This window comes from Psychrobacillus psychrotolerans, assembly GCF_900115805.1.
GTDB lineage: Bacteria > Bacillota > Bacilli > Bacillales_A > Planococcaceae > Psychrobacillus > Psychrobacillus psychrotolerans.
Genome location: NZ_FOXU01000004.1, coordinates 57,672 through 115,342 on the forward strand (window position 1 = coordinate 57,672; position 57,671 = coordinate 115,342).

Sequence of the window (57,671 nt, forward strand, 5' to 3'; positions counted from 1 at the left end):
TTGAGGATTTGAGACATCATAAGAGCGTGCATCTAAACCTTGTGTATTTGTTCTTGGAAGGTTTAATCCTAAAGTATTGTTATAAACATAGTGAACGAATCCACTGCAATCAAAGCCATTTGGTGAAGCACCACCCCATACATATGGAGTATTTGTTAGGGAAGTTGCTAAACTGATTAACTGATTAATTTTTTTTGCATTTACACCAGTTGCAGATACGGGAGTAGTATTAGTAACACCAGATACCACTTTTTCTGGTATAGTCACACGATTTTCAATTTTAAGTAATTGTCCAACACGTATGAAACTAGACGTTAAACCATTCCAAGACTCTAATTGCGTCACGGTAATTCCTTTTTTGTGAGCAATGCCAGATAATGTATCTCCAGCTACGACTGTATAACTACCAGATGCGTTGGAAACCAATGGATGGGTTTCAACTTTAGTAGGTTGTGATTGCAATGGTACAGTAGCTGTGGATGAACTATTAATCTTCAATGATTGCCCAACATAAATTAGATGACTAGTAATTCCATTTAATGACTGCAATTTAGTGACAGTTGTTCCATACTCTTTAGCTATTTTGGACAATGTATCTCCGGATTTAACTTTATATGTTCCGGTAACAGTAGGAGTGCCTGGAGCAGTACTTGAAGAACTTTTAACTTGTTTGACCGGTTTTATAGCGTCTATTACTAATACCTGATTAGGGAAAATTGTATCGGTATTTAAATTATTCCATTGTTTAAGATTGGAAAGAGAAATATTGTGATTTGAAGCTATTTTCCAGAGGGAGTCCCCTGATTTAACTTTATAAGAACTTGCTTCAGCATCGGCAGCGCCAATAGCAATAGATAAAGAACTTACAGCAAGTACAGAAAATGTGAGTTTTTTCATGGTAATCTCCTTTTTAGTTGCATATAGCAACAATTCTATTGCTAATTCTATCTAACTAAAGGTTATTAAACAATGAGTTTCATATTACATTTGTATTACGAAATCTCTTGTCGAAAAGTAACATTCTAAACGAATCACATAATAGACAAAAAAAACCTTCGATTAGGTTTCAAAAACCTAATCGAAGGGATAATATGTTGTAGTCATTTTGCAGTAAAGTAATTAATGAGCGAGGAGGCCCACAATTTAGCGCCTTCCTCATTCGGACTATTATCTTCTGTTAGGAAGGTAGTCAAGTTTTCATCCGAAGTGCTTGGCCAAGAGCTCCAATGGTTAATAAATGGATATGCTTTTCCTTTTGCATACTTTTCTAAAGCTTCTATTTGAACTAAGTAAAAGGCCGCTTCATAAATGGGATAAGATGGTTGCAGCACAAGTACAGCATCTGAGACTTCTGCTAACATTTTCTCTTCTAAAACTTGTATATGCTTATGCTCATCTTCTATCTTCACTTTTCCATTATTATTTAAAGTAAAAGGTTCATAAAGAACTAAATCATATGCTTTCGTCCAGTCGATTTCATCCATCTTCTCTTCGATGAAATTCTTAGAAGTTCCGTCAAAAGAAGCAACACTTGTTTCCAAAAAACTACCGTATGTATTGGCTAATTCATCGGTGAGGAGCTTAGCATATCCTGGAGATCCATCATCCATCGCAGTAGATCCTACGATGAGCATTTGAACTTGTTCTCCAGCATCGAATCGATTAAGAACTATCTCCTGAACAGGCTCATCTGCATTTACTATAGCTTGTTCAATCGTTTCTCGACTTATAGTTGGAGCTACTTTGGGAGATTCTAATTCAGTCTTTTCCTTATCTTCTTCTATTAGAGTACGTTGTTCTGTTTGACTATTATTTGTTTCACCTTTTACCATTTCAATTTTTGATTTCCAGATGGAATAACTGGTAATAAGTACAACTATACATCCAAGAAAAACGATTGGTACAATAACACGACCGTATCTCATAAATAATCCTCCCTAAACCCATTAGATAATCTTGCAAATATAATAGTCATATTATACCTCTATATGATAGTATAATATAGAATTATACTTGAAATGACAATATGTGATATACTATGACAAAATAGTAGAGAACGAGCAAAAGGAGTTATTAACTGAATGGAAGAGACAATTAGCCTCCAAGATTTATTTAAAACGTTAAAAAAAAGAATCACGTTAATCATTTTACTAACGATTATCGCAGTAACTGTAAGTGGACTTATAAGCTTTCTATTATTAACACCCATTTACCAATCTTCTACACAAATTCTAGTTAACCAAGAAAAAGCAGATGTAACTGCATTTAACTCACAAGACATACAAACAAATCTACAATTGATCAATACATATAATGTCATTATTAAAAGTCCCGCAATCCTATCTAAAGTAATTGAACAACTAGACCTAGATACGACTCCAACCGCTTTGAATAGTCAAATAACTGTGAATAATGAACAAGATTCACAAGTAGTAAGTATTTCCGTACAAGACCCTAATCCAAGTGTCGCTGTAGATATAGCGAACACCACGGCAAATGTTTTTCAAACGGAAATTGTTAAACTGATGAAAGTGGATAATGTGAGTATTTTAACACCTGCGATTTTAGCAGAAAATCCTGCACCAGTGAAACCAGATCCGATATTGAATATGGCAATTGCTGCTGTTATCGGGTTAATGCTAGGAGTAGGAGTAGCCTTCCTTCTAGAATACCTAGATACAACGGTAAAAAATGAGCAAGATGTGGAAGAACTTCTAAACTTGCCTATACTTGGCTTAATCAGTCCTATTTCCGATAAAGATATAATGGATTCTAAAGTTCAAGTGACACAGCGCAGAAAGAGGTAATAATATGGCAAAGAAGAAAAACAGAAAACGTATTATTCAAACAGTCGCTCGTAAACTTGTAACGAGCGCGAATTCGAAATCGATTGTGACCGAGCAATTTCGAACACTCCGCACGAACATTAACTTTTCCATGCCTGATAAAGAGATAAAAACGTTCCTATTTACATCTTCTTCACCAGGGGAAGGAAAGTCTACTATCGCTGCAAATGCGGCTGTAGTATTTGCACAGGAAGGCAAACGCGTTCTATTAGTAGATGCGGATATGAGGAAGCCAACTGTGCACTATACGTATCATGTGACAAATACAATTGGATTATCTAATCTATTAACACGTCAAGCAACATTAGAAGAAGTAGTGAAAGATACTGAAATAGAAAATCTTCAAATCATTACATGTGGTCCCATCCCTCCAAACCCTGCTGAATTAGTTGGGTCGCAAACCATGGACCGGATGATTGACGAGATGAAAGAAAAGTATGATGTTATCATCTTTGATGCACCGCCCGTCTTATCGGTTGCAGATGCTCAAATACTTTCCAACAAAGCAGATGGAACCATTTTAGTCATGAGTGCAGGAGAAACAGAAAAGACAGAAATTTTAAAAGCAAAAGAAGCGCTTGTTTCATCGAATGCCAACATCATAGGGGTGGTCCTAAACAACTTCGAGCTTAGTAAGGACCATTATTACTATCAATATTATGGGAACGTAGAATAAATAGGTACTTATGCCTATTTATTCTTTTTTTTAAACTAGGACTAGGAAGGATTACTAAATATTATGATTGATATACATGCGCATATTTTACCAGGTGTAGACGACGGACCGAAAACAATGGCAGAATCTATAGCACTTATCCAGCAAGCAGAGAAAGAAGGGATAACCGATATTATAGCGACATCCCACGCGTACAACCCGCAATATCATGTACCAAAGGAAACAATAATAGAGCAACTAGCACTTTTACGACAGGAAATAAAAGACCATAATATCAACGTGAAGTTACATCAAGGTCAAGAAATAAGGATACAAGACTCGACAATAGATATGTTGCGCACTGGTGAAGCATTATCCCTTGCCGACTCCAAATACGTTTTAATAGAGCTACCGTCATCGAATATACCTGCTTATACGGTGCAAATCATTCAAGGCATTTTAAGTTTAGATAAAGTACCAATCATTGCTCATCCAGAAAGAAATAGAGCAATTGCAGAAAAACCGGAAAGACTGTTGAAACTCATTAATCATGGAGCTATTTCTCAAATAACAGCCGGTAGCATAGCAGGTCACTTTGGGAAGTCTATTCAAAAACTTTCATTAATGTTAATAGATTCAAATTTAGTGCACACATATGGATCAGATGTACACAATGCGAAAACAAGACCGTTTCTGTTTGATGCGGGTCTAACCTACTTAGAAAGGCATAAGCGCTTAGATGCAGTCGACATATTCCTTGAAAATAATGCAAGAATCGTTGAAAATAATGAAGTGTTAATTTTAGAGCCGAAAGTACTAGAAAAACCCAAATGGTGGAATTTATTTTCGTGAGGGTATTGTTAGTTGTTAGGTTTTAATATATTCGTGGTATGCGCTAGAATACCATAAATAGAAAATAAATACATGTTTTATCTAATTAGTTCAAAAGTCACGTTTGATTGGTATTTTTAACTTAAATGGAAAAAAATTTTTAACCGAACAATTTCCTAGATGCTATAATAAGTTGGAAACTTTCATACATAAATGTATAAAGAACGGGAGGTTGAATACATGTCACTGAAAAGAAGAATGTCTATGTTAATTTTTGTCGATTCTTGTATTGTACTATTTTCTATATTCATAGGTTACTACTTACTCTACCCCTTAGATAATCCATTTACAGAAATATTCCTTTTCGCAAGTTCTCTTGCCATTTTTGTCGCACATCATGTATTTGCTATGTATTACGGGCTTTATAGAAAAGTATGGGAATATGCATCTATTCGAGAGCTTATGTCCATATATAAAGCAGTTACGCTATCCATTCTAACGGTAGCAGTTGTGCAATACCTTGTTGGTGGGCATGTACTACTCCGCGCATTGTCGATTACGTGGATGCTACATATATTATTAATAGGCGGATCGAGATTATCATGGAGAGTTTTTCGGGATACGTTTATTTCTCAAGATGAACCAACAAAAAATCGTAAACGGACACTTATTATAGGAGCAGGCTCTGCGGGTACGATGATCGCAAGGCAGTTACTAAGAAATGCAGATACACCACTAGCACCAGTAGCATTTCTAGATGATGGGTCTAACAAAAAAGGCTTAGAAATCTTTAATATACGTGTTCTTGGAGGAACAGATATTATAGAAGAAGCAGTGCTAGACTTAGATATAGAACATATTATTATAGCTATTCCATCTATGGACAAGTCTACTCGGGCAGTTCTAATGCAAAAGTGTTTAGATACGGGTATACGTACACAGACAATGCCGCTCATAGAAGATTTACTAACTGGTAAAGTATCGGTCAATGAGATAAGAGATGTAAGAATAGAAGATTTACTTGGACGAGACGAAGTAGAACTAGATATAAATGCGATCTCTTCTAAACTGACAGGTAAAAAGATATTAGTAACGGGAGCTGGCGGTTCTATCGGTTCAGAAATTTGTCGACAAGTGATCAAATTCAATCCGGCACAAATTATCTTGCTAGGTCACGGGGAGAACTCTATATATACAATAGACATGGAATTGCGTCAGAAGGTTGCACCAAACACGAAAATAATTCCACTGATTGCAGATGTGCAGGATCGTAATCGCATCTTTGATATTGTGGCAGAGTATAAACCAGATGTGATATACCATGCGGCAGCACATAAGCATGTCCCGTTAATGGAGTACAATCCAAGGGAAGCGGTCAAAAACAATATATTCGGGACGAAAAACGTAGCAGAAGCAGCAGATACGTTTGGCGTAGGTCATTTTGTCATGATTTCTACAGATAAAGCGGTGAACCCTCCGAATATAATGGGTGCTACGAAACGTTTTGCGGAAATGATTGTTCAAAATCTCGCAAAAGGTAGTAAGACGAAATTTGCCGCTGTACGTTTTGGAAATGTATTAGGTTCCAGAGGAAGTGTAGTACCACTATTTAAAAAGCAAATTGCAGCAGGTGGACCGATAACGGTGACCGATCCAGAAATGACACGTTATTTCATGACGATCCCCGAAGCATCTAGACTAGTTATACAAGCAGGAACACTCGCAAGTGGCGGAGAAATTTTCGTGCTCGACATGGGTGAACCAGTGAAAATTGTTGACTTAGCTAAGAATCTTATAAAACTTTCAGGTTATAGGGAAGATGAGATAGGGATTAACTATTCAGGTATTCGACCTGGAGAGAAACTATTTGAAGAACTGCTAGATGAAAATGAAATTCAGAGCAAATATGTATTTCCGAAGATTCATATAGGAGCAGCAACTCCCATTAGTCAGTTGGAGTTGGAATATGTAATTGAGAAGCTACCAGAGGTTTCAATTAAGGAAATGAAGGAACTATTAATAGGACTTGCTAATCGGAAGAATATGGAGTCATTGGTTTCGATGAAAGAGGCAAGTGCAACACAACAGGGGGCTATATGATGCAAAAAGTAAGAAAAGCCATTATTCCAGCAGCTGGACTTGGAACGCGTTTCCTACCTGCAACGAAAGCGATGCCGAAAGAAATGCTTCCTATTGTCGACAAACCAACCATTCAATATATTGTGGAAGAAGCAATTGAATCCGGGATTGAAGATATTATTATCGTAACAGGCAGAGGGAAAAGATCGATTGAAGATCATTTCGATAACTCGTTTGAACTGGAGCAATTACTCGAGGACAAAGGCAAGATGGATGTCCTAGCAGATGTTCGCAAATCCGCAAACATTGAAATTCACTATATTCGTCAAAAAGAACCCAAAGGCCTCGGACATGCTGTATGGTGTGCACGCAAGTTTATAGGGGACGAACCGTTTGCCGTATTACTAGGAGACGATATAGTCCAAGCGGAAACACCAGGTTTAAAACAACTGATGAATGTATTTGATAAAAAACAAACGTCCGTTATAGGAGTGCAACAAGTAGAAGATCATCAAACGCACCGTTACGGTATTATAGATCCTTTAGCTCAAGTTGGTCGTACTTATGAAGTTCGTAACTTTGTTGAAAAACCAGCTGCTGGGACTGCACCATCGAATTTGGCAATTATGGGTCGGTACATATTAACTCCTGAGATTTTCAGTTTCTTGGATAGACAGGAACAAGGAGCAGGTGGAGAGATTCAGTTGACGGATGCTATTCAGTATTTGAATGAGTTGCAGACCGTGTATGCTTATGATTTTGAGGGTAAGCGGTATGATGTTGGGGAAAAGTTAGGGTTTATACAGACTACTGTTGAGATGGCATTGCAACGCGGGGAACTAAGAACGGATTTACTTATATATCTTGAAAAACTTCTTGAACAAGAGAGAGTTAAATAAATTTTAAAAAGCAATAAATTTCATTCTACATAAACTTAAACTAACAAGACTTGAACAAAGCGAGGAGTATGAAAAATGGCTAATACTAAAGTGAAAAATATACCTTTCTCTCCTCCTGACATTACTGATGCAGAGATTGAAGAGGTTGTAAAAGCGATGAAGTCTGGTTGGATTACCACTGGACCAAGAACAAAAGAGTTTGAAAAAAGAATAGCTGAATATGTAGGAGTAAATAAGGCTGTTTGTTTAAACTCAGCAACGGCTGCTATGGAACTTACTCTTCGTATTTTAGGAATAGGACCAGGAGATGAGGTCATTACCTCAGCTTATACGTATACTGCTTCTGCATCCGTTATCGATCATATTGGAGCAAAGATTGTGCTAGTAGATACTGCACCAGATTCTTTTGAAATGGATTATTCCAAACTTGCGGATGCAATTACAGATAAGACAAAAGCTATCATTCCTGTTGATATAGGAGGAAAGATGTGTGATTACGATACTATTTACGAAATAGTTGAGAGTAAAAAGGAATTGTTTACAGCTAATAATGAACTTCAATCTTTATTTAAAAGAGTTATTGTAATGACGGATGCTGCTCATGCTTTTGGAGCGGAAAGAAATGGATTGAAATGTGGACAAGTTGCAGATTTTACTTGCTTTTCTTTCCATGCGGTAAAGAATCTTACAACTGCTGAGGGTGGTGCCGTTGTTTGGAGTAATGGCATTGGATTAGATGATGAATGGCTTTATAAACAATATATGCTATATAGTCTTCATGGACAGTCTAAAGATGCACTGGCAAAAACACAAATAGGCGCATGGGAATATGACATTGTCTATCCCGCTTACAAGTGTAATATGACGGATATTATGGCTGGATTTGGATTAGTCCAATTAAACAGATATGAAGGTCTCATAAAAAGACGTAAAGAGATTATTGAGATGTACGATAATGCACTATTGCCACTAGGTATTCAGAGTTTGCAACATTATAGCGAGGACTTTGCTTCTTCAGGTCATCTTTATTTAGCGAGGATACCTGGAATTACGGAACAAGAGAGAAATGAAATAATTATAAAGATGGCAGAGGCTGGGATTGCTTGTAATGTTCACTATAAGCCATTGCCTATGTTTACTGCTTATAAGAATTTAGGGTTTAAAATTAATAATTATCCAAACGCCTTAGCCATGTATCAAAATGAAGTTACGCTACCACTCCATACTTTGTTAACAGTTGAAGATATTGAGTATGTTATTGAAGAATTTAAGAGCGTAATTAAAGAAGTTAAGCAAGGGTGAAAAGTATGTATAAAAAGTTATTAAAAAGAGCTATAGATCTAATAATAGCATTAATAGCATTACCTTTTTGGTTCATTATTTTATTAATTATTGGGCCAATCATTTATTTTCAAGACAAGGGTTCAATATTCTATAATGCTCCAAGGTTAGGTGAAAATGGTGAAGTTTTTAAAATGTATAAATTTCGTTCTATGAAATTAAATGCACCTGATTTAAGAAATGAGGATGGATCAACCTTTAATTCTGAAGACGATCCTAGATTAATTCAGATTGGTAAGTTCATTCGTAAGACAAGTTTAGACGAAACGCCGCAACTACTAAATATTATTAAAGGTGATATGAGTATCATTGGACCAAGACCAGATTTACCAGAGCATATTAAAATGTATGAAGGCGATGAAGAACGAAAACTTGAAGTTAGACCTGGTGTGACTGGGTATAACCAAGCATATTTTAGAAACACAGTACCTTGGAAAGAAAGAATTAAAAATGATATTTATTATATTGATCATTTATCATGGTGGCTAGATATTAAAATATTTTTTAAAACTGCCAAATCAGTTTTAAAGCGTGAAGATGTATTTGTAACAGATGATATTAAGAAGCTAAATAGTAAGTAAATCTATAATCTAGAGGGTGGAATATCTTATGCGCAAATATGTAGATGATGCATTTAATTTCTATGAATTAAAATGGGATACAGAATTTTTTGGTGTTTCAAGCGCTAAAGCTATTTTGAAAAAACCACTTTCATTAAAAGAATGGGAAGAATTGAAAACTAGATTCAATGATTATGAGTTTGTTTCTATTGTGAATAATAATTCAGATCCTATTAATGCACAAATAATAGGGAAGAATACTTCAGCATTCTTAGCAGATGTTAATATTCAATTTAAGAAGAAAATAGATAATATTTATGAGATGCCTTCTAATACTACTATTCATCGAGCGCTAGAAAGAACAAATCAAGTCATTGAATTAGCTGATTTTCAGAATTCTAAGTTTCTAGAGGATCATGAATTGGCAAAACGTGGTGGAGACAAAGTTTATCGTCAGTGGCTTATTAATTCATTCGACAACTCTGATAAATTTTTTGTTTTATCAAAAGATGAAAATGGAAAGATAAATGGTTTTCTATTATTTTCTTATTCGGATGATGCATGTGTCATTGAGCTTATAGCTGTGTCAAGAGATGTCACGAGTGGTGGTCTTGGTACAAGTTTGTTCAAAGCAGTAGAATATGAAGCAAATCAACGTGGTTATAATGAGATTAGAGTTGGAACCCAGGTGAAGAACATGGGAGCTATTAACTTTTATCAAAAAGTTGGATGTAAACAAGTAGGATGTCATCAAGTATTTCATTTGTGGAATTTGTAATCGGGTATTGTTAAATATAAAGATAGATGTGGTGAAAACATGAAAAAAATATTAGTTGTGGCGCAGTTCACTCAATTACCAGGAGAGAAAGGTAATAATAGAAGTAGATTTAAACTAATTTGTGAAATGTTGGTAAAAAAAGGATACGAAGTTACAGTTGCAACCAGTAGGTTTAGAGAGTTAGATCGCACCTTTAGAAAAGTAGAGACAGACGAGCTAAACCAAGCACCCTATAAAATAGAAATTTTAGATGAAGTAGGCTATTTCAAAAATATAAGTTTAAGACGAATTTATAGTATGTGGACTTTCAAAAATAGTCTAAGGGAATATTTGAAGAATACGAAAGAGAATTATAATTTAGTTTATTGCTGTGTTCCAGGTTTAGATAGTGCTCTAATTGCTGGGAAATATGCTAGTAAAAAGAATATACCTTTTCTTATTGATGTACAGGACGTTTGGCCTGAGGTTATGTATGATTTGGTATTGGATATTCCTGTGGTTAGTAAAACTTTATTCTTACCAATGCAAATAAATGCAAATAAAGTATACGCTATGGCAGATGGTATCATGGCTGTATCAGAAACTTACCTAGATATTGCTAAGAAAAAAAATACCAAAAGTAAACTTAATGATTATGTCTTTATAGGTACAGATCTAGAAAAGTTTGATAATGATATTAATTCTTCCAACTTCTATAATATCGAAAAGCCAAATGATGAATTCTGGATTGTTTATATTGGTTCTTTGGGACATAGTTATGATATTTATACTTTTATTGAGGGTACAAAAATTGCAATTGAAAAAGGGATAAACGTAAGACCAATAATATTGGGTAGCGGGCCACTTGAAAAAGATTTTAAAGAATATGCAAATAAGATTGGAAGTAATGCATTCTTTACAGGGTGGGTTGATTATGCAACTATGGGAAGTTATTTGAAAAAATCAGACGCTGTTATCAATGCTATTAAGAGAAAGGCTCCACAGAGTATTACCAACAAAGTGGGAGATTATTTATCATCAGGTAAACCTTTTCTTAATGGCAGCCAAAATCTGGAGTTTTTGGATTTGCTGAAGGAATATAAATTTGGAGAAAATTATGAACCTGAAAACCCAGAAAGCTTAGCTAAATCAATTCAAAAGTTGTTCAGTTATAGTAAAGAAAAAAGAGCTATGATGGGGGAGTCTGCTAGAAAGTTAGCGGAGTTAAAGTTTGACAGAAAAAAGACTTATCCAGAAATTATAAGTATGATTGATAAATTATCAAAATGAAGTGGGTAATTAGACTATGGGAGAAAGATTAAGAATATTACATTTACCTAATACACTTTCAAAGAAAAGTGGCATAATGAGCTTTATTATGAATTATTATAGAGCGATTGATAAAGATAAAATACAATTTGATTTTCTAGTATTTGATACCGATGAGGATAGTTATAAAGAAGAAATAATTAAGCTCGGTGGACGTGTGTATAGTATAAGTCGTGTGGCATCTAAAAACCCCTTTTTCATACAAAAAGAAATAAATAAATTTTTTAATAAACATAAAAATGAGTATAAGGTTATCCACTATCATGCTATTTCTATTTGGCATTTAGCACTTAATATAGCTAAAAAACATGGTATAAAACACCGTATTTCACATAGTCACGCTACTATGTATTCTGATAATAAACTGAGTGCTATTAGAAATAGAATGTTAATAAGTCAAATGAAAAAAAACGCTAACCACTACTTTGCTTGTTCCGAAGCAGCAGGTAGGTTCTTGTACGGAGAGAATATACTGAACGACGGAAAAGTCAATATAATAAATAATGCCGTGGACTGTTCTAAATTTAAATACGATAAAATAAAGAGAGATAAAATTAGAAAAGAATTGGGTGTAGAAAACGAGTTACTTATTGGTCATGTTGGTAGATTTAATGAACAGAAGAATCATTTGTTTTTAATTGCTATTTTTAAATATATATTACAAAAAGAACCTAATACTAAACTTATACTTGTCGGCGAAGGTCCTTTAAGGGAAGCAGTGGAAGAAAAAATTGAGATATTAAAAATCAAAAATAATGTCACTATTTTAGGGAAAAGAAACGATGTAGCTGATATACTTTGTGCTGTAGATATTTTTTTGCTTCCTTCATTATTTGAAGGATTACCGTTCGTTGGTGTAGAGGCCCAAGCTTCCGGTCTGCCAATTGTACTCTCTGAAAGCATAACGAAAGAGATTGGTTTGAATAATTATACGTTTATTAGTTTAGAAGCTTCTATAGAAAGTTGGGCAAATAAAATACTGTCCCTTAATTATAAAATAGATAGAAACACTTCCTATAGAAAAATAATGGAGGAAGGGTTTGATATCTATAAAGAATCATTTAAGTTAGAGAAAATGTATTTGGAAATGAGATAAGTATTAGTTTATTAAATTAAAGAGTTAAGAAAGGAAGCTATTTATGAAAAAAGTTATAATCTTCGATACATCTGTTGCGTCATTTAACAGAGGTGATGACATAATTATGCGAGGTGCTCGTGAAGGGTTAGAGGGAATTTTGTCAAATGCTTTTGTTACGAACTTCCCAACTCACACTCCAATTTTTCATTTTCATCAAACGTCAAAAATTAATCAAAATGTAAAGTGGTTACAACAGGCTGATTTTAAATTTGTTTGTGGTTCAAATTTATTATACTCTAATATGGTCAGACCCTGGCCGTTATGGAATATAAACTTTTTGGACTCAAAACCTATAAAAGACTGTGTATTAGTTGGAGTGGGGAGTGGCATCAATTCAAAGGGAATAAATCATTATACTAAGAAATTGTATAAATCGGTTCTTTCATCAGAGTATATTCACAGCGTAAGAGATAACAGCACTAAATTAATGTTAGAAAAAATGGGGTTTAAGGCCATAAATACTGGATGCGCAACATTATGGAATTTAACTAGTGATTTGTGTAAACAAATTCCAACAAAAAAATCTGAAAGTGTTATTTTCACTCTAACAGATTATAGACGTGACAAAATTAGAGATCAAAAAATGATAGAAATATTAATTAAAAGTTATAGAGTAGTGAAATTTTGGCCGCAAGGATCAGAGGATTATAATTACTTTCAAAGCATGAGTGGGATAGATTCTATTCCAGTTATCTCTCCATCAGTAGAAGCTTTTTCAATGGCTCTAAATAGTGATACGGATTATGTTGGGACTAGATTGCATGGTGGGATTTTTGCAATGCAGCATAAACGAAGATCATTAATAATAATTGTTGATCATAGAGCTAGAGAAATGAATAAGGATTTCAATCTCAAAGCGCTTGAAAGAGATAATATTGAGGAGCTAGAAATGTTGATTAATTCAGAATACGCAACAGAAGTAACAGTAGATAGAGAAAAAATAAATTCTTGGTTAAACCAGTTTAAGTAAAGTGTATTTCCGGTAAAATACGCCAGATAATTTACTAGTCACTTGTCTCAAGCTAAATTTAACTACTTTGGTTGTTACAGTTGTATGAGATAATTATTTGAATGCAACTAATTTAGTAGTATGAAGGCGGTAGATTAATGTTTTTATTATATTTCTTAATATTATACCTCATAATTATATCAATAATTTTTGAAAACCTACCTAAAAGTAAACAAAAAAGCTTAGTACTTATCATTCTCAGCTTTGGCTTGTTAGCTTTTTTAGCGATGTTTCGTTCCATTGATGTTGGTAATGACACATATGCGTATTTTGGCCTTTTTCAGCAAATAAATAGTGGTATAGAAATTTCAGCCTTTTCTCACAGGTATGAAACTGGTTTTCTGTATTTGAATAAATTTCTTTCGTTTTTTTCTGACGACTATCAAGTTATACCTATCTTCTCAAGTATATATATATATATACTTGTAGGTCGATTTATATTTAAATATTCCAAAAATATTGGGTTAAGTGTAATCTTGTTTTTTGCTTTAGGATACTTTGATTTATCGATGAGTGGAATTAGACAAATGATGGCGATAGCAACATTACTGTTAAGTTATGAAGCTCTTATAAAAAACAAGAAGTTTTCATTTTTCTTTACAGTTTTATTAGCTACAAGTTTTCATAATGCTGCAGTTATATTTTTATTAGCTTATCCTCTAATTAATTCTAAAATCAAAAGAAAACACAAGATTAGTATAGTTTTTTTAGCTGGAGCTATCAATCTCACGTTACCAATTATTCTTTCATATATCACCCTGTTTTTGCCTAAATACTCTAGCTATTTAGATTCAACATATTTTGATGGTACTCTTAGATTTGCAACCGTTGTATTAATATTAATGAATTTAACTTTATACGTTTTAGGCGAATCAATTAATAGTTTTTACCTGAAAAACAACATCGATGAAGGCCTGAGGGAAAAAGATACTTTAAATAAGAGAAACTTAACCTCATTATTTATTTTTTTATCTATTGTATTTCTGTTTTTATCTATAAATGGGACAATACTTTCGAGGTTTACTAATATTTTTGGAATATTCATGATTGTGTACCTCCCCAATGAACTTGTAAAAATTAAAAACTTGAACTTAAAAGCTATAACAGTCTCATCAGTAACAATTGTCCTGATGACTTATTTAATTATTGAACAGGTTTATAGACCTGAATGGCAGTCAACCTATCCGTATAGCTTTTTTTTCTTAAGATAATGAAGGAGCTCGAATATGATTATAGAATTTGTTGGGATTCCCGGATCAGGTAAAACTTATATTTCCCGTAAATTCCAGGAGTATATTAATTCTGATCTGAATATAGAAAGTAAATATGAAATACAAAATAGTAGAGACATTGTTAAATCAAGTGATCGGAACAAAGTTTTAAATAAGATTTTAGTAATTAATAAAATATTAAATATTAATTCTATGAATTTTATTTTTAAAATATTAGGTTCAAATAGACCTTTCTTTGAGAAAATATTAAGTATCTATTACTTTGCAAATAAAATTAGAGAGTATCAACTAATTAATGATAGTCTCAAGACTAATTCTACACACAAAAAAGTAGTTTTGATAGACGAAGGACTGTTGCATATTACTTCAAATATTTTTTTTGAAGAATTAAGGTTTGAAGATATTGATCTATTTTTTAAAAAGATTTATAAGAAGAATTATTTTAACCATAAGAAACTATTTGTTTTTATTGATAGTAATGACAGTTTAGTACGATTAACCTCAAGACCTGATGGGTTTCCAAAAATGTGGACCAAACTTAATGAAGGTGAAATTAAAGACAGAATAGCTATTATGAGTAAAAAACACTTAATAAAAAAAGAGTATGCAGAGTACAAAAAAATGAGCGCAATTTATTATGCCAACACATATGATGCGGGAACAGACTTAAGTAAACTATTCAATGAAATACTTACTTATATTGAAGTTGACAAGTGATGAAGAAAACAGCGCTTATATTAATATTAATAACAATTATTTCTAAAGTTTTAGGATTTGGAAGAGATATAGTTCTATCATATTACTACGGAACATCAAATATTAGTGATGCATATATAATTGCTTTATCAATCCCTTTAGTGATATTTGCATTTATAGGTAAAGGCATATCTTCAAGTTATATACCAATGTATAATAAAATTGAAAAGCAGGAAGGATTAAAAAAGGCAGAACTGTATACAAATAATATAATTAATATATTGTTTGTATTATGTACATTTTTAAGTGTTATATCATTAATATTTACCGAACAGTTAGTAAAATTATTTGCGGCGGGTTTTAATCAAGATACTATAGATATTGCTGTTATGTTTACACGATATGGGCTAATAGGTTTAAATATTACAATGTTAATTAGTATTTATAGTGCACTACTGCAAATAAAAGGTAATTATATTATACCTGCATTAATAGGATTTCCTATGAACTTTTGTATTATCATTACTATTATCATTAGTAGCAATGGAAATATTTATATCTTAGGAATTGGTTTATTTTTATCCGTGATTGCTCAGTTTCTTTTTATGCTTCCGTTTTTATTAAAAGAAAAAATTAAGTACAACCTGAAATTAAATATTAAAGACCCTAACGTTAGAAATATGATAGTTTTATCGATTCCAATTATTATTGGTGTTGCCGTTAATGATATAAATAAAATTGTTGACAGAACACTAGCATCTCAAATTTCTGAAGGTGCTATCTCAGCTCTGAATTATGCAAATAGATTAAGTAGTTTTGTTCATGGCACTATTGTATTATCAATTGCAACAGTTATTTTCCCAACAATGTCTAAGATGGCAGCAGAAAATAAAATACAGTTGATGAAAAAAACCATGTCTGAAGCAATTATTAGTATAAGCTTACTTATCGTACCCACTACTATAGTTGTATTATTTTTTGCCCAGCCCATAGTAGAATTAATTTTTGGAAGAGGTGCTTTTGATCGACAAGCCGTTGAGATGACGTCTAATGCTCTTATTTTTTATTCAATTGGGATGTTTGGTATAGGGATGAGAGAGATACTAACGCGGCCTTTTTATGCCCTCCAGGACACTAAAACACCGATGATAAATGCAACAATTGGTGTGGTTCTTAATATAATTCTTAACATTGTACTATCTAGATATCTTGGGATTGGTGGGTTAGCACTAGCCACTAGCCTATCAGCTACGATTACAATGATATTGATGTTTATTAGTTTAAGAAAAAAGATTGGGCCCCTTGGAATTAGCACAATGTTTAGTTCCTTAATAAAAATTACTCTAGCATCAGTTGTTATGGGTGTGTTGATGAACTTATTATTTTACTATTTACCTATAAATAATCAAAATCCATTACTGTTTATTGTTTTTATTGCAGGGATTATAATGTATTGCGTTATGATAAGTTTATTTAGAATAAACGAGGTTGATATTTTTATCAAAAACATAAAAGCTAAAATGAAGGTAGGGAACAGGTAACCGAGATGTATTTCCTGAGGAAACCTCTTTTCTAACAGTCTTCATAAGTTTTATGTGACAGCTATTGATGTAGAATATCCAATGCCTTTTGTTAATGTTGGGACTAGAGACTTTATGTTTGAATAATACAATAATGTTGACAACACAGGTACGAATTGTAGAAAACCGTTAATTATAATTAAGCTTAGTGGTAGCAAAAGTAAAGTAGTGATGCTATGTGGATATTATAAGTTAATTTGGTACTTTTTATTCTACACCTTTAGATAAATTATTATATTTTTGATTGAGTAGGTGAAATGAAATGTCTGTATTAATAACAGGTGGGGCAGGGTATATTGGTTCCCATACAGTAAAATATTTTTTAGATCAAAATGAAGACATTGTTGTTATCGATAACTTGCAAAGTGGTTATATGGATGCAGTTGACTTAGAATATTTTTATAAAATTGATCTTAGAAATAAAAAAGCATTAGATAAGATCTTTAAGACGCATAATTTCGAAGCAATAATTCACTTTGCAGCAAATTCCTTAGTAGGTGAGAGCATGACTAAGCCATATGAATATTACGATAATAATTTATATGGAATGATGTGTCTATTAGATGTAATGAAAGAAAACAACGTAAATAAGATTGTATTTTCCTCAACAGCAGCAACTTATGGTGAGCCTAAGAATATACCTATTCTTGAGGAGAATGAAACTAATCCAACGAACCCATATGGGGAAACAAAACTTGCCATGGAAAAAATGATGAAATGGTTTGGTCAAGCTTACGGTATTAAATATGTTTCTCTAAGATACTTTAATGCCGCTGGAGCCCATGAAAGTGGTAATATTGGGGAGGATCATGATCCCGAAACTCATCTGATTCCTTTGATTTTACAAGTTCCACTTGGACAAAGAGAGAAGATATATATATATGGTGATGATTATAAAACAAAAGACGGAACTTGCATTAGAGATTACATTCACGTCATGGACTTATCCTCAGCCCATTTTCTTGCTTTAGAATATCTAAGAAAAGATAGTCCTAGTGAAATTTTCAATCTAGGATATGGAAATGGTTATTCAGTTAAGGAAGTAATTGATGTAGCAAGAAAAGTAACTAACCACAAAATTCCAGTGGAAGTAAAAGAAAGAAGGGCAGGAGATCCAGCTGTATTAATTGCTTCTTCAGATAATGCAAAACGGATTTTAGGATGGGAGCCACAGTTTGACTCCTTGGAAAAAATAATTACTGATGCATGGAGATGGCATATGAAAAATCCCGAAGGTTATTTAAACAAAGAATAACTTCATGCGGCTCTCAACTAAATTCGTTATCACCAAAAGAGTCCTTGTGTCAGAAAAAATTCTTTAATATTCTGGCAATCATCTACAATTCAAAATGAGTTACCAAGTTCAAATTCATATGGAGGTACTGCCCATATATGATGGATAGTGTCTTTGGTCTGGAGAATTTCCTTTGGCCCATTTTCTTTTGCTTGAGTAAACCAATGTTGAAAGGCTTCTTTAAATTCATTGGCCAGCTTAACTTTCCCTCCACTTGTCTGACCCCTAATAAACGAATATATCTAGTTTACTGAAAATCTATTAGATTAGCCATTTAGGTGAACATACGTTTAATGTAACATATTCAGATGGAAATTTACATTTTAGTGAGACAGAAGGAGAAACTCACTTCAATTAAAAAGCATCCCTACAATGCTAAATAGATAGAGAACATAGTTAAAAACCATAAAAAAATCATCCCTGTGTCAGAATTAATTATAGACTATTCTGACAAAATATTACAATACACTATTAAATAATCGAACACCTAAAACCGTCCACTTGACAATCAGTTGGGCGGTTTTTAGCGTTTATTTATTTGACGCTTACTATTGAATCAAAGCATATTCTTTCTGTAGTTCTTAGTTTTTCAGTAGGGAATAATGAATACCCCAATGCATATCATATGGAAGGGGTAAGGGAATTAATAATAGGAGGAATGTAACTGTTCTGTTCTTCATGTGGTTCTAAAATGGTGGATGCAGCAAAATTTTGCTCGAGCTGTGGGAAGGAGGTCACCCTTCAAGATGATGATGTAAAATTAGCTCCACCCGATGATGATAATCATCTTCTTAAGTTATTTATTGGTGGAAAAAAGCAACATTATTACATACGAAAATGGTCAAAAGGTTTGACCTCTTGGAATTGGGCTGCCTTTTTCTTTTCCCTTTTTTGGCTTGGTTATAGAAAAATGTATAAACCGATTTTGTCTATTTTAGGAATTTTTATATTCATTGATCTAATAGTTGCCATACTAGGAATAGACAATGCTATTTTTAATAATGCGTTAGGTCTTACTGTCTCATGCACTCTCGGAATTTGCGGTAATAATTTATATCGACTTCATGCTTTACAACGAATTCGTGAATTAAGGGAAAAGAATCTAACTAAACCTGAACTATTTCTAGAAGAAATTCAGTTAAGTGGAGGTCCTAGTTGGAGAGGGGTTTTTGCTTCAGTTGGTTTTTTCTCCATTTATATTTTAATAGCATTATGCATTTTCAGCTTTGTTCCAGCTTTCAACAGTACGACAAAGGCAGTGAATGAAGGAAATTATGGTACTGAAATTGAGGTAATTGAAGTTCTTGAAAATAATATGCAGGCTCTTGAAAGTGAACATGTAGATGACTATATGGCTACGGTATATATAGATGAAGACCAAACTATATATGAAGAAACTAAAAAGATGGTAAAGGATTTATTTGCGAGTTTTGATTTGGCTTATGAAATGAACGACTTTGAATTTCTCTCGATTTCCGAGCAAGAGGTTAAAGTTCGCGTTACTCAAACAACAACTCTGATAAAAGGGGAAAACTTCCATAATAATGAATCTGTTTTAACACATACACTTAAACGCCAAAAAGAACAGTGGAAATTTAGTGGATCAGAAGTTGAGTCCGTGAATTATTTGGGGGAAACTCAATCCATCCAGATTAATGAAAATTTAGTTACTAATGAACCTACTTACATCACATTAATGGCTGATAGTATGTATGATTTTTATATGACAGAGGAAATTGATGTTAATGATGATGGTTTCCTTGAGATAGTTACCTTTAGAGGAGGACCAGAGGTAAATGACAACTATTTAAATGATCAAGTAGAGATACTAGTTGAATTTGAAACGGGTGATGTAATATCACTTACCGTAGTTGCGGAAAATGCTCCTACTCTATACTTATATGATATTAACCTAGACGGTGTGATGGAGTTATTCTATGAAACAGGTGCACGTGTAACTGGAACGGATATATTTCAATTCACCTCAAACAGCCTAGAATATGTAGAGACTTTTAATGGAGCAATTGAAAGATTAGATGAATATGAAGTATATACGAATAAGAATTATTACACATTAGATAAAAATTTGAAGGTTACTAACCATCCAGAAAATGATGAGGTTACTCAAAATGAAAATGCTGGTTCCGATGAAACAATCGGTTTCAATCAAGTGCAGCAATTATCGCTTGGTATCACTCAACAGGATTTTCTAAATAATTTCATCGAATTTTATAGCGAGAATTTACTGAAGGTGGACAGTAGTGAATTAATCGCGGATTATGAACTTACGAAGGATAAAGAAGGCACGTTCACTTGGCAACTTGAAGAAGATATTTACTTAATTGGTTCGATTAATGGTGATAACGTTTTAACAAGGGTTGCTATATATAGCGATCATAGTATTCCAAAAGAAACAGAAAAAGCGGCAGAATCTTCAAGGATTATTGTAAGTGCTGTTTATGCACTCATATATGCATTAGGTGATGAAGAGAACGTTGATACTATAATGCAAACTATTATGGACCAACAATACAAGGAGTTCAAAGATCAAGGAGAGTACATTTCCAATGATATAAAATATGTAGACTTTTCGTCGGATACAGAATCTATATTTCAAGCATTCCATGCGGAGGATATCTTGGATTAAAAACTGTCTCAAAACGTGTGTCTGTGTATGGGATAATCAACGATCCATATAATAAAAACCGACCTATTGAGTTATAGACATGCTTTAAAAGCATAGTATAGCTATATTGAAAATAGGGGGTAAATTAAGTGTCTAATGCTTATATAGATATTTTGGCTTACTTTGGAATTGGTGGGGCCCATCCTGGAGGTTTTAGTCTAACCCAATCTATATTGGAAACTGAAAATATACCACCAACCCATTCTGTATTAGATATAGGGTGTGGAACAGGACAGACTGCAGCTTTCTTAGCCGAAAGATTTAATTGTCAGGTGACAGCGATTGATAAGCATCCCGTTATGGTAGAAAAAGCAAGACAACGATTTAAAAATAATAAGTCATCCGTCCATGTGGTGGAAGGAGATATACAAAATATGGATTTTGTAGATAACTCCTTCGACTTAGTTATAGCCGAGTCTGTTATTGTTTTTACGGATATATCGAAGACGTTAAGTGAACTCTCCCGGGTTTTGAAAAGTGACGGGACTTTAATGATGATTGAAATGGTAGCTGAGCAATACCTATCAGAAGAAAAACAACAAAAAGCATGTAGTCTTTATGGTATCAATGAAATATTAGATAAAGATGAATGGTTATTACGTTTACATCAAGCTGGATTTACTCAAGTTGAAATAATCAGTACGCCATCTGTGCTTCTTCAAAGTGAAATAAATGACATAAATCCATCGGAAAACATAAAAATGGAACTTTTTGATCTATGGGAGAAGCATAACGAGTTTATATTTCATAACCGGGATATCATCGGGTATCGTGCATTTAAATGTCGCAAAGTATAGTAGTAGGGGACGCATGTCCCTGTGTAAGAAACTATTCTGACATTAAGAAGCTTAAACAAAATTTTTAAAAAGATGTTTAATCCGTTTTATGCGGGGTATATATTTAGTACAAGGCGGAACTACCGTAGGAAGGGACTGGTAAACGATGTGTTTACAAAAGACTTCGATGGATGATTTGCACAGCCTTGGCGGAAAATTTGCTTTACTGACGAAAGGTACGCTCGTCGGGAACCGATATATTTAGGTTCCGTTCCAATGTGTTTTACATGTAAGTGGAAGTTAAGTTTTTTGTGGAAGTGCACCTCAATGTCTAATAGTTTTTATTAGACACTATTTACTGCACTGACGAGATGAATGTTTAAATTGTCAGTTACGGTTTAACTAAGCAACATAACAAATTTTCCGAGTTTATTCCCACTTTAGGGAAAGAAGAAAGCGCAGTCCTTTTAGGATTGCACTTTTTTCTCTTTTTATGAAGTTTATTATTCATTTTCCTTAAATACTTCTCCAGCAATCCCCATTGCGTGAACAGCTTTTGGAAAGCCTACGTATCCAGTACAGTGGAGGATGATTTCGATAATTTCTTCTTTTGTTAGACCTACATTTAAGGCTGCTTGTAAGTGAACTCTTAGTTGATCGAAAGCACCTTGGGTGATCAGACTGGTGAGTGTGATTATTTCCCGTTGTGCGTGGGAAAGGGTGTTTCTCGAGTAGAGGTCTCCAAAGCCAAATGATACGATCATGTTCCATAGATCGGGTGAAATATCTTTGATGCCTGCCATGCCATTACGTACGTCTTGCGAAAATAGTTCTTCCATTGCATTTATACCGGCCTCGTACCTTTTGTTGGTATCCATATTATTGCCTCCCCATTGTTGGTGGTATTTCGTTTTCATCTACTAATATTTCAATGACAATTGGTTTGTTTGTTTGTTCAATCTTATGTAATGCCTCTGCTATTTTATCGGTTAACTCATAAGGGTTCAGGCAGGTAAATGCTTCGAGTCCCATAGATTCGGCAAAGCGTGCTACATTCAGCGGAGTTTCATAGACACCGCCGATAGACGTACCGATCATTTTTTGCATGCCTTTTTCCACCATATCTAAGCGTCCATTGTTTAGTACGATGAACAACACCGCGGAGTTATAATTGTACGCTGTTGAAAGTTCCGTGCCATGCATGAACATACATCCGTCTCCAACTAAGCATATGATTGTTTCTTCCGGGGCTGCAAGTTTTGCGCCGATGGAATAGCCAATTCCGTTGCCCATTGCTCCGAATATATCATCAAAGAAGAACGTTCCTGGCTTATATATGTCAAAGTATTTGATGCCGTAAAAAGAGTGGCTCCCATCATCTCCGAAAACAATTGCATCGTGGGGAAGTGCATATCGCATCGAGCGCAATGCTTGGATAGCAGACATTCGTTCACCAGGGTTATTTTCCTGCAGCAATATATCATCGATTGGCATTAAGAATGCTTCGCTATTTGTTTTTGGTATATCTTTTAATATTGCAGTCAGGTTTGCTTTTATATCACCAAGTATAGGTGTAGTTGGCACTTGTATTGATTTACCTATAAAGGTTTGGTCATAATCGAAGTGGATCAGATGCTCTGGATACATCGCTTCCGATAATCCAGCGATAGACATATCACTTAACTGCGAACCAATAACAAGCATTAGGTCCACTTTTTCTTTTACATATGCAGTTGCTTCGTCTGTACCACCTAATCCGAATGCACCTAAGGATAGCTTATGATTGGAAGGGAATGATCCTTTCCCACCGGGCGTGGTAATGACAGGGATATTCCAATGCTCAGCAAGATGCTGCACTTCTGCGTAGGCTTTACTAGAATGCACACCTTTTCCTAAAAAGAGAAGAGGACGCTTTGCTATATTTAGTTTATCTATTACATCGCTCGTATTAGGAGAAATCATTGCATACGATTCTGGTAAATCTAGCAAGAACGGTTCAATCTGTTCTAACAAGATATCAAAGGCGATGGACAGATGTACAGGTCCTTTTACACCAGATACTGCTTTTTCTAGTGCATGCTGCAAGAATGGCTGAAGCATATCTCCTCGTTCGACCCGAGCGCTAAACTTCGTGACAGATTTGAACATGTCCACGAGGTCCGCACCAAATATACTAGAATCCTGACCCATTGCTTTTCCGGTATCCTTCATGGAAGGGTGTCCAGTAATGATTAATAAAGGGAGATTAGATGCTTTTGCCTGGCCAGCAGCGGTGAGTAAATTAGTACCACCTGGACCAGACGTCCCAACTGCAACTCCAATTTTTTGATTCATCAAGGCATAGCCAGCAGCTTCAAACCCTGCAGCCGCTTCGTGCTTACTTAATACAAATTCCATATCATGATTTAATATCTCGAACAGTATAGGGGATATGGCCTTTCCAGGAATGCCAAAAATATGATGAATTCCCCAATGCTTAAAATTTGCTACTAATACCGATGATGTTGTTTTCATGGTGTCATTCTCCCTTTAAGGTCATTATTGATCTAAATAGATTCTCTCAATCTCGTCAACAGGAAGGGGTTTACTAAAGAAATATCCTTGCGAAATATCACATTGATGGGTTTTCAAGAATTCTAGCTGTTCCTTTGTTTCCACGCCTTCAGCAATTACCTCCTTATGAAGATTATGCGCTAAGGAGATAATCGCTTTGATAATGACAGCATCTTGTTCATTGTTCATAATTTCACTGACGAACGATTTATCGATTTTAATATAATCGATTGGAAAATTCTTTAGGTAATTAAGCGAACTATAACCAGTCCCGAAGTCGTCAATACTAATGCCGATCCCAAGTGCTTTCAACTGCTCCAATACGTGGATAGAGTATTCGTATTCCATCGCCATATACTCCGTAATTTCCACGACCACATAAGCTGGATTGATACCTGTTCGTTCCAGTACCTCTTCCATATAAGTAATGAGATTTCTAGTTAGAAATTGTTGCGTCGATAAATTAACGGACACTTTTACAGGTGTCATTCCAGCATCTTGCCACTTTTTGTTTTGCGTACAGGCCTCATCAATGACCCATTCCCCAATTTGAGTGATCATCCCGTTTTCTTCTGCGAGTTTGATAAACTTATCTGGAGGTATCTGCCCAAGCGTTGGATGTTGCCAGCGTATTAACGCTTCAAACCCAATCAATTGACCAGTTTCGTTATTAATCTGAGGTTGATAATGGAGAACGAATTCATTTTTCTCCAGTGCTCTTCTTAAATCTACCTCGAGCATATAGTCGTCCAACATGGCATCTAATAATTCAGAGGTATGCACGACATAGCGATTTTTCCCTTGCGATTTTGCCTGATACATTGCATTATCCGCATAGACCATCAGCTGTTCCATTGTAATGGGATAGTCGGGATAAATAGCAACTCCAATACTAGCAGTTGTATATAATTCTTTGCCGTCCACAAGAAATGGCTGTAGCAAGAGTTGAAGTATCTCTTCCGCTTTTGCTGTGACATAGTCTGTATCCGTAAAATCTTGCAATAGGAAAATAAATTCATCGCCGCCCATTCGTGCAAGCATCTCATTTTCTGCTAGGCAACCACTTAAACGAGTACTTACCTCGATTAATAACTTATCGCCGTAGGAATGGCTAAAGTTGTCATTAATAATTTTAAAACGATCCAAGTCGATATATAGGAGGGCTAAGGTCTTGTGGTGACCTGTACTTAGTTCCTTAATAATGGATTCTATTTCCTTATTCATATATCGTCTGTTTGGCAGATTTGTTAAATCATCGTGAAAGGCTAAATAATTATATTGTTCCTGCAATGTGTATCGATCTGAAATGTCTCTAAACTGACCAAAGGCACCAATCATTTTGTCATCCTCGTAAATGGGTTGCGCATCGAATAGGCAAACTACTAGGTTACCAGCATCATCTTCAAACTTTATTTCTTCATTTTTAAATATTTTTCCACTTTCCAATACTTCTTTGAAATACCTTCCAGTTAAATGGGATTCCAAAATGTTTCTTCCCACGACTGATTCTCTACTGTTCTTTGAAATCATTTGAGCAAAATTATTAAACTCGGTTGTAATTCCTTTTTCATCCGTAATAACAATGCCGTTTCTCGTTCTACTTAACATAATCTGGTTCATAATATTAAGTTTCTTGTTTTGTTTTCTCAACAAGAGTTCTCTTTCGATCGAGTCAACGGACTGGGTGAGCATTGATAAAAACAGCTCATTTTGAAACTGGATAGGCATCATGATACACACACTACCGAGCAAGTCATTGTCATCTGTATAGTTGAATGTAGTACCGTAGCAAGCTATTTCTTGAAGGAAGGTATGATAATGTTGTTCGCCTATCAAACTAATCGGATGTCTTTGCTGCAATGTCAGGCTTATAACATTCGTACCCGTCTCTTCTTGGATGAACAGGCTACCAGGTTTAATACCGAATTGTTCAATAGTAGACTTGATCGTTTCGTCTCCCTCAATCTCAAGCAAATACCCTGCAGCATCCGAAACGACAACGAGTATCGGAGTGCCTTTTAAGGAATCTAGTAACTTATTGGAGAAAAAGCTAACCACTGATAATATTTCACTATACGATTTTCGCTTCTGTTCAAAAGCCACTTCGCTTAAAAAAGTCTTTGGTCTAGACACCTCGTTTGGATCCATCCCCGCAACCTTGCAGATTCTCTTAGACTCTGTAATGTAGTATGGCTCTGTAGTATTCATATTCTCCTCCTATAAAAATCTCTTTCCTATGTATACCCTCTTTTCAGAAAGGTGTGTAGTTTTGATATAAAATTACGAAAAAAAAAGAACCCACTCCCACAAAGGTTAAGACTGCTACGAAATAACCTGTAGAAAGAATTCCTAATCATAAATACTTTACTCTAAAAAGGGATTAAATTCAACAAAATGTCCCTGTGTAACAAACTATTCTGACAATAGCGGATTTCAATATGTGTCCCTGTGTAGCATTTAATTCAGAATTGTGTCCTACACAGGGAACAACGTACTAATACACTACGTTTCCTACTCTAAAACCTAACGTTCTCTGCGCCGTTACTACCGATAGACTCATTGGTTAATACAGGGAGAGTTTATTATTCTTAGGCTACCTAGGAATAAACGAATCATGCATGACTCTAAAGGACCATAGCATTGACGGACTTTGAAGAAGTGTTGGAGCAGTTTGAACCGATGATTTCTGCTTGTATTCGAAAGCTGAGTATTTATAAGAATCATGAAATCTATCGACAGGCAGGTAGAATCGCATTATGGAAAGCTTGGGTGAAGTTCGATGAGGACAAGGGGGATTTTGCCCCTTATGCTTATCGGTCCATATACGGTGGAATGTTGGACGAGTTGAAAAAAGAGAAGCAGCAGGAGGAGCATGCCGACCTTGTAGAGGATGAGAAATTGGCAGTATTACTGGAAAAAAATCTTGTTCTAAGTATAGTGAGTGAGGATTTAGAAAGAGCAATTGAATCCTTGCAAGCACAAGAGCGAGAACTACTGATGTGGATTTTTGTGGAGGGAATCTCGCTACAGCAGGCATCGACTCGAGTTGGAATAACGATACCGGGTATTAAAAAGAGACGGGAAAGAATGCTTGTAAAATTGAGAGAACAAATAAAAAGATAGATTTTTCATGTGCATCCAGACCGAGAAAGTAAATTTCGACACTTTCTCGGTATTTTTTTAGTTATAGTTTACCACTCGGACAGGAAATAATGATGAGGGATAGGACTAAGTTCTAAATATCTTATAAGGAAAAGGAGGAATTAGGTATTATTTTTAAAATATTCAATAAATTTAGTTAATTTAGACTAGTAAATTATAAAGTGTTTTGATAGGATAGACATGTATAGAGAGGGGACAAAAAGGGGGAAGTGTGATGAAGAAGATTAAAGGGAATTCTGAATTGGTTAATCCCGAGACGTTAATGCTAGAATCCGTATTTACTGGGAAGGAAAAGACACGAATCGTGACGACCCATGGTATTTATTATTCAGAAGAGAGTACTTTACACTTGTTGGAAGGTGCGTGTAATCGCTATGCATCGACATTAGAAGGTCGTTTAAAGGCAATAAAAAAAATGATGAATTATTCTGTAAAGACACCACTGTTGATAGAACCAAATCTTTTCGGTGCTTTTCCAACTATGTCCTATAGACATTTGGAGTGTGTTTGGATATTCAATCACCCTATTCATGTGGAGGAGGTAACCAAAGGAAAGTCAATAATCCATTTTCCAAATGGTCACTCGGTTTTTGTCAATGCTTCCAAGCATGTATTGCTCAAACAACATCAAAGACTACACACCTCGTTAAATATATATGGTATCCATCACCATCGAAATAAGTAGGGGACAAAGGAACCATAAAGTAACGTTTCAATTGTTTACGTAACTAAAAAGCTAAAGATAGCATTGAAGGGTACTAAAATTATTGTCTCCTAACTAAATATTTTAAGAGTGTGGCGTCTGAAGATACTTTCAGATGCTTTTTTCATGCCATTAAAAGCGTAGATTTCTTATTGAGAAATTATGGCGGATATCGGTAAATTTCATTATGAAAATCACAAAAATATCAATGGGTAAAATTGGCAAGTTATATAATTCCATTTAAATGAATCTTTAGTATTAAATTTCAAAAAAATGAAATTGAATTTATATTGCATGGATTGTAAGATTAAGAAGTTGGAAAATAAAAGAAATATTCAACAGGTTTTGAGCGAAAAAGGAGAAAGAAAAATGAAAAAAAGATTTATCAAACAAACAGCAGTATTAGCCCTATTTACTGCAACAATTTTATCCACGACAACCGTTGCTTTTGGAGCATCCAGTTCAGTGGATCAATCAGTGAACAAACTGAAAACAGAGTTGAGTAAGGCAACAACGCACTATGTGTATCCAGCTCTAGATGGCGACTTAGCTTCAAGTAATGAATTGTATTCTGCATTGAATAGTGCGAAGAAAAACTATCAACTTACGAGAAAAGCGGTAGTTTCATCTAGTAAATCTGCCGCAAGTAAAAAAGTTACATTAGCGGAAATTGATGCATTATATAATGAGAAAGTTTCAGGTGGATTAGTTCCTTATATTGATGCATATAACTATGCGATTAAATATTTAGAGCCAATTATGAATGATATTCAAGTAGCCAAAGCCAATAATGACTTTGCAACAGTGGAGAAAAAATACCATGAGTTATCTTATCAACTAAAAGGAAGAACTACCATATTGTATCGTTTTTCCGGTAAAGCTGCTCGTGATCTATTGTTAAAAGAATATAAAGAACCGGCAAATGAAATTCGCGATGAATTAATGGTACCCGTAACTATTCACATGAAAAACGTCGAGATAACTGATTTATTAACTAATGATAAGAAAGAACAAGCCAAATTAGTACTTGCAGAAGTAGAAGCATTATTACCACGTTTACCTGATGCTTCCAAAAATTCTTTTGTTGCTGCTTTACTTGAAGAAGTTACAAGCATGAAAGAACAAGTAACTGATACGACACTTTCGCCGCAACATGTACTAGATAGTAAAGTTAAAAGTCTAGTGGCTATACTTAATACTACGCAAAGTGACAAAGCCACTGCAATGATGACTGCATCTAATTCGATTACTGTAACGATAAATAAAGACGTGGATCCTTTAGATTATACAAGTTACTTAGGTAAAGGATTTTATTCAAGTTTTATAAATATACTTGGGGTAACTGCCATTGACGGTAATCACCCATTATCAACACAAGGAGTTAACACTCTTCTAGCCTCAGTACCTGCTGGTTCTCAAACACTTGCAGATTTAAAAGGACATACATTGAGTCTTCCAATCACAGTAAACAATGGAACTGCTCTAACAGTGGAATTTAAAATTATTTTTAAATAAGTATTATAAAAAAACTCAGCCTTCACTGGTTGAGTTTTTTTTTATTCAAAAATATAATATTTGTAGTTCACTAGTAAAGATGATAAAAAGCTACTAATAGATATACTCAAACTATGAAAATTATGAAATTAGACAGATAAATTTAAATGTATTACAGGGATATTTTTCCTAAATTAGAAGGGAAGTCACATCTAGAGGAGTAATATATCTATTTTTCTGATAAGATGAGTAGATATAATTGGAAAAGGCATAAGGTGGGATAGGTATGTTAAGTAAGCTTTTGCGTAAAAGGCAACCAGTAGTAACTAGTGATTTAACTAAAAGAAAAGAACTTGCGCAAATAGAACAATTGCCTTCCCATATAGCTATTATTATGGATGGAAATGGTAGGTGGGCAAAAAACCGCTCTTTACCAAGAATTGCTGGACATTATGAGGGAATGCAAACAGTTAGAAAGATAACGAGGTTTGCCAATGATGTCGGGATAGAAACGTTAACGTTGTATGCTTTCTCTACGGAAAACTGGAAAAGACCCAAAAAAGAAGTAGATTATCTGATGAGGTTACCAGAAGAATTTATGGGCACCTATTTACCTGAGTTAATCGAGCAAAATGTTCAGGTGCAAATGATGGGGAATATCGACCTCCTCCCGGATCATACAAAAAGAGCCATAACAAAAGCAGTAGAAAAAACCTCTCATAATGATGGACTTATATTAAACTTCGCTTTAAATTATGGTAGTCGAGATGAAATTATTCAATCAGTTCAACAAATTGTAAACAAAGTGCAGCTCGGGACCATTTCCTGTGACGATATTACAGAAGAGTTAATCAGTAGTCACTTAATGACAAAAGACTTAACGGAACCAGATTTACTAATCCGTACAAGTGGAGAGATTCGCCTTAGTAATTTCATGCTTTGGCAGCTAGCTTATACGGAATTTTGGTTTACTGATACACTATGGCCTGATTTTGATGAACCTTGTTTAATGGATGCAATCGAAAGCTATCAAAAAAGAAATCGAAAATATGGTGGACTTAAAGAAGAAGATGTAGAAGAAAAGTAAGAGATTGACAAACTTAATAGAGCAGTAGAAACCCCATATCCATGAGTTATATGGGGTTTTGCTATATGAATTATTATTGAAAATGTTCGTTTTACATACAATTTAAGTATTCAAATTTCTTCACATAATTGCAACCTTCACAAGCAAAACCGATTTGAACTTTGGTTTCTGGATGTTGATAGTAGATTTCATTCCAACCACATATATCACATTCCATCACATGAAAAATATTTCTAGGTCCGATGATAGTATCAAGTAGTAAAACAAAATCATTTTGCAATAACACACACTCCTTCGATTTTTATTACTCACTATATCAGTAGGATTACAAAAATATCGTCGAAACCTTGTAAAGAGTTGAAAACATTTTATACTATATTTTTTTACTGTTCTTTATTCATTGGCAAAGAATTTTGTGTAAAGGGAAGATTTAAAATGAAAAAACATTATAAGTTAGGCATTGTCTTGTTGTGGATGGTTTTAATCTATTTTTTTTCCCAACAAACTGTAAACGAGTCTATTCGGTTAAGTAGCATTCCCACTATGGTATTTACTAATCTATTGGAATTATTGTTTCCAAATTCCGTATTTGAAGAAGAGTATATACATCATATTGTTCGGAAGCTTGCACATTTTACCATTTATTTTATATTAGGTGTTTTGGTTTCATACCTATTGAATGTAGGGAAGAGAAAAAGGAAGAAGATTGTTTTCGTAGCCGGTATTTGTTGTCTTCTGTTTGCAATCTCGGATGAAACCCTTCAATTATTTATATATGGGAGGGGCGCTCAGGTGTCGGATGTGTTAATAGATATTACGGGTGCAAGCCTTGGCATTCTTTACGTGTATGTTTGGAAACGATATTTCTAAAAAATACTAGAGTGAGATTGTATTGGGTTTTATGGAAAGGGAGGTTGTCGAATGATTGATCTAAAGGACGTTCGAAAACATTATCGTTCAGGAAACCTAAAATCAGAGGTTTTACGTGGAGTTAATCTACAAGTGAAGCAAGGTGAATATGTAGCAATCATGGGGAAATCCGGTTCTGGTAAGAGTACGATGCTAAATTTACTAGGTACATTGGATGTGCTAGATAAGGGGGAATACAAATTAGCTGGAAAGTCTGTACATAAAATGAGTCGAGGAAAGCGTGTTCGACTTCGCAATGAAGAAATTGGATTTGTATTTCAGCATTTTCAATTGATCCCTAATTTATCGGTATTTCAGAATGTACTTCTTCCGTTGACTTATGGTCGAAAACGATTAGGAAAGAAAAAAGCAAGAGTGCTTGCATTACTCGATGAGATGGGTTTGTTGGATAAAAAGAACCAAAAACCAGATCGTTTGTCAGGCGGAGAAAAGCAACGTGTAGCAATCGCTAGAGCGCTAGTGAATGAACCTGGATTAATATTAGCGGATGAGCCGACTGGAAGCTTGGATGAAGAAACTACTGAAAATATTTTGAGCTTGTTTGACAGAGTACATGAACAAGGTGCCACGATTGTAGTTATTACACATGATCAAGAAGTAGCGGATCGAGCAGGTCGAATCTTGCGGTTACAGAATGGGGTGCTTGTATGAAGTTACTCACTGCATTCAAATTAGCTTGTTTTGGATTATGGTCGAATCGTTATCGTGTGGTATCTGCAATGATGGGTGTAGTTATCGGAATGTTCGCTGTCATTGTACTAACTGCTATTGCTATTGGTGTAAAGGATACGTTGATGAAACAGATGGGAAGTCTCGGGGCAGAGCAGATTTTAGTCATGCCTGGACGAGTACTCGATACAGCTAATGGACAAAAGGATTTGCTCAGTGGGTTGACGAGCGTACCAAGTACACTTACATACGAGGATGCACAGGCAGTTGAAAATGTGCCCAATGTGAAAACAGTAACACCTCAATTAGAGACTGTGAATTTTGTAGAGTATGAGGATAAGAATGTTCAGTCGGCAATAGTGGGGACAACGGATCAATATAGCCGTGTTCAGCATGCGAAACTTGCAGAAGGTCGATTCTTTACAAAGGAAGAGCAACAAGCTGAAGCGAAAGTGGTTGTAGTTGGGAATAATATACACGATTCTTTGCTCGGTAAAAATGAAGTGCCTGATGCGGAAGAAGGCAGTTCTACAAATGTCGTAGAGTCAAAGCCATGGTGGAAACGTATATTAAACAAGATTCTAGGGGAGGAGGTTTCTGCAGAGGAGACTTCCTTGGTTGGAAAAAAGATTATGATCAATGAAGAGACCTATGAAGTAATTGGAGTTCTTGCACCTAATGCCACTTTAGGATCCAGTACAGATAATAATGTAGTCATGCCTATTGAAACAGCACTAACTACAACAGATATGAAGAACCTAACGAAAATGATTGTGGAAGCTTCTAGTCTAGATGTCGTAGATGAAGTAGATGGGGCTGTGTTTAATGCACTTGCTGCAAATCATTCAGAAATCGATTTTAGTGTGGTAAAACAAGATCAGATGTTAGGGGCTCTTGGAAAAGTAACCTCGATATTACAGGTGATGTTAGTAGGAATAAACGCTACCGCTTTGTTGATAAGTGGAACGGGCATCATGAATGTAATGGTTATGTCCGTTCGAGAACGAACAAGAGAAATTGGGATACGTAAAGCCCTCGGTGCCACGACTTTTGAAATCATGATGCAGTTCTTCTTTGAAACATTATTACTATGTATTATTGGGGGGGCTGTAGGAATTGGCCTCGGCTATGCTTTCATCGAAGTTTGGAACGGTAACATAGAAATCTTTGCACTCGTATTACCGATGTGGGCAGTGAAGCTTGCGTTGTATACTTCCATCGCCATTGGTAGTTTAGTAGGAATCTATCCAGCATTGAAGGCAGCGAGTATGAAACCTAGTAAAGCTTTGCGATTTGAGTAGACTATTTTGTCCCTGTGTAGCAAACAATTCAGATAATATGGAAAAGAGCAGATTAAACTATATCTGCTCTTTTTTTGTGCATTATTTAGGATTACATGATGCCATTACTGTGGCGAAGTAGTCTACATCTGGTCTACTAGGTTCTAAGTTCCATGCGTTTTTTTTCTTAGCAAAGTCAAAGTGACAATCAAATTGATCTTGCATGCCACCAGCGTTGTACCAATTAGTATCGCTATCGTGAATAGATTTAATTTTGTCCCAAGCGTCTATTTTTATAGCGTAATTTAAGTTTGGGTTTGTTGAACTAGTAATGTCTGCCTTTTGGGACAGACTTAATGATGCCATTTTGCCTCTATTGATCCACTCACTATTAGTAAAATAAGTGGAAAAAGAGGTTACTTTCATCTTCACTTGAATTTCAACTAAACTCAAAATATTGTTTGATTGTACGTTAAGTTGCAGATTGTTGTTATCTAAAACTGTTGTTGTCAGTTGAGCCTGCTCATCGTTATTTACTATTTCCACATCAATAATTCCTATTGAACGATTCTGCCCATTATATATATTACCCGAATTGAAAGTTCTTCGGGATTCATTTTGATAAAGAGTGACACTTTCATCTTTATTAAGTTCTAGAGGTACCTGAATGGTAGTACTTGCAGTTGAAGGAACAAATGAAACATGGAGAATCGTATTATCGCCTTCATTTACTTTACTATAAGAGGCTGTTTTGACACTTCCTGCATTTGCTTTAGAAACCTTAGTAAGCAAGTTAATACTAACTTTGTTTTTCTTTTCAAGCGCGTTAACAGGAGTGATGTGTACTGAACTAATTAGTATTAAAATTATGCAGAATGCACTGGTAATTTTCTTGCATGTGCTCTTCATGGTTGTCTGATTTCCCCTAACGATTCATAACTTTTTCTCTCTATATTCATTGGCAAGTATCATTTTTCTCTTCTTGAGTTAATTTATAGAATTGATAAATATTAATTGTGGTTATAATGACCTATTTTATAACCTACATTCCCCACCTATTAATGGAACTTTAGTATTATTTATGTTGAACAAAACTATAATAACATGTACCTATAAAGCTGTCATTATAAATTTATGATTATTTTAATAAATTTTATTTATTTTGTAGTGTATGAAAATAAACCTATTATTGTTTACAAAATTATTACAATATTCTCATTGCCATAGGCGGTTTGTTGGACTATCGTTAGGGGGGGCTTATAAAGTAAAAATTGGGAGAAAATAATTTATTTAAATAGGAGTGAAAAGATGAAGAAGAACACGTTTAAGAAATCAGTAGTAGCTGCGGCTTTAGTCACGTCTTTATTTGCTGGTACAAATGTAGGTTTTGCTAGTAGTTCGATGCAAGATGTTGTGGATCAAGCGAGAAAAGATATGAAAAATGCAGCTTATGCATATGTAGTTCCTGCTCAAGGTGGCAAACTTGCTACTAGCAAAGAGTTATCTCCAGCACTTAACAAAGCTAAAGATAATTACGTAAAAGCGAAGGCTGCTATTACGAAATCTAATGCGAAAAATAAATCTGCTTTGCTAAAAGATTTAAACGATCTATATAATGAACGTGTTACAAAAGGAATAATTCCTTACATTGATGCTTATAACTATGCGGATAAATATTTAACTCCAATCATGAATGATATTAAAAAAGCGGAAGCTGCTAAGGACTGGGCGAAGGTTGAGACTTTATATCATAAATTGTCTGTTCAACTGAAGAGTCGTACATCTATTCTTTATCGTTTTAGTGGAAAAGCAGCGAGAGATTTGTTGTTAGACCAGTATAAAGAACCAGCAAACACGAAGCGTGATCAGTTGATGGTTCCTGTCACTGTTTATATGAAGGTTGTACAAGCAGAGAAATTATTAGCAGCTGGCAATAAAGCCGAGGCTAAGAAAGTAATCGATACGATTACGCCTTTATTGGATAGACTTCCTACTGCTAGTGCCTATCCAATGGTAGAAGATTTATTGAAAAAGGTAGAAGCAGTTATTAAAGCATCAGGAGCGGATTCAAGTTCAAAAGATGCGGTGTCATTACGTATTTTAGGAACTTCTGATATTCATACAAATATCGTAAACTATGATTATTACAAAGATACAGAGTCCAATAGTTTAGGTCTTGCGAAAACAGCAACACTTATCAAAACTGCACGTGCGGAAAATAGCAGTTCGTTACTATTTGATAATGGAGATGCAATTCAAGGAACTCCACTTGGTTCGTACAAGCAAGCTGTAGATAAATTAGTAGATGGGGAAGAACATCCATCTGTAACGGCAATGGAATTGTTGGGTTATGACGGTGCAACTTTTGGTAATCATGAATTCAACTACGGACTAGATTATTTAGATGAAGTAATGGATGATGCAAACTTCCCGTATGTGAATGCGAATGTGCAAGACGCTAAAACTGGGAAACTATTGTATACTCCATACACATTGATAGACCAAGAAGTGGTGGATGCAGAAGGCGATAAATCAACGATCAAAGTTGGGGTAACTGGTATTGTACCTCCACAAATCCTGAAATGGGATAAATCTCATCTAGAAGGAAAAGTAAAAGTACAAGATTCTGTACAAGCAGTACAAGCTATTATTCCTGAAATGAAAAAAGCAGGAGCAGACGTAGTTATAGTGCTTTCCCACTCAGGTCTTGGAGATACAAAGCATGAGGTTGGCGAAGAGGATGTTACGTATCTTCTGACGAAAGTTGAAGGCATAGATGCAATTATTACAGGACATGCACACCAAGTATTCCCTGGTAAAGTGGATGCATCATTAACAAATGTTGATATCGAAAACGGTACTATTAATGGCGTTCCCGTTGTAATGCCTGGTAAATTCGGTAGTCATTTAGGTGTAATTGACTTAACTTTAGAGAAAAAAGGGAATGACTGGAATGTGACGAAATCTAAAGCGGAAGTTCGCACTATCGCTAAAGATTCAACGGATGTTGATAAAACAGTTGTAGACGCTGTAAAAGAAGCACATGAGGGAACGATTAAATATGTACGTCAAGCAGTAGGAACAACTACAGCTGATATTCATAGTTACTTCTCACAAGTACAAGATGATCCATCGATTCAAATCGTAACAAATGCGCAAACCGAGTACGTAAAAGCAAAACTAAAAGGTACAGCAAATGAGAAATTGCCAGTCCTTTCTGCAGGTGCGCCATTTAAAGCAGGAACAAGAAGCGATCCTGAGTACTACACATATGTACCAAAAGGCGAGCTAGCAATTAAAAACGTAGCTGACTTATATTTATACGACAACACTGTAGCAACAGTTAAAGTAACTGGAGCAGATGTTAAAGAATGGTTGGAAATGTCTGCGGGTCAATTTAACCAAATTGATGCAACCAAAACTGGCGACCAACAGCTGATCAATACAGACTTCCGCTCATACAACTATGACGTAATTGATGGGGTAACATACGAAATTGATGTGACGAAACCAGCAAAATACGATGCAGATGGAAATCTAGTAAATGACAAATCATCACGTATTACAAATTTACAGTACGATGGTAAACCAATTGACTTAAAACAAGAATTCATCGTTGCTACAAATAACTACCGTGCAAATGGGACATTCCCAGGCGTACGAAATGCAACAGCAATCGAAATCTACCCAGATGAAAACCGTCAAACAATTATCGACTACATTCTTGCAGAGAAAACAATCGATCCATCTGCAGACGGCAACTGGAAATTTGCAGCACTACCAGCAAGCGCAACAATCGTATTCGAATCCTCTAAACAAGCAGAAAAAGTTATCCCTGCTAACGGCAGTATTAAGTATGTAGGTGAAGGTACGGATGGGTTTGGGAAGTATTCTATTAAGTGACCCTGTGTAGCAAACAATTCTGATATTTAACTGTAGTATGCACACTCTCTAGGTTTTCTCTGGAGGGTGTGTTTTTTTGTGTCCCTGTGTAAGAAACAATTTCGAATTGTTTCTTACACAGGGACAACATAATTTTTAGACTTTTCCAAAAAAATAATTGACTATACATTATAATTGTCTTACAATAAAATTTATAGAAAATTAAAACTATTAAGTAGAATAGAAGGGTGGAATTATTATGACACAGCAAAAGAGGCAAGCACCAAAAGGAATTTTAGGATTTCCTGTTGCCCCAATGGATTCTGAAGGGAAAATAGATTTAGAAGCATTAGGGAAGAATATCGATTTTTTACTAGAGGGTGGGTTAAGTTCTATATTCGTTGCATGCGGTGCAGGTGAGTTGCATGCAATTAGCAATGAAGAATATAGAACGATGGTGGAAGTGGCTGTAAATAGAACGAAAGGGAAAGTTCCTCTTTATACAGGCGTTGGTGGAAACATTTCACATGCTTTAGAGCAAACAAAGATTTCCAAAGAGCTAGGTGTGGAAGGTTACTTAATCTTACCGCCATATTTGATTGATCCCTCACAGGACGGAATTTACGATTATTTAAGAACGATTATTCAAAGCACTGATTTGAATGCAATCGTCTATCAACGAGACAATTGTATTCTAGATTCCAAGACACTTAAGAAACTATGTGAGCTTCCACAACTTGTAGGGTTTAAAGATGGAGTAGGAAATATGGAGATTAATACTGAATTTACTCATTTGATAGGTGATCGTTTAGAGTGGGTGAATGGAATGCCTCTAGCAGAAGTGACAATGGCCGCGTATGTGAATTTAGGTTTTACATCGTATTCATCGGCAATTTCTAACTACATTCCGCATATTTCAGCCATGTACTATGAAGCTCTTTTGGCTGGCAATAAAGAAGTTGCACATGAGTTACATGAAGACGTTATTCTACCAATTCATCGACTTCGAAAACAGAAAAAAGGCTATGCTGTTTCTCTTATTAAGGCGGGAATGCAAATTGTTGGTCTGCCGGTGACAACGAATGTTAGAGCACCCATTGCTACCGTTGAAAAAGAACATTATGAAGAATTAAAGATAATTATTGATCATGCATTGAAAAAATATCCCGCTCCCTCAAGAGCAATATAATAGGAGGCTCTTTTAAATGACAACGATAGCTAAAACAAAAACATACTTGAATTATATAAACGGAGAATGGACTGTTTCAGAAACAGGAGAAACAGCCGAAAGTAAAAATCCAGCAAATACAGATGAAGTGGTTGGTCTTTATCAACTATCTTCAGCCAAGGACTTTGACCTAGCTGCTACGTCCGCAAGAAAAGCACAAAAAGCATGGCGTAAACTTACTGGAAATGTAAGAGGTGACTACTTGCTTAAAGCTGCAGCTATTTTGGAAGAACGTATAGAGGATATCGCAACAGCCATGACCAAAGAAATGGGAAAGACATTTGCTGAAGCGAAAGGAGAAACTGCACGTGGTGTAGCTATCTTACGTTATTATGCAGGAGAAGGCATGCGCCCGATTGGTGATGTTATTCCTCCTACTGATAGCGAAGCTCTTATGTTTACAACTAGAGTACCCCTTGGGGTCGTTGGTGTTATTACACCTTGGAACTTCCCGGTAGCTATACCGATATGGAAGATGGCACCAGCACTAATTTACGGTAATACAGTTGTTATTAAACCAGCAAGTGAGACTGCGGTTACTTGTGCAAAAGTGATTGCGTGTTTGCATGATGCAGGAATTCCAACTGGAGTTATTAATATGGTAACCGGTTCGGGTTCACTAATTGGAACAGAGATGGCCAACCATCCTGAAATAGATGGAATCACATTTACTGGTTCTAATGCGGTAGGCAAACAGCTCGCACAAACAGCCATATCAAGGGGGATCAAATATCAACTTGAAATGGGTGGAAAAAACCCAGTGATTGTTGCGAATGATGCGGATTTAGATTTGGCGGTGGAAGCAACTATTAGTGGCGGACTAAAATCATCAGGTCAAAAGTGTACGGCAACGAGTAGAGTTATAGTCCAATCAGAAGTTTATGAGCAATTTAAAGAAAAACTTCTAGAAAAAGTGGCAGGCATTACAATTGGAGATGGCATGGAAGAAGGGACATGGATGGGTCCTTCCGCAAATGAAAATCAGTTGAATACAGTACTCTCAGCTATTGCAAAAGGAAAATCAGAAGGTGCTACACTTCTCTTTGGTGGAGAAAAAGTAGAAAAAGAAGGCTTGAATGGTCATTATGTTGAACCAACAGTTTTCGAAGGTGTCTCCTCCACTATGGCACTTGCACGAGAAGAAATTTTTGGACCTGTTCTTGCGCTTATGAAAGTAAACACAATTGAAGAGGCACTAGAATTGGCAAATGACTCCGAATATGGACTAAGTGCCTCCATTTTTACAACGAAAATTAGTAATATGCTGTCGTTTATTAATGAAATGGATGCAGGTTTAGTACGTATTAACGCTGAAAGTGCAGGGGTTGAATTACAAGCACCATTTGGTGGTATGAAACAGTCAAGTTCTCATTCTCGTGAACAAGGACAAGCGGCAAAAGAGTTTTATACAGCTATAAAAACAGTGTTCATTAAATAAAAAAGCCCTTAAGTGGAGGTGTAAGAATGACTTATGAAGAAAATTTAGAAGGTAAAGGATATAAACTACCAACGCAATCAAATAAACGTATATTTGAGGCAGGAGTTAGAACTGGTAATTTGATTTTTGTTAGTGGTAATGCAGCGAAAGTAGATGGTGTATTAAAATATAAAGGGATTGTCGGAGATACAGTTACTTTGGAACAGGCACAAGATGCGGCTAAGATTGCTTTTGTAAATTGTTTAGCGACAGTACGGAATATGATGGGTAGTTTGGATAGGATGAAGAGAATTGTTAATATAAAAGGCTATGTGGCAAGTACTCCAGAATTCACTGACCAACCAAAAGTGATGGATGAAGTATCTAGATTGGCAATTGAGATATTTGGCGAAGTAGGAAAACATAGTAGGGTTTCACTTGGAACATCTTCACTACCGGAAGGAACACCTGTAGAAGTTGAAATTGTTGTTGAAGTGGAATTTGATTGAAAAATATGCAAAATAACTAGATAAGGAGAATGATTGATGAAAAATATGAACGACTTACCTTTAGGCATTAAACAATTATTTACAAGTATTACTCATTTGAAAGAAGGAGAAAAAGTACTAGTCATTACGGATGATCATAAAAGAGAAATTGGTGAATTTGTATACAATTATGCTAAAGAATTCTTTGAAACTTCCATGATTGTTATGCCGCCAACTGAAGGGCATGGTGCAGAACCTACAGAAGCTGTTATTGCGGCATTGAATAATTGTGATGTTGCATTTGGTGCTACTACTTATTCCTTGTATCATTCAAAAGCACGCTTAAGTACAAGCAAAAATGGACGACTGCGATGGATTGGGCTTCAAGATTATGCTCTTCATATGTTCGAAACAGGTGGATTAACTGCTGATTTTGATGAGGTTACCCGAGTTGTTAATCGAGTTGCACCTTTTTATAAAGGTAAAACATTTACACTTACTGCACCTGGTGGTACTAATATGGTATGTAGCATAGAAGGACGTGAACCTGTGCTGGATCATGGAACGGCAACCGTGCCTGGTTCTGCTTCATTTCCCCCTAATGCAGAAGTTGCACTAGGACCAGTTGAAGGAACTGCAAACGGTGTATTAGTATTTGATGGAAGTATCCCACATCCATTGTTAAATTTAATCGAAGAACCGATTACATGCACAGTGAAGGATGGTTACATTACAGAGATAACGGGTGGACGTGAGGCAGATATATTACGTAAGATGCTAGCAGACTTCAACGATACTTCCGTTTATAATATTGCAGAGCTTGGACTTGGTCTCAATAAAGAAAATGTCCTGTGCGGACATATGGCTCCAGATGAAGGATCATTTGGTAATATTCATATTGGTATCGGGAAGAATTTAAACTTCGGTGGACATGTCAATTCGCCATTACATCTCGATATGGTTATTAAAACAGTATCTTGTAATATTGATGGGAAAGATATTATGAAGGACGGAGAACTACTCGTATAAGAAAAGAAATTTTTTAGCAAAGAACTCTTGGTATTCAACTTATGGTGTAAAGGCTAACTAGTTATACCAAGAGACTTTTTAGGTAAATTTAATATCTCTATAAGTAAGCGCTTACAATCATATAAAAGAATGAGGTGGTTAAATGAAAAAGAACAATACAGTTGCAGCAATTATACTCTGTTTTGCAATGATCATGGCGGTAGCGGGTTGCTCTGCTTCAGCTAATGGAGAGACGGATAGTAAACGAATTATAAGTGTTGCAACAGTACAACCTGAAAATCATGCAATTGTGCAGGGTTTAAATGCATTTAAACAACATGTAGAAGACGAACTGGGAGATAGTTTTGAGATTAGACTTTTTACTAATGGTGTAATTGGTGGAAATTCAGAGGCACTCGAACTGTTACAAATGGGATCGCTCGATTTAATAGCTACGAGTGGGAGTAATTTGGAAGCATTTGCGAATGAGTATAAGATTTTTGGTTTACCTTATTTATTTAATGATGAAGCTAGCTTCCGGAAGGTGATGAATGAAGAAGAATTTACAGATATAATTTATAATTCGACGACTCAAAAGGGAATCCAAGGTGTAGCCTGGTTTTCTAATGGAGTAAATAATTTTTATGCTTCACAAAAAATTGAAACACCAGAAGACTTAAAAGGTTTAAAGATTCGTGTTCAGTCTAGTGAGGCAAATGTAAAACTTGTACAAGGATTTGATGCTGCAGCAGTTGTCATGGCTTATGGAGAAGTGTATACAGCCCTACAAAATCGTGTGATTGATGCAGGTACTAACCCTGAAATGGCTCTAGTTGATATGAAGCATGGGGAAGTTGCTAAATACTATTCACGTACAGAACATCAAATTTTCACTGATATGCTTGTTGCAAATACGGACTTTTTAAATTCTCTTAATGAGAAGGAAAAAGAAGTTTTCCAAAACGGATTTAAATTGAGTAGTCAAGTTGCAAATGAAGCTTGGGATAAACGAATTACAGAGGTGACGAAAGAAGCAAAGGAAATGGGAGTAAAATTTATCACAGTCGACAAGGAATCATTCGAAGAAATACAAAAACCTGTAAAAGAAGAATTACTGAACTCCAATCCGGAATTACAACCACTTTATGATATGATTCAACAAATTCAAAATTAAAGAAGGTGAAATTATTGGGAAGAGTTAAAAACATAATGGATAAGGTATTATCTGGTGCTTGCGCTTTTTTATTGTCTTTTATGACACTACTTGCTACTTATCAAGTGATTACACGATATGTTTTTAGTAGTCCAAGTACAATATCTGAAGATCTGTTAAGTTACTCATTTGTTTGGGTATCTTTACTAGGTACAGCGTTAGTATTTGGTCAAAAAGATCATATGAAACTATCCATATTTTCAGACAAATTAAAAGGTGTAAAACAGTTTGCATTATCATTCTTCACCGAATTACTCATCATGTCTATTGCGATAATTGTCTTTTTTATCGGTGGAACGAAGGTTGTGGGCGTCGGCTCCATACAAATTTCACCTACGTTAAATATCTCTATGGAGTGGATTTACATTGTGCTTCCAATAAGTGGTGTTTTGATAGTAGTCTATAACTTCATTAATATTATCCAATTAGTTCAACAATTTACTAAAAGTAAAAAGGAGGGGATTCTATGAGTGTAGCTGTAACAGCGGGTTTATTGATCCTCATTACAATTGTCATTCTATTGCTTCTAGGTATTCCAATTGGTATAGCGCTCATTGTTGCATCGATACTAGCGATTACACAAGTTTTAGGTTTTTCTGCGGCAATTCCCTCATCGGCTTTAAAAATGTTTCAAGGTATAAATATATTTACTTTATTGGCCATCCCTTTCTTTATTCTAGCAGGGAATATTATGAATAAAGGTGGTATAGCTGTACGACTGATTAACTTAGCAACAGCATTGACTGGAAGGATACCAGGATCACTTGCACAGACAAATGTAGTTGCAAACATGCTTTTTGGGTCAGTATCTGGCTCTGGAACAGCTGCCGTTTCAGCAATGGGTTCTATTATGGGTCCTATTCAAAAAAAAGAAGGCTATGATGAAAACTTTACCGCGGCAATTAATATTGCAACTGCTCCTACGGGATTGTTAATACCACCAAGTACTGCACTCATCACATATGCATTGGTAAGTGGAGGTACTTCAGTAGCAGCTCTTTTTCTTGGAGGTGTGATTCCTGGCATATTGTGGGGAATAAGCTGTATGATCGTTGCATTCTTTTACGCGAAGAAGAAAGGATATGTTGGTAAAAAACAATTATCTTTAAAAGAATTCTTAAAGGTTGCACTTGATGCAATTCCAAGTTTATTACTAATCCTTATTGTTGTTTTTGGAATTGTTGGTGGAATATTTACTGCCACGGAAGGCTCCGCAATTGCCGTTGTTTACAGTTTACTTTTATCTACTATTTTTTATAAAACAATCAATTTAAAAGAATTATATGCTATTTTAATAGAAAGTTCGAAGTTATCTGCTATTATCATGTTTTTAATAGGAGCATCTAATATTATGGCTTGGGTTATGTCGTTTACCGGAATCCCAGATATGATGGCAACCGCGATATTAGGTATTTCTGATAATCCAATTATCATTTTGTTAGCTATAAATATTTTGTTGTTGTTCGTAGGGACATTTATGGATCTGACACCAGCGATATTAATTTTTACTCCAATATTACTTCCTGTATGCTTGGCACTAGGTATGACCCCCTTGCATTTTGGTATTATGCTTACGTTTAACCTTTGTATCGGAACTATTACACCACCTGTAGGGAATATTCTATTTGCTGGTATTAAAGTATCAGACGTAAAATTGGAAAGGGTTATGCCGCATCTATTTAAATTTTATATAGCTATTTTTGTAGTACTATTGTTGGTAACATATATTCCATGGTTTTCAACATTCTTACCGTCTTTAGCTGGGTTAAGTTAGGTTATTTAAAGAAGTAGATGAATATATAGAGAGAATGGGGTACTACGACTTCACTCTCTTTTTACATAGTATTTTGAAGTGTATTTGTCATTTTAGTGTATAATTGTCATATAGAAAATCTCGATTATTTTTATAGGAAGTTGGGATTTAATGAAGGAGCATATAATGGACACCATCCGTAGAAGCACCTTATCACAACAGGTGCTAGAACAAATTATTTATATGATAATGAACGGACAATTAAAGCCGGGAGATAAATTGCCGTCTGAAATGTTATTGATGGAACAGCTTGATGTAAGCCGACCAGTTTTGCGCGAGGCTCTTGGCTCATTGGAAACATTAGAAATTATAACAAGAAGACCGAGGAGTGGCACGTTCGTCAATGATAAAGTGGGGAGCAGCCCATTCATAGCAATGCTCGCCTTATCCATCAACAATATACCTGCTATCATTGAAGCTCGAATGGCTTTAGAATTGGGACTTGTTACAATTGCAGCGGAAAAGATATCCGATGATCAACTTGAAAAAATAAAAGAAACAATTGATAGAATTCAAGAAAATCCAAATAGTGATTACGGAAAGTTAGATAAGGAATTTCATCAGCTAATTGCGCAAAGTGCGAACAATCCCATAGTAGAAGGTATGATTGACTCGCTACTAATTACGCATGAAAAAACAGATAGCCTCATTACTTATCGTGAACCCTCTATTACAATTGAACATCATTTAGCTATATATGAAGCATTGAAAGAAAGAGATCCTCATGAATCGTTCAATCAAATGTATAAGCATTTGAAATACGTAAGGAAGAAAATTTTAGATGACTATGAAAAAAATAACTAAAACTCGTCCTTGGGGAAGAAAAGGTTAAATTACAGGTTTTAGGTATTCTGAAAGAGTTTAGAATACGTTTCTTCTTCCTGAAAAATATTGAATATGTAGGAATCCCAAAGAACCAAATATCTTATTGTAAAGTAGCTGATAGGTTAATATCGGTTACTTTTTTAGTGTCCCTGTGTAGCAAACAATTCTGATAACTTAAGAATATTCTTTAAGATCACGAGGTCTCTGATCATGGAACAATATATAGTTTTACCAAAATTCATATTCCCCCTGTTGAGTTTGCAGCAATTGCTCCATATAACGTGGTGTTAGTTCAGTTAATGGATACAACTGCAAAAGTTACTGGACGTTTAATGGGAGATATAGCTATTGGAGATTCTGTGGAGTTGGATCGAGTAGAAGCTGGAGCCTATCTTTATAAAAAATGTGTAAACTAACCTTTGCTTTTTAGCACAGGTTTTTTAGGAGGATAGAATAATGTTAGAAGCTTGTACTTTTCGTAGTAGTTTGTGGACTGTTAAGTTTATAGTATTAGCGGTGCCCTGTTAGTAGGAAAAATAGTTCAGTTTAATATGGAAGGGGGGTAAAATGAAGTAGCTATTGGAGTTATTTTATCTGGAACCGTACCAAGCGGAACATCTGCTAATTTATTTTCCTTCATAGCGGGGGGAGATGTGGCGTTAAGTATTACGATGGCCACTTTAGATACTATTATATCTCCGATTCTCACACCTTCTTTAACACAGCTATTCGCTGGTCAGCTTATTCCTATAGAGTTTTGGTCCATTTTTTTAAATATAATTTATATCGTTTTTATTCCATTATTTTTAGGTGTTTTTTTACAGTGGAAATTTAGCCATACTGTTAATCGTGTGAAACCTTATACATCTATTCTTTCTCAGCTAGCCTTATTTTTAATTATTGTTTCAGTTATCTCGAGTGCACAGTCATCCCTAGAGGAGAATTTGCATTTATTGCCTCTCATTGGCTTTGCGGTTTTCCTTCAGGTTGCCATTCCAATGTTTGGTGGCTATTATTTGTCAAAATTATTTAATGTAGGAGAAGCTGCGGCACGTTCCATTTTATTTCAAACTGGTATTTGCAATACGGCACTTGCAGCTACCCTGGCATTAGAGCATGTAAGCTCACTCGCTGCTGTACCTGCAGTTGTAAATATGGTAATCAATTTGACTTTGGGGGCTATTATGTCAAATTATTTTGCAAAGAAGAAGGCTGTTTTGGTCCCTGTGTAAGAAACAATTCTAAATTGTTTCTTACACAGGGACAAATGAAGTAGAAGGGCGGGGATTGTTAATTGATTACAAATGATTTTTATTCGCAGGAAAATGTAGGACCTTACGAGATTTATAATTTAGGAGATTTCAAATTGGAAGATGGCGGTATTATTCCAAATTTGAAGTTGGCATATACCACGCACGGTGAGTTAAACGCTGCAAAAAATAATGTAATAGTTATTCCTACTTGGTTTTCTGGTACAAGTAAAGATTATGAATCTTATATTGGTATAGACAGAGCTTTAAATCCGAGTGAATACTTTATCATAGTCATTAATCAAATTGGAAATGGAGTTTCCAGTTCTCCTCATAATAGCCCGGATCCTATTTCGATGGCGAACTTTCCGAATGTTCGAATTGGGGATGATGTGCGCGCACAACATAAACTCATTACTGAGAAGTATGGTATTGAAGAAATTGCTTTAGTTGTTGGGGCGTCGATGGGTGCTCAACAGACGTATGAATGGGCGGTTCGCTACCCAGATATGGTCAAACGAGCAGCGCCAATTGCGGGGACTGCCAAAAATACCGTGCATGATTTTTTATTTACCAAAACATTAAATGATGCAATTACGTCAGATCCAGGTTGGAAAGATGGAAACTATTCTTCCCATTTAGAAGTTTCAGATGGTTTAAAAAGGCATGCGGATATTTGGGCAGTGTTAGGACTGAGTACGGAGTTTTATAAACAAGAAAAATGGACTTTATTCGATATGAATAGTGTTGAAGAATTCATCGAAGAATTTCTACATCCTTTATATGAAAGTTTGGATCCCAATTCATTACTAACAATGGGTTGGAAATGGCAACGTGGCGACGTCAGTCGAAATACAGGAGACAGTCTAGAAGAAGCACTTGGGCGAATAAAAGCAAAAGTGTTTGTTATGCCCATTAGCGATGATATGTTTTTTACAGTTAGAGATTGTGAAGCTGAGCAAAAAATGATTCCAAACAGTGAGTTAAAAATAGTTAATAGTGTTTGCGGTCATTTCGGTCTTTCTGGAGTAGATGGAGCGGATTACCATAGACAAATAGATAATTATTTAAATGAACTTTTATCTATCAATGTGGTAGAACCAGTTTGATTTTTTTGTCCCTGTGTAAGAAACAATTCTATTAAATTAGCCCTCAGGAATTTACTTCTTGAGGGCTAATTTGTATGGAAATTATATTAAGCTGTCCCTGTGTAAGAAACAATTGCAAATTGTTTCTTACACAGGGACAGCATATCATGTTCAAACTTGAACGAGCATATAGTACAAAAAGCAACAAAGGGGAAAGAATATTGAATCGTAGAATACTTGAAGAACAAGCGATACTGCTGGATGTAACAGCAACAGAATGGGAGGATGCTGTACGTATTTGTGGGGATTTACTTGTGCAAACGGGAAAAGTGGAAACAACTTATGTGGAGGCAATGATTCGTAATATACATGAGCTTGGACCATATATTCTAATAGCACCTAGTGTTGCTATGCCTCATGCACGTCCGGAAGATGGCGTGATTCAAGAAGGTATTAGTGTTGTCGTTTTAAAAGAGGAAATCGCATTTGGAAACGGCAAAGAGTTTAAGGTATTAATAGGCTTGGCTGCTTTAAATAGTAAGTCGCATATTTACATTTTACAAAAAATTGCGGAGGTGATTTCTCAAGCAAAGTCTATTGAGCGTTTAAAAAATGCAACTAGGTATGATGAAATTCTTCGTTTATTCAATGAAAAAGAGGAGCATGATTCGTGAAAATACTAGCAGTCTGTGGAATGGGTTTTGGATCTAGCATGATGTTGAAAATGACAATTGAAAAAATATTAAAGGAAAAAGGTATTACAGCGGATGTAGAGACTGCCGATTTTACTACAGCATCGAGTATATATGCAGATTTTATATTCACTAATGAAGAATTTGCTAAACAATTGGAGGGGGGAAAAGTAAAGGTTGTGAGTGTGAAAAATATTGCGGATTTAAATGAAGTAAGAGGTGCATTGGAGTCAGTATTAAACACATAAGGGGGATAGAGTATGGCTTTTTTTGAATTCTTAATGAATGAAATTTTAAGCATTCCTGCTGTGTTGGTTGGTTTAATGGTATTTATCGGACTCGTTGCTCAGCGTGCCGCTACGACGAAAGTGATGTCTGGGACGCTTAAGAGTATTATTGGTTTCCTTATACTGGGTGCTGGTGCCGGGGTCATTGTAGGTTCTTTAGATTCGTTAGGTGGAATTATTGATGAAGCTTTCCATATTCAAGGGGTAATACCGAATAATGAAGCGATTGTTGCTATCGCTCAGCAAATGTTCGGTACGGAAACAGCACTTATAATGGGATTTGGATTTATTGCAAATATATTATTTGCCCGTTTTACGCCATGGAAGTATATCTTTTTAACGGGACATCATACATTCTTTATGGCGGCTTTGTTGTCAGCAGTGTTAGGAACTACTGGAATGGATGGAGCTACTCTGGTTATTGTAGGTTCCTTATTATTAGGGTTTTTCATGGTAGCGATGCCGGCACTTGGTCAACCGTTTATGAGGCAAGTTACTGGAAATGACGATATTGCGATTGGTCATTTTGGGACGTTTGGTTATATTGCTGCCGGCTTTATTGGGAAATGGTTTGGCAATAAATCAAAATCCACTGAGGATATTAAAATCTCTGAGAAATGGTCATTTTTGAAGGATTCCTTGATCACTACTGCTTTAACAATGGTAGCTATTTTCATCATTTTAGCGGTTCTAGCAGGTTCTGATGTGGTGTCTAATTTCTCTGGAGACCAAAACTATATTATGTTCAGTATTATGCAAGGTATTATGTTCGCTGCTGGGTTAAGTATTATTTTACTCGGAGTCCGTATGATTCTAAATGAAATCGTACCAGCATTTAAAGGTATTGCAGATAAGCTTGTTCCGGGGGCAAAACCTGCACTAGATATACCAATAGTATTCCCATATGCTCCAACTGCTGTAATGATTGGGTTCCTTTTCAGTTTTGCTGGAGGGCTTATTAGTATGGCGTTGTTAGGTGTATTGTCATTGCCTCTGATCATTCCGGGTCTTGTTCCTCATTTCTTTACTGGAGCGGGTGCGGGAGTATTTGGTAATGCAACAGGCGGTCGAATTGGTGCTGCTGCAGGTGGATTTGTAAATGGTGTTTTAATCAGCTTCTTGCCAGCGTTTTTACTGCCTGTGTTAGGAGAACTTGGTTTTGCTAATACAACATTTGGTGATTCTGATTTTGGTGTAATCGGTATTATTATTGGATACATTGCAAGTCTATTTAACTAAAATTTAAAGGTAGCCTTCTTTCGATTGGGAGAAGGTTACCTAATTTTATGAGGAGAGGTATTTTATTGATAGAGTCGATTGAACAACTAAGATTTACAGCTACTGTGCTGAGAAAAAGGATATTATCTACTGCTTATTATAAAAAACAGGGCCATGTTGGTGGTTCCTTATCTTGTGCAGATATTTTAGTTAGTTTATTTTTTCGTCAATTATCTATTGATCCGTCTAATCCAAGATGGGAAGATAGAGACCGCTTTGTGTTATCAAAGGGACACACGGCATTGGGGTTATATGCAACGTTGGCACTGAGAGGATACATTTCCGAAGAGGAGCTTAAAACCTTCGATCAATTCGAATCACGATTACAGGCACACCCGGATATGACCAAGTTAGATGCGTTAGATATGTCGACAGGTTCCTTGGGACAGGGATTATCAGCTGCGGTTGGTATGGCAATAGGTGCGAAAAGGTTAAAGAAAGATTTTCATGTGTATTGTTTGATAGGCGACGGAGAATCGCAGGAAGGTCAAGTTTGGGAAGCTGCAAATATTGCTGAAAAGTATAAGTTAGATAACCTCATTGTTATTATGGATCAAAACGGGCTGCAGCAATATGGTTGGAAAAATGGCCATGACAGAATGAATCCAGAGAGTAACGGAAGAAGGAAGTTTGCCAGTTTTGGATTTGAAACATGGGAAGTAGATGGACATAGTATAGAAGATTTAGTTACTGTGCTGGACGAAGTGAAGGGTAGGGGGAATGGTCAGCCTAAAGCAATTATTGCCAATACGACAAAGGGTAAAGGTGTTCGTTTTATGGAGAATAATTATGTTTGGCATTCTAAAGCCCCTAATGATGAGGAGTATATTACAGCGCTAACTGAACTAGAAGAGGGGGATTAACGGCATGTCTATAAGTGTACGCGACCAATTTGGAAAGCAATTAGCAAAGTTAGCAAAAGAGGATTCTAGAGTTCTTGCGCTTGATGGAGATCTTGGAAATTCAACTCGTCTCGATTCTATAGAGAAGGAAACAGCCGATTCCTTTTTACAGATGGGGATTGCGGAACAAAATATGGTTGGGGTAGCAGCTGGTCTAGCTTCGGTAGGATTTCAGCCTTGGGTGTGCAGCTTTGCCACTTTTTTAACGAAAAGAGCATTAGACCAGATTATAGTCAGTGTTGCCCAGACTAATTTTGATGTGAAGTTAGTTGGCAGCTATAGTGGACTACTAACAAGCAACACTGGTAAAACACATCATTCCTTAGATGATATCGCCATCATGACGACAATCCCAAATATGACTGTCATAGCTCCAGGCGATGCTAGGGAAACGGTTGCTGCTATGAAAGCTATGCATAGAACAGTGGGACCTATGTATTTAAGGCTTACTAGGGATGAAACGATTCCTTCCTTTTTACCTGATGAAGACTTTGAAATTGGAAAAGGTAAAACTTTGGGGGAAGGTACGGATATGTTAGTAGTAACTACCGGGAGCACTACTTATCGTGTTGCCGAGGTTATTAAACAAATGGAAGACGTTTCGATTGCTCATCAACATTTCCCAACCTTAAAACCATTTGATAAAGAGCTGTTAATAGAAGGAGCTAGAAAAGTTCGTCAAGTAGTAACGGTGGAGGAGCATTATAAACGTGGCGGTCTCGGAAGTATTGTTTCGGAGATATTGTCAGAAAGCTTACCAAGGAAGATTTACAGAATTGGAGTTCCCGACAATTTTTTTGGTTGTGGAACAGATAAAGAATTATTAGAGGCAACTGGGCTTTCGGTGGAAGCTATTAGGAAGTCGTTGATTGACTTGTCCCTGTGTAAGAAACAATTTTGAATTGTTTCTTACACAGGGATGTTTTTATATGAAAATGTAAAATAAGTGATTCTAATTATCTATTTAAAAGCGTGAGTGTTATAATAATTTCAATATAATGTATAGTAGTGGGTTAATAGGTCTAATTATGGGTATATGAAAGTAGTAAAGATCCTGAAGTACTTCGACAAAATTTGTAGCAAATTAGGTGTTTCAATATATTACTAGTCTATTAAGTTTTAACGACATTGACTAATCTAGCCAGAGTTTAATATAAAATGTAGCTAATTACCATTTAGACCTTAGGAGGAGCAAGACATGACAGCAATTGAATTAAATGATGAATTTAAAAAAATATTGGAATACGGATACATATTAGGAAACGAAAATAAAACGATCAAAGCAAACGAGTTTATCGATGAGATGTCAGCTCAATTAAAAGTTTTATTTGAAAAGAATAATGACCCTGTGTAACAAACAATTTTAATAAATATTAGTTTCATAAACCAATTAAGAAAATCGCCCTCAAGACTTCCGAGTTTGAGGGCGATTTTTTTGTTGATTTAAAGGGGGAAGTTATCCGTTTAGCGAGTAAAGAGTGAGTATCGAAGGTAGGAGAGCGAGTAAGAGTAATCTGGAAATGAGTAAGCATGCACCTATCATTTTAAATTTAATTAATTATCAGAATAGTTTGCTGCACAGGGACACAAAAAAAGAGACCAAATAGGAACCAGCAAAAAAAGACAAAAAAAGTCCAAAACAAAACATTGATTTATCCAAAAAAGGTATTATAATTAACTTAAAAATACATGTCATATACATGTGTTTTATAGAATAAACTAATTATAAATTACACCATAAAACAAAAAAGAGAATTGTATGGTGCATATAAAGATACATATGTATTTTTATTTTGAAAGGTGAGGGAAACATTGAATGTTGCAAATATAGGTATTATTTTTGATGAAGTTAATGCAGAGAAAAATTGGGCGAATGGCAGCAATGTATTTGAGAATTTTTTGTTTGAAATTTTAGATCACTTTAGACTGCCTTATAAAAAAATAAATGAAATAGATGAGTATAGTGACTTTGATCTGTTAATCGTAGGTCACACGAGTAATAGTGTAGCGGCAAGCGCAAAAATATTAGCATATGCTCATGCTGGTGGAACGGTAGTTTCTTATGGCGGATTGGATGCTATTCGAAGTAAATTAGGGTTTGCTAATATGTTTTCATCTAGTAAAGGTTATGCAGATTTATCTGCTTTTTTAAACCAACCTACCCCTTTGCGTTTTCTGGATGCACAGCCGTGGATTCAAAAAGGTAATTTAGAAGTGAAGGAATTTGGAACTGTAAGTAATGAGGCAAATACATGGCAGGGAGCATCTGCGCTACAAAAAATTCAATATGGAACAGGAACGATTGAACGTTGGTCCATCCCGATTCCTCAGACAATAGTGGGATTACAGCAAGGAACGAAAGCCGTAGTGGAGGATGGGACACCAGCACCGGATGGTTCGGCAAATTTAGATGAGGATATCCTAAAAGCAGAGGACGGCTTTGAACTCGATTGGGTTTTGGATAGAGCGTTTACTGAAAGTGGAATGCCTTATTTCCCACATCCATATGCTGATCTTTGGAAAGAAGTAATAATGGAGCATCTCATAAAAATTGCACTAGGAAAAGGACTAACACTTCCATTTCTGGACTTATGGCCCGCTGGTGTAGAGCATGTGGCAATGATATCCCATGATAGCGATTTAAATGTAGATGAATCTGCTCAAATTACTTTAGATACTTTGAAGGCTGCAGATGTACAGACTACATGGTGTATGATTGCGCCAGGATATAGCCCATCGATATACGATCAAATAAAAGAGAATGGCCATGAAATCGCCCTCCATTATAATGCTTTAGAAATGGAAGACGGGGTATGGTCCGAAGAAACTTTCCATTCTCAAAAAGAGTGGTTAGAAAAAACGACAAGCACGGCCCAAATTGTTTCGAACAAAAACCACTATACACGTTTTGAGGGTTGGGGCGAGCTCTACGTTTGGTGTGAAAATAATGGGATACAAGTGGATCAATCTAGGGGTCCAAGCAAAAAAGGAAATGTTGGGTTCTTATTTGGAACATGTCATCCATATTTTCCGATTGCTTGGGCAGATGAAAAAAATAGATTATATGATGTTCTAGAAATTGGTTTCTTAACTCAGGATTTAAATCACAACACACTATCAGATGTGAGTGTTATTCAACCATTTTTAAATGGAGTAAAACTCGTAAATGGCGTGGCACATTTTCTGTTCCATCAACATCATATTTACAACCAGCCAAAAGTAAAAGAAGCTATTATTCAACTAATCACAACTGCTAAAGAACAAGGATTTACATTCTGGACTAGTAAACAAATAAATGATTGGGAACGAGCACGTCGTTCTGTAACAATTGATGGTACTAGTCGTTCTGGTATAAAGGTAACTAGCCTAGATGAAGAAAGTGATTTTGTGTTACTCATTCCTGTAGCTGATAATGTTGAATCTGATTTGGTAGTGAAACGATTCGGTATTTGTTGTAAGCAAGTTAGAGTGAACTGATCCTAATATGGGGGGCTAATAATGGGAGATAATATACTAGCATTACATGGTGGCCCAAAGGTAAAAATGACACCCTTTGGAACAGGCAAACGTTTTGGATCAGATGAAGCAAAGGAATTACTAGAGGCACTCGAGCAAAATACATTATTTTATCACTTTGGCAGTAAAGTAAAACAGTTTTTACAGGATTTTAACGATCTTTATAATGTAAAATACAGTGTCGCGACATCCTCTGGAACAGCAGCACTTCATGTTGCACTTGGAGCAGCTGGTATATCAGTTGGAGATGAAGTAATTACAAGCCCTATTACTGACCAAGGAACGGTGGTTGGAATTCTCTATCAAAATGCTATACCCATTTTTACTGATTTGGACCCCTATAGCTATACTATGTCTGCTGAATCTATCGAAGAAAAAATAACAGCAAAGACGAAGGCAATAATAGTTGTGCATTTAGCCGGCAACCCATGCGATATGGACCCTATCATGAAACTCGCCAAAAAGTATAATCTTAGAGTAATAGAGGATTGTGCACAGAGTTATTTAACTACTTATAAAGGGCAACTTACTGGTACAATTGGGCATTACGGATGTTTTAGTACAAATGATTTCAAGCATATTTCTACGGGTGACGGAGGAATGGTAACCGTAAACTCAGGGGACGAAACAGATTATTTTACGACGCATGCATTTGCAGATAAAAATTATCGAAGACAAGAAGATACTGTGATGAAGGATTTAGAATACTTAGCGCCGAATTACCGTATGACAGAGTTACAAGGTGCGGTTGGAATTGCACAGTTAAAAAAGCTTAACTGGATTTGTACAAGACGCAATGAGTTAGGGGGACGCTTACAGCAAGGAATCGCTACCATTAAAGGTATTAATCCAATGAAAATTACCGGTGAAGGTTGGTGTAGTTATTGGTTTTATATGCTAACTTTAAATTTGGAACAGCTTACATGTACACGAGAGGAATTTTCGGAAGCTTTAGCAGCAGAAGGAATTCCAAACCAACCTGGATATATTCCGAAGGTGTTATATGCACAGCCTATATTTCAAAAGGAGCAGGCGTATTTAAATAGCCATTATCCATTTAATCTAGGTTCCTATGATTATTCCATAGGAAGCTGTCCAAACGCCGAGAATATTTTAGAAACGGCCATTCGATTAAATATAAGTGAATTCTATACAGATCAAGATATAGAAGATATGATTATAGCCATCAGCAAAGTTGCTTCCTATTATAGTAAGTAACTAAGTGTGGAAGGAGGGTCACCGTGCGCGATAATTTATTTGCAGATTACGGGATCCCCGTTTCAGCAGAGGAAGAAAGAACTGCTGCTATATGTATGAATTCAGAAGGTGACTATAGATTTGTGATTGCTGCGAAAGGGTTTGTTATTATTGTCAATTTGGAAACCGACGATGTAAAACAAGTATTCTTTCCGGAAAACAATGACGAATATCCTTATGCCTCCTTTAGTAGCAATGGATTATTTTATACTGGTGCAGCAAATATGTTTATGGTATTGGACCCTTTTAAGGAACAATTTATTCATTATAGTGTGATTGAAAATGGGGAAGAAATTGTAGGCTTTAGCTTTGCGGAGGACTTAGCAGGTAATATTTATTTTACTTCGTATCCGCACTGTCATTTACTTAAGTTTTCGCCTCCTTCTAAAGAGGTTATAGATTTTGGTAGTATGGACCTGACCGAAAAGTATCCAGGAACTGTTGCGATTGATCAGACAGGATGGGCATATTTAGGCATTGGAACGGAAAATAAAAATATAGTTGCCTATCATATAGAAAAAGGTTTGAAAAAAGGCCTTATTGAAGGACCGCAAAGGAAAAAAGGAACTGGATTTGTCTATCTAGGAGAAGATGGATCTGTATACGGACATATAGGAGATACCAGTTCTCCTGAGAGGATGAAGTTCTCTAATGGTGACTTCGAAACTGTCGCTATAGAAAAACTACCTCTTTCTTTATATGCAGGTACTGCATTTCAACGAATTCATCGCTATAAAGAAGGAAACTATCGGGTAGAGAAATACACCCTTTCAGAAGGTTTAATTGAACTTATCCATAGAGAAACAACACAAACTAAAAAAATTCAGTTTAGCTATACTTCCGATGGAGCAAAGTTATCAACCATTTACCTTGGCTCAGATAACAATATTTATGGTACTTCCATGCATCCACTACAATTTTTCCAGTTTAATAGTTCCACGAACACAATGACTAATTTTGGTGGAGAGGTTATTGAAAAAGGAGGAGGCGGGAATATTCCAGCCTATGCTTCTAGTGGGAATTTACTTATTGGAGTCGCATATGCAGGTGGAAAGCTATATGAATTTGATACGACGAAGAAGTTCAAAAAGAGTGAAAATCCGAAGTTGGTATTACAAGAAGAGAGTATCCATCGACCTCGCTGCGCAATTACTCTAAAGGACCAAGAACATATTGTTTGGGGAGGATTTCCTGGATATGGAATGGTCGGAGGATCATTAGGTATCTATCATATGAAAACGGAAGTAAATCTTCTGCTGACACATGAACAATTAGTAGAGAACCAAAGTACGATTAGCCTCGGACAATTGAGCTCTGGAGATATTCTGGGTGGAACGAGTATTGAGACACCAGGGGGAGCAGAGTCACGAGAAAGAGAAGCACGTTTATATGTATTAGACTGGAAGACGCAAAAGGTAAAAAAAAGTTTTGTTCCAATTCAAGGTGCTCGGGAAATTGCTCAAATTTTTGTGGACCAATTTAATCGTGCTCATTGTCTAACAGATCAAAGTATCTATTTTGTATGTGATCCATCTACCGAACAAATACTTTTTCAAATAGATTTATCTAACTGGGGGCAAATTGTACGAAATAGTTTTGCTTATGATGTAACGACTAATAAGCTCTTTTGTCTTCTAAGTGAGACATTGCTTCGTATAGAGATCCAAGAGAAACGGTGTGTAGAACCCCAAGTTATTCATGCTCTACCAATGAGTGCAAGTAGTGGCCTTGTACTCAAAAACGATCGAATCTACTATGGTAGCGGAAGTCATTTATGTAGTATTCAAACTAGCGAAAATTAGAGGAGGGATGAAGACCATCTATACAATAAAAGCGATTGAAAAAGACGGAGCCCAACCGTTATTACAGAATATAGGGAATATAGACGACTGGCATGAAAAAAGATCAAAGATACACCAAGATTGGTTAAATTGTATTGGT

At 35.7% G+C, this 57,671-nt stretch carries 52 protein-coding genes and 1 pseudogene (2 of these 53 cut by a window edge); 46 read left to right on the top strand and 7 right to left on the bottom strand.

Annotated elements, in window-relative coordinates; translation table 11 throughout:
• A protein-coding gene (locus tag BM260_RS09570) for a C40 family peptidase (protein WP_093537130.1) crosses the window boundary here: on the bottom strand, positions 1–897 show its 5' portion. 180 nt of this gene lie to the left of the window's left edge; the window shows 897 of its 1,077 coding nt (coding positions 1–897); it begins with the start codon at positions 895–897; the stop codon falls past the left edge of the window.
• Between the two features lie 203 nt (positions 898–1,100).
• Positions 1,101–1,925, bottom strand: coding sequence for a hypothetical protein (locus BM260_RS09575; protein WP_093537131.1), 825 nt, complete (start codon positions 1,923–1,925; stop codon positions 1,101–1,103).
• Between the two features lie 156 nt (positions 1,926–2,081).
• Here BM260_RS09575 and BM260_RS09580 point away from each other — a divergent pair, with 156 nt between their 5' ends.
• The 17 genes from BM260_RS09580 (at position 2,082) to BM260_RS09660 (ending at position 21,729) form a co-directional block, all read left to right on the top strand.
• Positions 2,082–2,807 (top strand): YveK family protein, encoded by a 726-nt coding sequence (locus tag BM260_RS09580; protein WP_093537132.1) that lies wholly within the window; start codon positions 2,082–2,084, stop codon positions 2,805–2,807.
• A 4-nt stretch (positions 2,808–2,811) separates the two neighbouring features.
• Positions 2,812–3,522, top strand: a complete 711-nt coding sequence (locus BM260_RS09585) for a CpsD/CapB family tyrosine-protein kinase (RefSeq protein ID WP_093537133.1) — start codon at positions 2,812–2,814, stop codon at positions 3,520–3,522.
• Positions 3,523–3,585: 63 nt separating this feature from the next.
• On the top strand, positions 3,586–4,353 hold the full coding sequence (locus tag BM260_RS09590) for a tyrosine-protein phosphatase (protein WP_093537134.1): 768 nt from the start codon (positions 3,586–3,588) through the stop codon (positions 4,351–4,353).
• A 219-nt stretch (positions 4,354–4,572) separates the two neighbouring features.
• A complete protein-coding gene (locus BM260_RS09595) occupies positions 4,573–6,432 on the top strand; it encodes a polysaccharide biosynthesis protein (protein ID WP_093537135.1) in 1,860 nt (619 codons plus the stop codon).
• Complete coding sequence (gene galU, locus BM260_RS09600) at positions 6,432–7,310, top strand: UTP--glucose-1-phosphate uridylyltransferase GalU (RefSeq protein ID WP_093537136.1); 879 nt, start codon at positions 6,432–6,434, stop codon at positions 7,308–7,310. Before BM260_RS09595 ends, galU begins: the two co-directional genes overlap by 1 nt.
• Positions 7,311–7,385: 75 nt before the next feature.
• Positions 7,386–8,612, top strand: coding sequence for a DegT/DnrJ/EryC1/StrS family aminotransferase (locus BM260_RS09605; protein ID WP_093537137.1), 1,227 nt, complete (start codon positions 7,386–7,388; stop codon positions 8,610–8,612).
• Between the two features lie 5 nt (positions 8,613–8,617).
• The gene (locus BM260_RS09610; RefSeq protein ID WP_093537138.1) at positions 8,618–9,232 is read left to right on the top strand and encodes a sugar transferase; all 615 of its coding nucleotides are present in this window, start codon (positions 8,618–8,620) and stop codon (positions 9,230–9,232) included.
• 28 nt (positions 9,233–9,260) lie between these two features.
• Complete coding sequence (locus BM260_RS09615) at positions 9,261–9,989, top strand: GNAT family N-acetyltransferase (RefSeq protein ID WP_093537139.1); 729 nt, start codon at positions 9,261–9,263, stop codon at positions 9,987–9,989.
• A 39-nt stretch (positions 9,990–10,028) separates the two neighbouring features.
• Entirely contained in the window at positions 10,029–11,258 is a 1,230-nt protein-coding gene (locus tag BM260_RS09620; RefSeq protein ID WP_093537140.1) for a glycosyltransferase family 4 protein, read from the top strand.
• Positions 11,259–11,274: 16 nt separating this feature from the next.
• Complete coding sequence (locus BM260_RS09625) at positions 11,275–12,393, top strand: glycosyltransferase family 1 protein (RefSeq protein ID WP_093537141.1); 1,119 nt, start codon at positions 11,275–11,277, stop codon at positions 12,391–12,393.
• A 43-nt stretch (positions 12,394–12,436) separates the two neighbouring features.
• Positions 12,437–13,405, top strand: coding sequence for a polysaccharide pyruvyl transferase family protein (locus BM260_RS09630; RefSeq protein WP_093537142.1), 969 nt, complete (start codon positions 12,437–12,439; stop codon positions 13,403–13,405).
• A gap of 137 nt (positions 13,406–13,542) precedes the next feature.
• A complete protein-coding gene (locus BM260_RS09635) occupies positions 13,543–14,655 on the top strand; it encodes an EpsG family protein (RefSeq protein WP_093537143.1) in 1,113 nt (370 codons plus the stop codon).
• Between the two features lie 15 nt (positions 14,656–14,670).
• Complete coding sequence (locus BM260_RS09640) at positions 14,671–15,393, top strand: hypothetical protein (RefSeq protein WP_093537144.1); 723 nt, start codon at positions 14,671–14,673, stop codon at positions 15,391–15,393.
• Complete coding sequence (gene murJ, locus BM260_RS09645; protein WP_217646100.1) at positions 15,393–16,913, top strand: murein biosynthesis integral membrane protein MurJ; 1,521 nt, start codon at positions 15,393–15,395, stop codon at positions 16,911–16,913. The genes BM260_RS09640 and murJ overlap by 1 nt, the downstream gene beginning before the upstream one ends.
• A 301-nt stretch (positions 16,914–17,214) precedes the next feature.
• Positions 17,215–18,207 (top strand): UDP-glucose 4-epimerase GalE, encoded by a 993-nt coding sequence (gene galE, locus BM260_RS09650; RefSeq protein WP_093537146.1) that lies wholly within the window; start codon positions 17,215–17,217, stop codon positions 18,205–18,207.
• Positions 18,208–18,910: 703 nt separating this feature from the next.
• A complete protein-coding gene (locus BM260_RS09655; RefSeq protein WP_281249752.1) occupies positions 18,911–20,893 on the top strand; it encodes a DUF2628 domain-containing protein in 1,983 nt (660 codons plus the stop codon).
• A 128-nt stretch (positions 20,894–21,021) separates the two neighbouring features.
• The gene (locus BM260_RS09660) at positions 21,022–21,729 is read left to right on the top strand and encodes a class I SAM-dependent methyltransferase (RefSeq protein WP_093537148.1); all 708 of its coding nucleotides are present in this window, start codon (positions 21,022–21,024) and stop codon (positions 21,727–21,729) included.
• A 482-nt stretch (positions 21,730–22,211) separates the two neighbouring features.
• Here the strand turns inward: BM260_RS09660 and BM260_RS09665 are convergent, their stop codons facing one another.
• Genes BM260_RS09665 through BM260_RS09675 form a run of 3 tightly spaced genes read right to left on the bottom strand, consistent with a single transcriptional unit; the run spans position 22,212 to position 26,469 of the window.
• Positions 22,212–22,625, bottom strand: coding sequence for a carboxymuconolactone decarboxylase family protein (locus tag BM260_RS09665; RefSeq protein ID WP_245762685.1), 414 nt, complete (start codon positions 22,623–22,625; stop codon positions 22,212–22,214).
• Positions 22,588–24,222, bottom strand: coding sequence for a thiamine pyrophosphate-binding protein (locus tag BM260_RS09670; RefSeq protein WP_093537150.1), 1,635 nt, complete (start codon positions 24,220–24,222; stop codon positions 22,588–22,590). The genes BM260_RS09665 and BM260_RS09670 overlap by 38 nt, the downstream gene beginning before the upstream one ends.
• A 24-nt stretch (positions 24,223–24,246) precedes the next feature.
• The gene (locus BM260_RS09675) at positions 24,247–26,469 is read right to left on the bottom strand and encodes an EAL domain-containing protein (RefSeq protein WP_093537151.1); all 2,223 of its coding nucleotides are present in this window, start codon (positions 26,467–26,469) and stop codon (positions 24,247–24,249) included.
• A gap of 432 nt (positions 26,470–26,901) precedes the next feature.
• Between BM260_RS09675 and BM260_RS09680 the strand changes: the two genes are divergently transcribed.
• The 4 genes from BM260_RS09680 (at position 26,902) to BM260_RS09695 (ending at position 30,707) form a co-directional block, all read left to right on the top strand.
• Positions 26,902–27,384, top strand: coding sequence for a sigma-70 family RNA polymerase sigma factor (locus BM260_RS09680; RefSeq protein ID WP_093537152.1), 483 nt, complete (start codon positions 26,902–26,904; stop codon positions 27,382–27,384).
• Between the two features lie 253 nt (positions 27,385–27,637).
• Positions 27,638–28,108, top strand: coding sequence for a competence protein ComK (locus tag BM260_RS09685; RefSeq protein ID WP_093537153.1), 471 nt, complete (start codon positions 27,638–27,640; stop codon positions 28,106–28,108).
• A gap of 387 nt (positions 28,109–28,495) precedes the next feature.
• A complete protein-coding gene (locus BM260_RS09690; protein ID WP_093537154.1) occupies positions 28,496–29,641 on the top strand; it encodes a hypothetical protein in 1,146 nt (381 codons plus the stop codon).
• A gap of 265 nt (positions 29,642–29,906) precedes the next feature.
• Entirely contained in the window at positions 29,907–30,707 is an 801-nt protein-coding gene (locus tag BM260_RS09695; RefSeq protein WP_093537155.1) for an isoprenyl transferase, read from the top strand.
• Positions 30,708–30,798: 91 nt separating this feature from the next.
• Here BM260_RS09695 and BM260_RS09700 read toward each other — a convergent pair whose 3' ends face one another.
• Complete coding sequence (locus tag BM260_RS09700; RefSeq protein WP_093537156.1) at positions 30,799–30,987, bottom strand: acyltransferase; 189 nt, start codon at positions 30,985–30,987, stop codon at positions 30,799–30,801.
• A gap of 155 nt (positions 30,988–31,142) precedes the next feature.
• Between BM260_RS09700 and BM260_RS09705 the strand changes: the two genes are divergently transcribed.
• From BM260_RS09705 to BM260_RS09715, 3 genes are read left to right on the top strand one after another with little or no spacing between them, the layout of a single operon-like run.
• On the top strand, positions 31,143–31,577 hold the full coding sequence (locus BM260_RS09705) for a VanZ family protein (RefSeq protein ID WP_093537157.1): 435 nt from the start codon (positions 31,143–31,145) through the stop codon (positions 31,575–31,577).
• 51 nt (positions 31,578–31,628) lie between these two features.
• Positions 31,629–32,288, top strand: a complete 660-nt coding sequence (locus BM260_RS09710) for an ABC transporter ATP-binding protein (protein ID WP_093537158.1) — start codon at positions 31,629–31,631, stop codon at positions 32,286–32,288.
• The gene (locus tag BM260_RS09715; RefSeq protein ID WP_093537159.1) at positions 32,285–33,607 is read left to right on the top strand and encodes an ABC transporter permease; all 1,323 of its coding nucleotides are present in this window, start codon (positions 32,285–32,287) and stop codon (positions 33,605–33,607) included. The genes BM260_RS09710 and BM260_RS09715 overlap by 4 nt, the downstream gene beginning before the upstream one ends.
• 81 nt (positions 33,608–33,688) lie before the next feature.
• Here the strand turns inward: BM260_RS09715 and BM260_RS18190 are convergent, their stop codons facing one another.
• Positions 33,689–34,495 (bottom strand): DUF2599 domain-containing protein, encoded by an 807-nt coding sequence (locus tag BM260_RS18190; RefSeq protein WP_139219913.1) that lies wholly within the window; start codon positions 34,493–34,495, stop codon positions 33,689–33,691.
• A 399-nt stretch (positions 34,496–34,894) separates the two neighbouring features.
• On the opposite strand from BM260_RS18190, the gene BM260_RS09725 reads away from it, so the two are divergent.
• The 22 genes and pseudogenes from BM260_RS09725 to BM260_RS09825 form a co-directional block, all read left to right on the top strand.
• Positions 34,895–37,489 carry a bifunctional 2',3'-cyclic-nucleotide 2'-phosphodiesterase/3'-nucleotidase gene (locus tag BM260_RS09725; protein WP_175496255.1) on the top strand — a complete coding sequence of 865 codons (2,595 nt, stop codon included), beginning with the start codon at positions 34,895–34,897 and terminating at the stop codon, positions 37,487–37,489.
• 238 nt (positions 37,490–37,727) lie between these two features.
• Positions 37,728–38,657 carry a 5-dehydro-4-deoxyglucarate dehydratase gene (gene kdgD / locus BM260_RS09730; RefSeq protein ID WP_093537160.1) on the top strand — a complete coding sequence of 310 codons (930 nt, stop codon included), beginning with the start codon at positions 37,728–37,730 and terminating at the stop codon, positions 38,655–38,657.
• A gap of 16 nt (positions 38,658–38,673) precedes the next feature.
• The gene (gucD, locus tag BM260_RS09735; protein ID WP_093537161.1) at positions 38,674–40,134 is read left to right on the top strand and encodes an alpha-ketoglutaric semialdehyde dehydrogenase GucD; all 1,461 of its coding nucleotides are present in this window, start codon (positions 38,674–38,676) and stop codon (positions 40,132–40,134) included.
• Between the two features lie 26 nt (positions 40,135–40,160).
• The gene (locus BM260_RS09740) at positions 40,161–40,622 is read left to right on the top strand and encodes a RidA family protein (protein WP_093537162.1); all 462 of its coding nucleotides are present in this window, start codon (positions 40,161–40,163) and stop codon (positions 40,620–40,622) included.
• A gap of 36 nt (positions 40,623–40,658) precedes the next feature.
• Entirely contained in the window at positions 40,659–41,630 is a 972-nt protein-coding gene (locus tag BM260_RS09745; protein WP_093537163.1) for an aminopeptidase, read from the top strand.
• 142 nt (positions 41,631–41,772) lie between these two features.
• Positions 41,773–42,783: a TRAP transporter substrate-binding protein DctP gene (dctP, locus tag BM260_RS09750; RefSeq protein ID WP_093537164.1), complete on the top strand. Its 1,011-nt coding sequence runs from the start codon at positions 41,773–41,775 to the stop codon at positions 42,781–42,783.
• A gap of 35 nt (positions 42,784–42,818) precedes the next feature.
• On the top strand, positions 42,819–43,292 hold the full coding sequence (locus tag BM260_RS09755) for a TRAP transporter small permease (protein WP_217646101.1): 474 nt from the start codon (positions 42,819–42,821) through the stop codon (positions 43,290–43,292).
• Positions 43,289–44,596 (top strand): TRAP transporter large permease, encoded by a 1,308-nt coding sequence (locus BM260_RS09760; RefSeq protein WP_093537166.1) that lies wholly within the window; start codon positions 43,289–43,291, stop codon positions 44,594–44,596. The genes BM260_RS09755 and BM260_RS09760 overlap by 4 nt, the downstream gene beginning before the upstream one ends.
• Before the next feature lie 150 nt (positions 44,597–44,746).
• The gene (locus BM260_RS09765) at positions 44,747–45,439 is read left to right on the top strand and encodes a FadR/GntR family transcriptional regulator (protein WP_093537167.1); all 693 of its coding nucleotides are present in this window, start codon (positions 44,747–44,749) and stop codon (positions 45,437–45,439) included.
• Between the two features lie 227 nt (positions 45,440–45,666).
• Positions 45,667–45,876 (top strand): annotated as a pseudogene (locus BM260_RS09770) (Zn-ribbon domain-containing OB-fold protein); the annotation flags it as partial.
• A gap of 162 nt (positions 45,877–46,038) precedes the next feature.
• Positions 46,039–46,692 carry a bile acid:sodium symporter family protein gene (locus BM260_RS09775; RefSeq protein ID WP_093537169.1) on the top strand — a complete coding sequence of 218 codons (654 nt, stop codon included), beginning with the start codon at positions 46,039–46,041 and terminating at the stop codon, positions 46,690–46,692.
• A gap of 62 nt (positions 46,693–46,754) precedes the next feature.
• On the top strand, positions 46,755–47,819 hold the full coding sequence (locus BM260_RS09780) for an alpha/beta fold hydrolase (RefSeq protein ID WP_093537170.1): 1,065 nt from the start codon (positions 46,755–46,757) through the stop codon (positions 47,817–47,819).
• 200 nt (positions 47,820–48,019) lie between these two features.
• The gene (locus BM260_RS09785) at positions 48,020–48,472 is read left to right on the top strand and encodes a PTS sugar transporter subunit IIA (protein WP_175496256.1); all 453 of its coding nucleotides are present in this window, start codon (positions 48,020–48,022) and stop codon (positions 48,470–48,472) included.
• Complete coding sequence (locus BM260_RS09790) at positions 48,469–48,738, top strand: PTS sugar transporter subunit IIB (RefSeq protein ID WP_093537172.1); 270 nt, start codon at positions 48,469–48,471, stop codon at positions 48,736–48,738. Before BM260_RS09785 ends, BM260_RS09790 begins: the two co-directional genes overlap by 4 nt.
• Positions 48,739–48,750: 12 nt before the next feature.
• Positions 48,751–50,016 (top strand): PTS ascorbate transporter subunit IIC, encoded by a 1,266-nt coding sequence (locus BM260_RS09795; protein ID WP_093537173.1) that lies wholly within the window; start codon positions 48,751–48,753, stop codon positions 50,014–50,016.
• Positions 50,017–50,063: 47 nt separating this feature from the next.
• Positions 50,064–50,918, top strand: a complete 855-nt coding sequence (locus BM260_RS09800) for a transketolase (protein WP_093537174.1) — start codon at positions 50,064–50,066, stop codon at positions 50,916–50,918.
• Positions 50,919–50,922: 4 nt separating this feature from the next.
• A complete protein-coding gene (locus BM260_RS09805) occupies positions 50,923–51,858 on the top strand; it encodes a transketolase family protein (protein ID WP_093537175.1) in 936 nt (311 codons plus the stop codon).
• A gap of 297 nt (positions 51,859–52,155) precedes the next feature.
• On the top strand, positions 52,156–52,311 hold the full coding sequence (locus tag BM260_RS18415) for a hypothetical protein (RefSeq protein WP_175496257.1): 156 nt from the start codon (positions 52,156–52,158) through the stop codon (positions 52,309–52,311).
• Between the two features lie 458 nt (positions 52,312–52,769).
• Positions 52,770–54,434, top strand: a complete 1,665-nt coding sequence (locus BM260_RS09810; protein WP_093537176.1) for a polysaccharide deacetylase family protein — start codon at positions 52,770–52,772, stop codon at positions 54,432–54,434.
• A 21-nt stretch (positions 54,435–54,455) separates the two neighbouring features.
• Positions 54,456–55,691 (top strand): DegT/DnrJ/EryC1/StrS family aminotransferase, encoded by a 1,236-nt coding sequence (locus BM260_RS09815; protein ID WP_093537177.1) that lies wholly within the window; start codon positions 54,456–54,458, stop codon positions 55,689–55,691.
• A 23-nt stretch (positions 55,692–55,714) separates the two neighbouring features.
• Positions 55,715–57,532, top strand: coding sequence for a ligand-binding sensor domain-containing protein (locus tag BM260_RS09820; RefSeq protein WP_093537178.1), 1,818 nt, complete (start codon positions 55,715–55,717; stop codon positions 57,530–57,532).
• Positions 57,533–57,539: 7 nt separating this feature from the next.
• Positions 57,540–57,671, top strand: partial view of an alpha/beta hydrolase family protein gene (locus tag BM260_RS09825; protein WP_175496258.1) — the start only. Its footprint extends 939 nt past the window's final position; only the first 132 of its 1,071 coding nucleotides appear in the window; the start codon lies at positions 57,540–57,542; its stop codon lies beyond the right edge, outside the window.

Excerpts from the sequence above, each read along its gene's own strand:
- BM260_RS09575 (WP_093537131.1), bottom strand. The coding sequence starts at position 1,925 with ATGAGATACGGTCGTGTTATTGTACCAATCGTTTTTCTTGGATGTATA.
- BM260_RS09580 (WP_093537132.1), top strand. The coding sequence starts at position 2,082 with ATGGAAGAGACAATTAGCCTCCAAGATTTATTTAAAACGTTAAAAAAA.
- BM260_RS09585 (WP_093537133.1), top strand. The coding sequence starts at position 2,812 with ATGGCAAAGAAGAAAAACAGAAAACGTATTATTCAAACAGTCGCTCGT.
- BM260_RS09590 (WP_093537134.1), top strand. The coding sequence starts at position 3,586 with ATGATTGATATACATGCGCATATTTTACCAGGTGTAGACGACGGACCG.
- BM260_RS09595 (WP_093537135.1), top strand. The coding sequence starts at position 4,573 with ATGTCACTGAAAAGAAGAATGTCTATGTTAATTTTTGTCGATTCTTGT.
- galU (WP_093537136.1), top strand. The coding sequence starts at position 6,432 with ATGCAAAAAGTAAGAAAAGCCATTATTCCAGCAGCTGGACTTGGAACG.
- BM260_RS09605 (WP_093537137.1), top strand. The coding sequence starts at position 7,386 with ATGGCTAATACTAAAGTGAAAAATATACCTTTCTCTCCTCCTGACATT.
- BM260_RS09610 (WP_093537138.1), top strand. The coding sequence starts at position 8,618 with ATGTATAAAAAGTTATTAAAAAGAGCTATAGATCTAATAATAGCATTA.
- BM260_RS09615 (WP_093537139.1), top strand. The coding sequence starts at position 9,261 with ATGCGCAAATATGTAGATGATGCATTTAATTTCTATGAATTAAAATGG.
- BM260_RS09620 (WP_093537140.1), top strand. The coding sequence starts at position 10,029 with ATGAAAAAAATATTAGTTGTGGCGCAGTTCACTCAATTACCAGGAGAG.
- BM260_RS09625 (WP_093537141.1), top strand. The coding sequence starts at position 11,275 with ATGGGAGAAAGATTAAGAATATTACATTTACCTAATACACTTTCAAAG.
- BM260_RS09630 (WP_093537142.1), top strand. The coding sequence starts at position 12,437 with ATGAAAAAAGTTATAATCTTCGATACATCTGTTGCGTCATTTAACAGA.
- BM260_RS09635 (WP_093537143.1), top strand. The coding sequence starts at position 13,543 with ATGTTTTTATTATATTTCTTAATATTATACCTCATAATTATATCAATA.
- BM260_RS09640 (WP_093537144.1), top strand. The coding sequence starts at position 14,671 with ATGATTATAGAATTTGTTGGGATTCCCGGATCAGGTAAAACTTATATT.
- murJ (WP_217646100.1), top strand. The coding sequence starts at position 15,393 with ATGAAGAAAACAGCGCTTATATTAATATTAATAACAATTATTTCTAAA.
- galE (WP_093537146.1), top strand. The coding sequence starts at position 17,215 with ATGTCTGTATTAATAACAGGTGGGGCAGGGTATATTGGTTCCCATACA.
- BM260_RS09665 (WP_245762685.1), bottom strand. The coding sequence starts at position 22,625 with ATGAAAACGAAATACCACCAACAATGGGGAGGCAATAATATGGATACC.
- BM260_RS09670 (WP_093537150.1), bottom strand. The coding sequence starts at position 24,222 with ATGAAAACAACATCATCGGTATTAGTAGCAAATTTTAAGCATTGGGGA.
- BM260_RS09675 (WP_093537151.1), bottom strand. The coding sequence starts at position 26,469 with ATGAATACTACAGAGCCATACTACATTACAGAGTCTAAGAGAATCTGC.
- BM260_RS09685 (WP_093537153.1), top strand. The coding sequence starts at position 27,638 with ATGAAGAAGATTAAAGGGAATTCTGAATTGGTTAATCCCGAGACGTTA.
- BM260_RS09690 (WP_093537154.1), top strand. The coding sequence starts at position 28,496 with ATGAAAAAAAGATTTATCAAACAAACAGCAGTATTAGCCCTATTTACT.
- BM260_RS09695 (WP_093537155.1), top strand. The coding sequence starts at position 29,907 with ATGTTAAGTAAGCTTTTGCGTAAAAGGCAACCAGTAGTAACTAGTGAT.
- BM260_RS09705 (WP_093537157.1), top strand. The coding sequence starts at position 31,143 with ATGAAAAAACATTATAAGTTAGGCATTGTCTTGTTGTGGATGGTTTTA.
- BM260_RS09710 (WP_093537158.1), top strand. The coding sequence starts at position 31,629 with ATGATTGATCTAAAGGACGTTCGAAAACATTATCGTTCAGGAAACCTA.
- BM260_RS09715 (WP_093537159.1), top strand. The coding sequence starts at position 32,285 with ATGAAGTTACTCACTGCATTCAAATTAGCTTGTTTTGGATTATGGTCG.
- BM260_RS18190 (WP_139219913.1), bottom strand. The coding sequence starts at position 34,495 with ATGAAGAGCACATGCAAGAAAATTACCAGTGCATTCTGCATAATTTTA.
- BM260_RS09725 (WP_175496255.1), top strand. The coding sequence starts at position 34,895 with ATGAAGAAGAACACGTTTAAGAAATCAGTAGTAGCTGCGGCTTTAGTC.
- kdgD (WP_093537160.1), top strand. The coding sequence starts at position 37,728 with ATGACACAGCAAAAGAGGCAAGCACCAAAAGGAATTTTAGGATTTCCT.
- gucD (WP_093537161.1), top strand. The coding sequence starts at position 38,674 with ATGACAACGATAGCTAAAACAAAAACATACTTGAATTATATAAACGGA.
- BM260_RS09740 (WP_093537162.1), top strand. The coding sequence starts at position 40,161 with ATGACTTATGAAGAAAATTTAGAAGGTAAAGGATATAAACTACCAACG.
- BM260_RS09745 (WP_093537163.1), top strand. The coding sequence starts at position 40,659 with ATGAAAAATATGAACGACTTACCTTTAGGCATTAAACAATTATTTACA.
- dctP (WP_093537164.1), top strand. The coding sequence starts at position 41,773 with ATGAAAAAGAACAATACAGTTGCAGCAATTATACTCTGTTTTGCAATG.
- BM260_RS09755 (WP_217646101.1), top strand. The coding sequence starts at position 42,819 with ATGGATAAGGTATTATCTGGTGCTTGCGCTTTTTTATTGTCTTTTATG.
- BM260_RS09760 (WP_093537166.1), top strand. The coding sequence starts at position 43,289 with ATGAGTGTAGCTGTAACAGCGGGTTTATTGATCCTCATTACAATTGTC.
- BM260_RS09765 (WP_093537167.1), top strand. The coding sequence starts at position 44,747 with ATGAAGGAGCATATAATGGACACCATCCGTAGAAGCACCTTATCACAA.
- BM260_RS09795 (WP_093537173.1), top strand. The coding sequence starts at position 48,751 with ATGGCTTTTTTTGAATTCTTAATGAATGAAATTTTAAGCATTCCTGCT.
- BM260_RS09800 (WP_093537174.1), top strand. The coding sequence starts at position 50,064 with ATGAGGAGAGGTATTTTATTGATAGAGTCGATTGAACAACTAAGATTT.
- BM260_RS09805 (WP_093537175.1), top strand. The coding sequence starts at position 50,923 with ATGTCTATAAGTGTACGCGACCAATTTGGAAAGCAATTAGCAAAGTTA.
- BM260_RS18415 (WP_175496257.1), top strand. The coding sequence starts at position 52,156 with ATGACAGCAATTGAATTAAATGATGAATTTAAAAAAATATTGGAATAC.
- BM260_RS09815 (WP_093537177.1), top strand. The coding sequence starts at position 54,456 with ATGGGAGATAATATACTAGCATTACATGGTGGCCCAAAGGTAAAAATG.